The following is a 54,766-nucleotide window of genomic DNA, read 5'->3' as shown; positions in this document are numbered from 1 at the left end:
GCCCTTTCGGGCACGCCGGGGTTCTCATCGAGGCTGTTGCTAAGTCGCTGCCGGACGGCGGCTCCGGATGGATCCGGATCCGCCAAAACAGAGGCGATGATTCCCCAAGCCTGTACACGAACCGACATTAGCTACGCCCCCAGTTGACGAAGTAATGACCCAATGGCCCTATTTTGTTCAATTTCCAACCGCTTCTAAAGTCCCATGCTGCTGGCAGGCCGCTATTGCTCACGGCGACGAAAATCAGACCCAGCACGATGATCGTATATCGGGGAGGCGAAAAGCGCAGTAGTTTTCGCTTTACTGCTTCGCGCTTTCCGGCTGGGCCGCCAGCAGGTCGGGAACCTGCTCCGGCGGGACAGGCCTGCTGAAGTAATAGCCCTGGGCGCTGAGGCAGCCCAGGCCGCGGAGTATCTCAGCCTGTTTCGCCGTCTCCACGCCTTCCCAAACAGCCTCAAGGCCGCAGGCGCGGACAAGCTGCAAAACAGCTGCCACCAGGGCCGGCTGCGTTGGATCGGTACCAAGTCCGTTGATCAGGGAACGGTCCACCTTCACCCGGTCCACCGGCAACCGGCGCAGGTAGCTGATGGATGAGTAGCCAGTCCCGAAGTCATCAATCTCGATTCCCACACCAAGGCCGCGCAGCCCGCCCAGCGAGTAGCGGTCCAGCTCATTGCCCTTGACGATGGCCACTTCCGTCAGTTCCAGGACCACCTGCTCCGGCCGGACACGGGTTTCCTTGAGGACATTCCGCACGTCCTCGATGAACTGCAGGCTTTGCAGGTCGGTGGCGGAGATATTGATCCGCACGGAAAAATGGTTGTCCACCAGGGACCCGTCTATCCAGTCCTTAAGCTGGCGCACGGCCGTGCGAAGCACCCACAGGCCAAGCTCGGAGATCAGCCCGGCATCCTCGGCCAGTGGAATGAACTCATCGGGCATGATGAGCCCGCGCGTCGGGTGGTTCCAGCGGACCAGGGCCTCCACGCCTTCGATCCGGCCGGAACCGAGCTCCACGACGGGCTGGTAGTGCAGCGTCAGTCCGTCGCTCTTAATCGCAGCCCGAAGGTCCTCCACGAGCTGGCTGCGGAGCCTGCGGACCAGCAGGAGGCCCGGCTCGAACCGGTGGAGCCGGTTCTGGCCTTCGGCCTTAGAGGCGTACATGGCGACGTCGGCCTCCATCAGCATGTCCTCGGGGGTCTGACCGCCACCGCAGATACTTAGCCCGATGCTCGCGCCGCAGCGCACGCTTCGCCCCGGCAGCTCAATCGGTTCGCTCAGTGCCGCAAGGATGCGGTGCCCCACGATGGCCGCCTGGTCCGACGAGACCGCAGGCATAACGATCGCGAACTCGTCCCCACCGAGGCGTGCCACGACGTCGGTGGTCCGCACCGCGCCGCGGATCCGTTCCCCCACCGTGATCAGGACGTTGTCCCCGGCGGTATGGCCCAGGCTGTCGTTGATGCTCTTGAACGCGTCGAGGTCCAGCAGCAGGATGACGGGTCCTTCATCAGCTTCGTCATCGGCGATCGCGGCGCGCAAAGCCTCGATGAGCGCCGAGCGGTTGGCCAGGCCGGTCAGCGGGTCCTGCATGGCCATCTTTCGCATTTCCAGATGGGCCTCGTGCAGCAGCTGCGTGCGCACCTGCACCCGCTGTTCAAGTTCCTCGTAAATAATCTGCAGGTCCTCGGCCAGGAGGTTGGTGCCCATGATGATGGCGTCGAGCTCGTCACGGGCTTCGGACACCTCAATCCGGGAGCTCAGGTCTCCCGACGCCAGCCGGACTATGCCCTCCAGCAGCTGGGAGAGCCGGGGGTCGTTGTCAGCAAACATCGGTCCTCCTTCCCGTGCTCAGTTGGCCCGGTTGCGGCAGGAATCCAGCGGAAGGCTCACGGTGACCGTAGTGCCTGAGCCCAGGATGGATGCTACGTCAATGTGCCCGCCGTGGCGCGCCACGATGTCCTTGGTGATGGCCAGGCCCAGTCCGGTTCCGGGAATTGCCCCGGACATGGCGTTCGAGGCACGGTAGAAGCGGGTGAAGACGTGGTCGATTTCCTCGCTGGAGATGCCAATGCCGTTGTCCGCGACGCTGACAGTGGCCCACCTGGTGCCGTCTGCCGCCGCGTGCGACTCGCTGCCCACCTCGATGCGGCCACCGCTGGGCGTGAACTTGATGGCATTGGACACCAGGTTGGTGAACACCTGCTGCAGCTGTACCTCGTCCGCGAGGATTTCGGGATCCTCAGGGAGGGCGTCGACGGCGATGGTTACGTTCTGCAGTTGCGCCAGGGGGCGCAGCGCGCCGGCTACCAGGTCCAGGGTTTGGCCCAGTCGCACCGGAGTGAGATGCATGAGTTTGTCATCGAGGCCATTGCGGGAAACGCTGAGCATGTCTTCGATCAGCATCCGGAGCCGTTCCGTGTTCCGTACCACGATGTCCAGCATCTGGTGGACTTCGGGGGATACCGGCTGCGAGGTGCTCTCCTGGATCATATCCAGGTACGCCATGATGGACGTCAGCGGTGTCCTCAGCTCGTGGTTGACGGTGGCAAGGAAGTCTGTCTTCGCCTTGTCGAGCTGTTGGAGCTGTTTCACCACCTGCTGCTGGCTGCTGATCAGGTGGCTTTGAATCAGTCCGTGGGCGGCGTTTCCCGCCACGTGCTGGATCAGTCCAAGCTCGGCGCGGGACCATTGCCGCGGCTGGTCCAGCATCACAATCCAGATGATGCCCAGCGAGGAGCTTCCGTCGCCCATCGGCACGGCGAGCAGCGACGCCGCAGGGGCAAGGCGCGGTGGTCTGGATGCTTCATCTGCCCTTGAGTCCTCTTCGGAGCCGTCGAAGGAAAGCGTTTCGGCCGCTGCCCAGAGCATGTCGGCCGTGTGCCGGGCAGAGTCCTCATCCGGAAGCGCCTCAGCCGGGAGCTTTTTAAGCCCCGGTTTGGTCCACGTGGCGGTGATCGGAGGGACCCGCTCGTCCTCAAAAGTGGTGAGGCGGACGTGGTCCGCTTTGAACGTCCTGCCGAAGCCCTCCACTACCAGGCGGGCAATTTCCTGCGGGTCATTGGTGCCACGGACGGCCGCCGACACCAGGCGCAACTGCTCACGGAGACCTTCGGCTTCCTGCCGGGCCGCGGCACGCCGGGAAACCTGCCTGATGAGTGCCGTGGCCCGGTGCACCAGTTCTTTAGGCGGCACAGGTTTAGCTATGCAGTCGTGAATGCCGGGAGGCTGCATGGCCGCGAGTTCAGCAGGGCTGTCCAGGTCCACCATCACCAGGACGGGAGCTCCTGCTTCCACCGCAGAAAAGGAAGTGTCAACCACCAGCACCGATGGGTCGCCTGCCTCCAGCAGGGCGGCCAGCCCGCCCGCATCCCCTGCGGTACGTACCTCGTAGCCGGCATCGCGAAGAGCCTGCGCATTAACCGCCAGCCTTGCGCCGTCGGGGTCCGCCATCACAGCGGTCCGGGGCACAGCCGAGTCCCACGGCATGTCAGCCGTCACAATGCCCCCTTCGCTCCCAGTTGAGTACATTGTAGGGCGACGCAGGCTGGATGAACCCGTAGAAGTTGTACATCCGGCCAGAGTGACGAAAGAACAGCGGCGCGGATGGCCGCCGCACCGTGCAAGGGACTGCTGGCCGCCGGTCCGTGAAGTGCACCCTATATTTGATCCGTGTCCTCCCCAGCGAAATCAGTGCGCTCTGCCTGGCAGAAGTACCTGATGATCCCCAAACTTGTCCGCCTGTCCCGATCCGCACCCAAGGACAGGCCTGTGGCATGGGACAGGTACTGGGCAGGCATCAACGTGACCGGCACGGGTGGTGAGGTTCTTTGGGACTCCGGCCGGGACAACGAATTCCTCGGGTACAAGGAAGTGCTGGTGCGCCACCTGGACCCGGAGCTTCCCGTCATTGACGTGGGATGCGGACATGGCAGCTTCACCCGCTCACTCGCAGGCGTTTTCCCGGACGTGATCGGGGTGGATGTTTCACCCCACGCCATTAACCGCGCCCGGACTGAATCAGTGCCGGAACGCAACAGCGGGGGGCGGGTTCGCTACGAGGTGCGGGACATGACAGCGCCCGGAGCTGCAACGGGGCTGGCGGACGGACGCGGGGCCAACGTCTTCATCCGCGGTGTGTTCCACGTGCTTAGCACTGATGACCAAATGGCACTGGTGGACAACCTCTGGCTTCTGGCCGGCACGCGCGGGACCGTATTCCTTGCAGAAACCAACTTTCAGGGAAACCCTGTGGACTATGTCGCCCACCTGGGCGCAACCACCCGGGGAATCCCGGCGCCCCTCGAGCGGGCAATCCGCGAACTGCCCATGCCTGGCCACTTTGGCCCTGCCGAACGCGCCCGTGTCCTTCCCGAAGAAACCTGGGAACTCCTGGAGGACGGGGCCGCCGCCATCCAGACGAACCCGATGACGGACGTGGCCTCACAAAGCCTGATTCCCGGCTATTTTGCGGTGGCGCGGCCCAGATCCTAGCGGCACCCCGCCGGGCGGAGGTACAATCTCCATCCGCTCCGCGCCATGGCCCTGTCCCCTTGACAGGGAGGCGGGGCGGGATGCTACATGGTAAGTAGACTTACTAGTTGGCAATAGGGGAAAGGATGGCCGCCATGGCGCAGGAAAAAGGCAACAAAACCCGTGGGGCTGAAGCGGACCAGGTCGAAGAGGACCTCGGCGCGGGCCCGGATGATGGGAAGGTCCGCAAGGGACCGGAGTCATCCAAATCACTGAAGTATTCACAGGAGGTCACCTCAACGGAAGACGAGCCGGAGCGTGAGGGCAGGAGCCTGGTCACCACGCACCATGAAGTCATCAGGCAGTGGGCAGAGGAGCGCGACGGCGTTCCCGCCACGGTGGAGGGCACCGAACACGGAGACCACCTTGGAGTGCTGCGGATCGACTTTGGCGGGGAAAACGACAAGCTCCACCACGTCAGCTGGGAGGAATGGTTCGAAACCTTCGACTCCCGCCAGCTGAACTTCATCTACCAGGAACAGCGCAGCGACGGCCAACAATCCAATTTCTTCCGGCTGGAAAACCCCGGCCGGGAAGACGCCTAAGCCGCATTCGTCCTGCCGTATCCCCGCAAGACCAGCACCGGACCACCCGGCGCCGTCCCGTCGTCGGCAGGCGCAAACCAACAGGAACAACCATGCGCGAACTTATCCCTTCCGGTTCCCTCCGCGGAATGCTGTTGCCACCCACGTACGGCCGGCACGTCACGGACAACACCGCATTCACCGTCTTGTCCGTGGAGATCTGGGCCACTGGCCTGGTGGTCAACATCCAGATGGCGTCCGAGGACGGGCCGGAGCCCAGCATCATCCTCCAGGACCACTTCGGAACTGAGTATTCGCTGCGCAACTCCGCGAAACTGGGCTCCCGCAACCTGCAGGTCTTCACGCCCTCGGTACCGCCCGGAACCAGGAGCCTGACGGTCAGATCGGCCGACGACGCCGAAGCCCGGCCCGTGGTTACTTTCGCTGTCCCGCTCCTGGCGGTACAGGACGCCCCGGCCGCCTCGGACGATAACGGTTACCCCGCGCCGCCGGAACTACGCCGCCCCGCCTGACTACTCAAGGAGCCACCATGCAGGACACCACGGGTTTCAGCCCCGCCACGGCCATCGTCACCGGGTCAGACTCCGGAATCGGCAAGGCCGCGGCCGTTGCGCTGGCAAAAGCGGGTATGGATGTGGGCGTTACCTGGCATTCGGACAAGGCGGGCGCCGAAGCGACTGCCGGGGAAATCCGGAGCCTGGGACGCAAAGCCGTAGTCCGGCAGTTGGATACCACTGAGCTGCGGTCCGCTGGCAGTGTCATCGAGGAACTGGCCGAGGAGCTCGGCGGAGTGGACGTATTCGTCAATAATGCCGGTACCGGGGACGGGACCAAGTTCCTGGAGCTCGATGTTGATACCTGGATGCAGACCCTGGACACCAACCTCAATGGTGCGTTCGTCTGTCTGCAGGCTGCTGCGCGGCGCATGGTCCGTGCAGGAAGGGGAGGGCGGTTGATTGCGGTCACCAGCGTGCATGAATTCCAGCCGCGGGTAGGCTCGTCCGCCTACGATGCATCCAAGCATGGCCTGGGTGGCCTGATAAAGACGCTAGCCCTGGAACTGGGGGAGTATGGCATTACGGCCAACAGCGTAGCCCCCGGCGAGATAGCGACGCCCATGACCGGGCAGGAGGACGAGGATCCGACGGCGAAGGACAGGCCCGGGGTGCCACTGGGCAGGCCGGGCGACGCACGGGAAGTGGCCGCCGTGATCGCCTTCCTTGCTTCGCCGGCCTCCAGCTACGTCACCGGTGCTTCCTGGGCGGTGGACGGCGGGATGCTGCAGATGGGCCCGCAGGGTGGCTCGCACATTACCGGCCACGGGTGGCGTGAGGGGTAGGAGCTTCGAGCCAGCCTCCCCGGCAGCACAATGCCGTTCCGTATTACGGGATGGGCAAGCGCTTTCCCTTTACGTGCTGGCATGATGGAGCCCATGCGCATTCTTATTGCTCCGGATAAGTTCAAGGGTTCCCTAACAGCCGCTGAAGCCGCTGCCGCAATCGCGGAAGGCGCCCTGCGCGTTTACCCGGATGCCGTTGCCACGCAGTTTCCCATCGCTGACGGCGGCGAGGGCACCCTCGAAGCTGCCGTCGCCGCGGGCTACGAAGAGCGGATCAACGCGGTGGTTGGGCCCATCCTCGCCCCTGTCGGCGCCGCCTGGGCCATCCAAAAGCGCGACGGCGGCAAGGCCACCGCCGTTATAGAAACCGCCCAGGCCTCCGGCCTGGCAGAGATGGAACCCACCCCCGCGAACGCGCTCCGGGCCCACAGCTACGGCTGCGGCCAGCTGATCGCGGCTGCACTGGACGCCGGGGCAACAGAAATTGTGCTGGGGCTCGGCGGATCCGCAATGACCGACGGCGGCAGCGGCGCCCTGCGCGCCCTGGGACTGAAACCTCTGGACACAGCCGGGAACGTGGTGCCGCTTGGCGGCGGCTCCCTCGCTGACATCGTTGCGCTCGACTCCTCCGAGCTGGACCCCCGGCTGGCCGGCACCACCTTCCGCATCGCCGTCGACGTACGGAATCCGCTCTATGGAACACTGGGCGCCGCGCACGTCTTCTCCCCCCAAAAGGGCGCAGACGAGGAGGCCGTGGAACTGCTCGACGCCGGGCTCCGCAACTGGGCGTCGCTCCTGCGCGAAGCCACGGGCCGGGACGTCAACATCGAGGGGGCCGGCGCCGCCGGCGGCTTCCCGGCGTCGTTCCTCGCCTTTACCGATGCAGCACTGGAAGGCGGGTTCGCGCTGGTGGCGGGACTGACGGGCCTGGCCGGGCAGTTGGCCGAAAGTGACCTGGTGATCACCGGGGAAGGATCCATGGACCACCAGTCGCTGACCGGCAAAGCCCCGATCGCCCTCGCGGATGCCGCGCGGGAGCGCGGCATCCCGGTCATCGTGGTGGCCGGCAGGATCCTGGTGACTCCCGAGGACCTCGCCAGGCACGGAGTGGTGGCTGCCGCCCAGTTGCTGGACGTGGCGGCAAGTCCTGAGGACGCCGTGGCCAACGCTGCCAAGTACCTGGCCTGGGCAACAAGCCAGGTACTTGAAGGCGCCTAGATACGGCAGTGGCCGTCACCCGGCACCCAACAGCTAGACGATTGTCTTGTTGCGGCGGCGCTGCCAGACCAGGATCGCGATCAGTGCCGCCAGGACCACCGCGCCGATAACCCAGGGAGTGTAATCCAGCCGGGTGGACTCGTTCTCAGCCGATTCGCCCGTGCCTGGATTGGCCGGGCCGGTGGAAGCGGTATCCCCGGGTGAAGGCGTGGGGGATGCGGCCGACAGTACAACAGTGGTTGGCGCTGTGTTTGCGGCAGGGAAAGCGTGGGCGGCACCGGGCGAAAGTGCCGGTGAGGCAAAGAGCAGCAGGGCCACCAGGGCAGTTCTCAAGAAATTTTTCATGGGAGTTCTCCTGTCGTTGTCCGCGGCCGGGTGTCCGGCCGCGCGGCTGGTAAGGGGCAAACAGTTGTAGCTGGACAAAAGTGCGGCGACCGGCGCGGGGCCAGCTGAAGGGCCGGGCTTTCCGGCGGTGTGGGTGTTGCGGATTACCTGCTGGCCTCGGCGCGCCTGTTCAAGTGGATGGGCACGTAGACCAGCAGGACCACCATCACGGCCATCAGCGCTCCGCCGGCAGTGAGGCCGGCCGTGCGCCCCGCGGTCACGTCGAACACCAGGGCGGCGGTACCGGCACTCAGCAGCGCGATGCCGGCAAGGGTGATCTTGGCTATAGTGTCTCCACTGGAAACCAGGGTTTCCTTGAGCCGCTTCCGGAAGAGCCGCCGGTGGACGCTGACCGGCAAAAGGATGAACGCCGTGGTCAACGCAGCGATCACTACGTTGGTCAGGTAGAGCGCGACCTGGAAGTTGTCCAGGTCTTCGAACCGTTCCTGGAACGGCAGGGTCAGCAGGAAGCCGGCCAGGATCTGCACCCCCATTTGCAGCACCCGCATCTCCTGCAGGAGTTCCGCCCAGTTGCGGTCCAACTGTTCCTCGCGGGTCTCATTCCTGCCCGTTCGGCCGGTGTAATCCTCCACATCCGACATTGCCTCTCCTTTCTGCGCCGTACTGCCCTGGCTACCTTTCTACTACCCCTCAGGTAATCAGAAGCGAGGTCAACGTTGCGCCGCGGCCCACATTTGATAAGTTTACTGATTATTCGCGCGGAACGGTGGACTTTGCTCCTCCGGCCGGGATAGCTTCGAAGGGCCGGTGCACGGCGGAGCCCTCGGAAACCGACACGATGAGTAGGCGGACTATGAGCGACACGGAAAAGCAGACAGACCAGCCGAAGGATCCCCGGGGCGGCTACCACGCAGGTGGTTTCCCCGAGCAGGAGCAGAAGCAGCCGGGCCTGACCGCCCCCATGGAGCCCAAGCCGGACCACGGTGAACTCAGTTACGAGGGGCACGGGAAGCTGCAGGGCAAGGCAGCCCTCATCACCGGTGGCGACTCGGGAATCGGCAAGGCAGCCGCCATCGCTTTCGCCCGCGAGGGCGCCGACGTTGCAATCTCCTACCTTCCCGAGGAGGAAGAGGACGCCCAGGACACCGCCGATTGGATCCGAAAGACAGGCCAGCGGGCCCTCCTGTTCGCCGGAGATGGCCGCGAAGAGGAGTTCAGTACCCGCATTGCCGATGAAACGGCCGCGGAGTTCGGACGCCTTGACGTAGTGGTGCTCAACGCCGCCTACCAGAAGAACCGCGAGAGCCTGGAGTCACTGCCCACTGAGGAGTTCGACCGGGTCTTCAAAACCAACCTGTACTCGCTGCTGTGGACGGCCCGTGCGGCCGTGGCCCACCTGAATGCGGGGGCCTCGATCATCACCACGGCATCCATTCAGGCCTTCAACCCTTCGCCTGGCCTCATTGACTACGCCATGACCAAAGCCGCCCAGGTGGCCTTCACCAAAGCGCTCGCCCAGGAGCTTGGCCCTCAGGGAATCAGGGTCAACGCCGTGGCTCCCGGACCGATCTGGACCCCGCTGATCCCGGCCACCGAATGGCCGGACAAGCTGCCGAAGTTCGGCCAGGACACTCCGCTGGAGCGGGCGGGCCAGCCTGCCGAGCTTGCCGCGGCCTACGTGTTGCTGGCCTCGGAGGACGGATCCTACATTTCCGGGGCTGTGCTTCCGGTCACCGGCGGAAAGGGACTCTGAGCAGCCCGTACTTCAGCTTCCATTCACCCCACAACAGGAGGAACCATGACGCAGGAAAACCAGCACGCCCAGCCGGAATCGGATCCCGGCGGATACGGCACCCCCACCGCTGAACAGGAACTGGGAGGAGCCCGAGGCTCCGGGACCGGCTCGGCCGCAGGCAACACGGACGGAGTGGACACAAATGAGCCGCAATCCGGAACCGGCGGGGACCCCGTGCCCAGGGACGGGGACCTTCCGTCCGCCGAAGCGGAACTGGATGAGACGAACGACGACTCCCAGGGCTCTGCCCCGATGTCCTCGGAGCCCGGGCAGGAAGCGGCCGGGATTCCGGACGGCAGCGGCAGCGACCTGCCCCAGGAAAAGTCACCGAACGACGACGGCGGCGAGAGCTTCGACGCCGGGTAACGGATTGGGTGCCGCTCCCTGAGGAAAGGACCTTTTTGTTCGAGGCCTCCGGATACTGCCCCTGTGTGGCAGCAGCCGGAGGCCTTCGCTGTCCCGGGCATACATCCAAGGTGATGTGGGTACAGAACACGACGAACCCACCATCAATGCCGAAGCAGGCGCGAGGAGGTCCGCTGTGAGCAGGAGATCGTCGGAACAGTGGGCGCGGGGTGTTGAGGTGCCGGCCAGCGTGGCGGTGGATGTGCTGATTCCCACCTGCAACCGCCCTGCAGAGCTGGCTGTGACCTTGAGCGGCCTGGCCGGGCAGGGCGAGCCAACCTTTAGGGTGGTTGTCAGCGACCAGTCCAATGACGTCCCCGGCTGGGACCATCCCGCGGCGGCAGCCATGATCCGCGTCCTCGAAGCCCAAGGACGTCCCGTCATGCTGCTCCGCCACCTGCCACGACGCGGACTGGCGGAGCACCGGCAGTTCCTGCTGGATCAATCGACGGCGGGTAAGTGCCTCTTCCTTGATGACGATATCTGGCTGGAACCGGGAGCCCTGGAACGCCTCAGCCGGGCACTCGACGAGCTCGACTGCGGCTTTGTGGGGATGGCTCCGCAAGGCTTGTCCTACCTCGATGACCGGCGGCCGGAGCAGACCGCCGTTTTTGAAGCGTGGGACGGTCCCGTGACCGCCGAGCGCATCCGGCCCGGCGCGCCCGGGTTTGATCGCTGGCAGCTTCATAACGCCGCCAATCTCAGCCACGTCAGCGCTGATCTTTCCCTGGCGCCGGGGGAGTGGGTTCCTTACCGCGTGGCCTGGCTCGGGGGCTGCGTGATGTACCGGCGTGAGGCCCTGAACAGCGCAGGCGGCTTTGCCTTCTGGCCGAGCCTTCCGGCTGACCATGCCGGCGAGGACGTGGTGGCCCAATGGCAGGTCATGGAACGGTACGGCGCCGCCGGCATCCTTCCCTCGGGTGCCGTCCATCTGGAGTCCCCCACCACGGTGACGGACCGTCGGGTGGAGGCGTACGACGTCGTACTCAGCGCAAATGCGCAGGCGTACGCAGGGAACGCCGCGGCCGCAGATTAGGGAGGCAACCCCGCTGCCCCCTCCCCTGCGCACGGTGCGGGACGTATCCTTAGAACCAGGTTTTGCAGAGGGCCGCAAGTGCTTCAACCAAGGCGTGCAACATGGCCGCTGGACCCACGGAACAGGTTGGCTGGGGACCGCTTCCGCTGCCCCCGGAGCCGGTATTCGACAGCAAGGACGTCGAAAACTATCTCTGGGAGGTCACCCGTGAGTTTATGACGGACATCCAGGGCGAACCCCGCGGTATCGGGTGGGCGGCCACCCTTTTCCGCCTGGGGAAGGCCCGCACCCTGGCTGCGAGCACTGAGCGGGCGCGCGAGGCGGACCGGGAGCAATGTTCCTTCGCTGACGGACCGGTCATCGAAGCGCTGCGCAGCGGCGAGTTCGTGTTGCTTTCCGACGTCGGCCGCGACCGGCGCTGGCCCGGGTACGCGAGTGCCGCCGCCGGCCATGGTGTCCAGTCCCTCCTGTCAGTGCCCATTGTGTCCGAGGGCGGGACGAGCGCAGCCATCAACCTATACGCCTCTTCGCCCCATGCGTTTAGCAGCGATGACCTCCTCAGGAGCCGCATCTATGTGCAGCAGGTTGCCCGCGGACTGCGCGTAGTAGTCAGGGTGGCCGAGCGCGCAGAAGCAACGGCAGGTCTCGCCGTCGCCCAGAGTTCGCTGGTCCTGGTGGATCTGGCGGTGCGCAGCCTCATGGATGAGTACGGCCTCAGCAGGGAAGGCGCCCTGCGGTTCCTGCAGAGGGAGGCCTCGCACCATGAACTGGGCCTGCGGGATGCGGCCCTGAAGGTTGTTGCCCCTGTTCCCCGCCGGGATCCTTCCGCACCCCGGCGGGACCTGGCCGATGACCTGGAGGATTTCCGCCTGATGGCCCCAGCGGAACTGGACCAGCCGCTCGAGGCGGTTGCTGCCCCGGAAACCTACCTTTCCACGACGACGACGACGACGAAGGGACGGCCGGCATGACCATCGAAGAGCAGGAGACCAACCCGACTCGACCGCCGGTGGAACGGCACCCGTGGCACCGCTTCGTAGCACTCGGCGACTCCTACACCGAGGGAATCGGCGATCCGGAACCACGCAGCATTGGCGGGTTCCGGGGCTGGGCTGACCGTGCCGCCGAGGAACTCAGCTACGGCCAGAGCGACTTCGCCTACGCCAACCTTGCCGTGCGGGGGATGGTGCTCCAGGAAATCCTGGACCGGCAGCTCGAGCCGGCACTTGCCCTCAAGCCGGACCTGACCGCAATGTCCGGCGGCGGAAACGACGTAGTTTTCCACCGGGGCGACCCGGACAAGCTGGCCGAAAAGATGGATTCGGCGGTGGGCCTGTTGGCCGGGACCGGCGGCACTGTCCTGCTGTTCGCGGCGCCGGACTGGGGCAATACACCGGTGCTCGGCCAGACCAGGGGAAGGCTGGCCATCTTCAACGAGCACCTTCACAGGATTGGCATGCGCCACCATGCTGTGATGGTGGACCTGTGGTGCCTGCCGGCGCTCCACGACGCCCGGATGTGGGACCGGGACCGGCTGCACCTTTCACCGTTGGGCCACCACGCAGTGGCTGTCGCCACCCTTGACGCACTGGGAGTGCCGCATTCGCTCAAGACCCTGCAGCCGCGGCCTGTTTTATCCCATGGCTGGAAGCAGGCCAGGGCGGATGATTTGGTGTGGGCGCGGCAGTACCTTTTCCCTTGGGTGCTTGCGCGGTTGAGGCCCCATCCCGTGGAGTCCTTGGCGGCGAAACGGCCGCAACCGGGTCCGGTCTTTGGCCTGGGCCGCCCGGGTCCGTTCCCGCCCGACCACCCTGCCGGAACAGACCTGCCGGACCCGGCGGGACACCCCGCGGCGGAGGGGAACTTCAGGCACCTGGGCACCGCCGCACCTGAGGACGCGGAGGCAGAGGGCGAAGTGGCTTAGCTGACCGGTTGCTAGCGCTTTTTGGGTGTCCGCTTGGCTGCTGCGTTCATGGCCGCCTTGGCCGCAGGCGGCAGTCCGGCCTGCTCGGCTTCGGGCTCTGCCACGGTGCCTCGTGCCTTCGCGATGGCCTTCATGCCGTGGTAGATCATCAGCGCCGCGGCGGAACCCAGCGCGATGCCCGTGAATTTGAGGTCGCCTATGGTCCAGGTGTAGTCCGCGATGCCGATGATCAGGGCCACAGCTGCGGTGGTCAGGTTCACCGGATTCGAGAAGTTCACCTTGTTCTGGACCCAGATCTTCACGCCCAGGATGCCGATCATGCCGTACAGCATGGTGGCGGCACCGCCCAGCACTCCCGGCGGGACGGTGGCAATGAGTTCGCCGAACTTCGGGGAGAAGCTCAGCAGGATGGCGAAGACGCCTGCCACCCAGTAGGCCGCCGTCGAATAGACCTTGGTAGCTGCCATGACGCCGATGTTCTCGGCGTAGGTGGTGGTGCCGGAACCGCCGCCGAAGCCGGCCAGGACAGTGGCAGCACCGTCGGCCATCAGCGCGCGTCCGGAGACGCCGTCGAGGTTCTGGCCGGTCATTGCGGCAACGGACTTCACGTGGCCGATGTTCTCGGCCACCAGCACCAGCACCACGGGGACGAACAGGCCCAGGACGCCCACATGGAACTCGGGGGTCTGGAACTGGGGGAGGCCCACCCAGGCTGCGGCGTCCATCTTTTCGTAGCTCACCTCGCCGCGCAGCATGGCCACGAGGTAGCCAACCACCACGCCAACGAGGATGCTGAGGCGGCCCAGGATGCCGCGGAAGAGGACGCTGACCAGGATGACGGTGGCCAGCGTGATGACGGCGGTGACAGGGGCGGCGTCGAAGTTGCTCTTTGCGGCGGGGGCGAGGTTGAGACCGATCAGCGCCACGATGGCACCGGTGACGATAGGCGGCATCAGCCGGTTGATCCAGCCCGCGCCGAACTTCTGGACAATGGCGCCCACCAGCGCCAGAGCGGCACCGGCCAGCACCACGCCGCCAAGCGCCCCGGGCACGCCGAACTGCTGCTGGGACGCCATGATGGGCGCGATGAATGCGAAGCTTGAGCCGAGGTAGCTGGGCACTTGGCCCCTGGTAATCACCAGGAAAAGGAGCGTGCCGATGCCGGAGAAGAACAGCGTGGTGGCGGGCGGCATGCCGGTGATGATGGGCACCAGGAACGTGGCGCCGAACATGGCCACCACGTGCTGCATGCCCACGCCAATGGTCAGCGGCCAGGCAAGCCGCTCATCCGGGGCCACCACGTGGCCGGGTTTGATGGACTTGCCGGTGCCGTGCAGCTTCCATTTGATTCCGAGCATGCTCATGGGCGGAGCCTTTCAAAAGGGGTGCCTCGGAGGGCAAAGATCAACTTGCTCCAGAATACCGCCGACTTTGTGGCCCGGTCCGCTGTGTTTGAGGTCACGGGCCGTCACGGGAAGAGGAATCGGCTACTTGAAGTTGCAAGTATGGAGAGACAACAAGGCCACCCCACGCAGCGGGAGGCGCAGCGAAAGGTAAGCCAATGACCATTGCCCACGAAGAAGCAGTAATCGACTCGGCCGCCGTCGATGCCATTTTCGCGCAGGCCCGCACCGCCAATTCTTTCACCGGTGAGGTAACCGAAGAGCAGGCGCAGGCCATTTATGAGCTCACCAAGTTTGGCCCCACGGCGTTCAACTCGCAGCCGCTGCGCGTCACCTACGTCCGCTCCGATGAAGCCCGCGCCACGCTCGTTGGCACCCTCTCCAACGGAAATAAGGCCAAGACCGCCTCGGCCCCGCTGGTGGCCGTCCTCAGCTACGACACCGACTGGGCCGAACAGTGGGACGCCTTCCTCCCCGGCTACAACGCTCCGAAGGCCATGTACGACGCCAACCCGGAACTGGCTGCCGCCACGGGCAACAACAACGCCCACCTGCAGGCCGGCTACTTCATCCTGGCCGTCCGCTCGCTCGGCTTCGCGGCCGGCCCCATGACCGGAGCCGATTTCGCTGCCATCGACGCCGCGTTCTTCCCCGAGGGTGACCAAAAAAGCTTCCTGGTGGTCAACATCGGCCAGCCCGCCGAGGACGCCTGGGGCGACGCCAAGCCCAAGTTCTCCTACGCGGATGTCGTCCGCACCGTCTAGGACGCTCTCTCACTTCCTGCCCGGTTTTCCCCAACGCTCTCTCACCCGTTGAGGGAGCGTTGGCCGTTAAAGCGCATTAAGTGAGAGAGCGTCTGAGGGGTGGGCTGGCTGTTGGGGTGGGGCGGGCTTTTGGGGCAGTGGCAGACTGTGGCTATGCGGAATCTCATCCTGGTGGCCTTCGTGGAGCCCGTGTCGGACGGGCTGGTTTTCCTGCGCACGCAGTGGCCCCTGCACATCACGCTGGTGAGGTTCGACGTCGACAGTGACACTGCTGCCGAACAGGTCGCCGCGGTTTCCGCACCCCACGCCGGGGCGGCCCTTGGCGCGAATCTCACCGTCGGGGAGTACGCGGGGTTCGGCCGGAACGGCTCTGTGCCCGTCAGCCTCATCCAGCCACAGAAGGACCTGCAGGTGCTGCACGAGCAGCTGGTGGCCGCAGTGGAGGGCCTCGGCGCAAGAGTCCTGACGCCGGCCCACACGATGGCCGGTTACCGGCCCCACGTGTCGCACCACGGTGACAAACGGCCGAACCCGGGCGACGGCGTCGTGCTTGACCGGATCGCGCTGGTGGACATGGCGCCGGACGGTGACCGAACCGTCCGGCGTGTCCTGCGGCTGTGGACCCGGGCCCGAACCGCTTAGGCGATCACGCCGTCCACAAGGGCCTTGGCTTCCGCCTGCACCTGCTTGAGGTGGTCCTCGCCCTTGAATGACTCGGCGTAGATCTTGTAGACGTCCTCGGTGCCGGACGGGCGGGCAGCGAACCACGCATTCTCAGTGACTACCTTGAGTCCGCCGATCGAGGCGCCGTTCCCGGGTGCTTCCGTGAGCTTGGAGATGATCGTTTCGCCGGCCAGTTCCGTTGCCGTGACGTCCGACGGCGACAGCTTGCCGAGTGCCGACTTCTGCTCCCGCGTGGCCGCAGCGTCAATGCGTGCGTAAACGGGCGCGCCGAACTGGTCCGTCAGGCCCTTGTAGAGCTGGGACGGGGACTTGCCGGTGACGGCAGTGATTTCGGAGGCGAGCAAGGCCAGCAGGATGCCGTCCTTGTCAGTGGTCCAGACGCTGCCGTCCTTTTTGTTGAAGGATGCGCCGGCCGACTCCTCGCCGCCGAACGCGCCCTCGCCGGAGAGCAGCCCGGGAACGAACCACTTGAAGCCGACCGGAACCTCCACCAGCTTGCGGCCCAGGCTCTCTGCCACGCGGTCGATGATGGAGGAGGACACCAGGGTCTTGCCCACCACGGATTCGGGGTTCCAGCCGCTGCGGTTGCGGTACAGGTAATCGATGGCGACGGCGAGGTAGTGGTTCGGGTTCATCAGCCCGCCCACCCCGTCAACAACGGGCGTGACGATGCCGTGGCGGTCCGCGTCGGCGTCGTTGCCTGTGGCGATATCGAACGCTGGCCGGCCGGAAGATGACGCGTCCGCCATGCGCTGGATCAGGGAAGCCATGGCGGCGGGGGAGGAACAGTCCATGCGGATCTTCTCGTCCCAGTCCAGGGTCATAAACGCCCACTGCGGATCAACGGTGGGGTTGACCACGGTGAGGTCCAGGTGGTGGCGTTCGCCGATTTCGCTCCAGTAGTCCACGGCGGCACCGCCCATGGGGTCCGCGCCGATGCGGACTCCGGCGTCGCGGATGGCGTCCAGGTTCAGGACGGAGGGGAGGTCGTCCACATAGCTGCTGAGGAAGTCGAATTTGCCGGTGCTGTCGGCGGCCAGCGCGTCAGCAAGGGGGATGCGCTTGACCCCGCGCAGGCCGTTCTCGAGGAGCTCGTTGGCGCGGTTGGCGATCCAGCCGGTGGCATCGGAATCGGCGGGTCCGCCGTGCGGAGGGTTGTACTTGAAGCCGCCGTCGGCCGGCGGGTTGTGGCTGGGGGTGACCACGATGCCGTCAGCCTGGGGAGCGCCGCTGCCGGCGTTCCGGTTGTAGGTGAGGATGGCGTGGCTCAAAGCGGGGGTGGGGGTGTAGCCGTGCCGGGCGTCGATGAGGACCTGGACACCGTTGGCAGCAAGCACCTCAAGTGCTGAGTTCTGCGCCGGCTCGCTCAGCGCGTGGGTGTCCTTGGCCAGGAACAGCGGACCCGTGATGCCCTGTCCCGCCCGGTACTCCACGATGGCCTGGGTGATGGCCACGATGTGCTTTTCGTTGAATGACGCCTTGAGGCTGGAGCCGCGGTGCCCGGAGGTGCCGAACGCCACGCGCTGGCCGGGATCACCGAGATCCGGGGTGATGTCGTAATACGCGTCAAGGAGCGCAGTGATGTCAACAAGGTCCTGGGGTTGGGCAACTGTACCCGCGCGGCTAGCCATGGCTACAGCATGCCAGACCCGGGCCGCAGTCAAAACGACCCGTCCATAATCCGGCCACTTTGTCCCGCCCTGTGACGGAACATCGTCATCAAACAAGTAGCCCAACTGAGTACCGGCCCGGGAAAGTACTTATATACCGGCACCTTTGCGCCCTGTTACTTTCGAAAAGTCGGACGGAATGTCCGTATGCAAAGGGCGACGGCGGGCTGCCGCCGTCGGTATTCAGTGCGGAAAGCAGGGACGGCCATGGGGGCAGGGGACGGGGCGGCGGAGCAGTCAAGGCTGGCTGCGGAACGGGTCGCGCGGCTCAAGCGCCGGCTCGACCAGGCTGAGCGCTCCACCAAAGCCTGGGACGACGGCGCCGTCGGCCACCAGGTGGTCGCGGAGAAGCTCAGTGAGCTGGTGCCGCGTGGCTGGTACGTGCTGCACGACGTCCACTGGCCCGGCCGGCCCAAAGCCAACCTGGACCATGTCCTGGTGGGACCCGGCGGCGTGGTGGTGGTGGACGCCAAAAACTGGACCGGCGAAGTCCGCGTCTCCTCCGGCGTGCTGTGGCAGGGCCGCTACGCCCGTACCCAGGCCGTGGAAGGGGCGCTCGCCCAATGCGCCGCCGTCGCCTCCGTGATGGCCCCGCCGCACCGCCGGCTGGTGCGGTCCCTGATTTGTATGGCGTCGCAACCGGATCTTTTTGGTGTGACGAACGCCGACGTGCCCGTGGCCGGGGCCGAGCGCGTGGTGGGAGCTATTGAAGCCCTGCCGCCGGTGCTGGACCAGCAGGCCGTGGCGGGTCTTTACGCACAGCTCGGCCAGCAGCTCACGCATGAGCAGGAACCGGGCATTACGGCGTTCCGCAATGTGCGGCCGGGCACGGTTGTGCGGCCGGCCGGTGCGCGCCCAGCGCCCTCGACTACCGGCGAAGAGCCGCGTCCCATCACACCCCGGCCGGCACCTGCCCGACCAGCACCTGCCCGTTCCATGCCTCCCCATTCCGCGCCTCCCCGTTCCAAGGTCCGGGGTAACGTGCCGAAGACGGTGTCGGGCGGGCGGAACCCGGAGGCCCGGCAGCACGGCGCAACGGGTGCGGGAACTCTCGCCCTCCTGGCCGTGTTCGTTATGTTCGCCGTCTACGTACTGCCTTACTGGGGGCTGTAGACCTGCCGCCGGCGGTAGGCTGGAGGGCAAGACACCCAGGGGGAAAACGTGACTGACCAGCCCGCCCACCGGCCTGAATACGAACGGCCTGACGGCAGTGCGCCGTCGGGCTTTGAACCGCCGCGCGCCGCACCACCCAGCCACCTTGGCGCGCCCTACGGCCAGCCGCCGAGTCCGTACAACCAGCCACCAAGTCCCTACGGCCAGCCGCCGAGTCCGTACAACCACACCGGGGTTCCCTACGGACAGCCCGGGTACTACGGTGTGCCCGAGCCGAAGACACTCAGTATCGCGAGCATGGTGTGCGGCATCGCCTCAGTGATCATGGGCTGGATTCTGCTCCCCCAGATCGCGGCGATCATTACCGGCCATCTGGCGCTCAAGCGCGAGCCGTCGGGCAAGGGCATGTCCATCACCGGCCTGGTGCTGGGGTACCTCTGCCTGCTGGGCTACGCCGCGTTCTGGCTGTTACTCATCATCGGGCTCGCGGTTGCCCGCAGCACCACCGGTACCACGCCCACCTTCTAAGCCGGCAGCCGACGGCGGCCCGGGCTGATGCGCCCGTGCCGCCGTCGTGCCTCCATTCGTTAGTCCCGGCGGGCGCTTCGCTGCCTGGCTGCCTGTCGCGGGGCTCCTAGCGGAGCAGTTCCACATCCGAGACGAGCTCGATGTGGGACAGCATAGCCTCCGCTGCCCCTTCCGCGTCCTGCGCCCGGATGGCCTCGGCGATCTTGCGGTGCGAGGCGAGGGACTGCTCGGGCCTGCCGGGCTGCCCGAGGGATTCCATCCGCGTTTCCAGGATCATCTCGGCAATAAACGCCATCAACTGCGCCAGCACTGCGGAGTGGGCTGCCGCCGTGATGGCCTGGTGGAACAGTTCGTCGCCATGGGCGCCGCGGTCCCCGCCGTCGATCTCCCGGGCCATGACCTGAAGGGCCTCGTCGATTGCCTTCAGGTCGGCGTCCGTGCGCCGGGCGGCGGCGAGCGCGGCAAGCTTGACCTCCAGGGTGCTGCGGGCCTCCACGATCTCCGGGAGCCGGCTCCGGTGCTCGCGCAGCCCTTTGACCACCGACGCTACGCTGGGCCGCCGCGCCAGTACGGCTCCCGTTCCGTGCTGCACGTCGATGACCCCGAGCACCTCGAGGGCCACCAGGGCCTGGGCGAGGGTGGCCCGTGAAACACCTAGGCGCTCGGCCAGGTCCCGTTCGGCCGGCAGGAGATCACCCGGCCGCATCTTGGCCGATTCGATGTAGGCGAGGATCTGCTCGACCAGCTGTTCGTAGAGGCGCGGGCGCGTCACCCGCTCCAGTCCAAGCCGTGCTGTCTTCTCCACTAAAGCCCTCGCTAAGTCGTCGGTCCATTCAGGATACAGGGCAGGTCCTATTGACAGATAGACCCACTCTCTAGGAGGCTAGTCCAGTGAGCCAGTAACCCACGTCACATTTTTCTATTCGGAGGACCAACGATGTCCGCTCCTGTTTTGTCGATCATCATCCTGGCGGCGATGTTTTTGCTCGCCACCGTTCTGCCCCTGAACATGGGCGCCCTGGCCTTCGTTGGCGCCTTCCTGCTCGGCACAGTGGTGCTGGGCATGTCCACCACTGAAATCCTCGCCAACTTTCCCGGCGGCCTCTTCCTGACCATCGTCGGAGTCACCTACCTCTTCGCCATTGCGCAGAACAACGGCACGGTGGACCTGCTGGTACGAGGTGCCGTGAACCTGGTAGGAAGCCGCGTAGCACTGATTCCGTGGGTGATGTTCGCTATCACTGCGGTCATTACTGCCGTCGGAGCCCTGTCGCCGGCCGCCGTCGCCATCATCGCCCCCATCGCGCTCAGCTTCGCCGGGAAGTACAAGATCAATCCCTTGCTGATGGGCATGATGGTGATCCACGGTGCGCAGGCGGGCGGCTTTTCGCCCATTGCCGTCTACGGCGTCACGGTTAATGGCATCCTCGCTAAAACCGACCTGAACTTCAGCCCCACGGCCCTGTTCCTGTCCAGCCTCGTCTTCAACGTCATCATCGCCGTCGTGCTTTTTGTTGTCCTGGGCGGGCGGGGATTGCTCTCCTCCCGGGTGAGCCACTTCGTGGAGCAGGCGGCAGAGGCGCGGATGGCTGTCAGCGTGGGGGGCAAGGCCGGCTCGGACGTGCCTTTCAAGGGCTTCGGCTCCGGGATGTACGGTCCCCGGGACCCGGCGGGCGACGGCGTCGCAGCCACCAAGGAGCGCTCCGAACGCATCCCGCAGCTGGTGACCATCGCCGGCCTGATCGCACTGGCCGTGATCGCCCTCGGGTTCAAGGTGGACGTGGGATTTGTGTCCATCACCATCGCCATCGTCCTCGCACTGGTTTCACCGGCAGCCCAGAAGGGCGCCATTAACAAGATCAGCTGGTCCACGGTGCTGCTGATCTGCGGCATGCTCACCTTTGTCGGCGTGCTGGAGGAAGCCGGAACCATCGAATTTGTGTCCAATGGCGTGGCCGGCATGGGCCTGCCGCTTGTCGCGGCACTCCTGATTTGCTACATCGGCGCGGTGGTCTCTGCTTTCGCCTCGTCCACGGCCATCCTCGCGGCACTGATTCCGCTTGCGGTGCCGTTCCTCTCTACAGGTGAAATTGGGGCCGTCGGTGTGATCTGCGCCCTGGCTGTGGCTGCCACCATCGTGGACGTTTCCCCCTTCTCCACCAACGGCGCGCTGGTACTCGCAAATGCACCGGAGGGTGTGGACAAGGACAAGTTCTACAAGCAGATCCTGGGCTACAGCGGCATCGTGATCGTGGTCGGACCCGTCCTGGCCTGGCTGGCGCTTGTTGTCCCCGGATGGCTTTAGCGCACCGGACCGCCCCACACTTCCCCGCCTGTTTGAGAAAAGGAACCAGCACATGAGCAGAACCGATAGCACCCAAGGCCCCCTGTCCGGCCATCTCGTTGTTGACCTGAGCCGGGCCCTGGCAGGTCCGCACGCCGGCATGATGCTGGCCGACCTGGGCGCCCGGGTTATCAAAGTGGAAAACCCCGGAACGGGGGACGACACCCGGGGCTGGGGCCCGCCCTTTGTAGGCCCCGCCGATGACCTGCAGTCCACGTACTTCATGTCCTGCAACCGCAACAAGGAGTCCATCAGCCTGGACCTGAAGAGCGCCGACGGGCAGGCGGTGCTGCGGGGGCTGCTGGAACGCGCCGACGTGGTGATCGAAAATTTCCGCCCCGGCGTTATGGACCGGCTGGGCTTCTCCCCGGCGGCCATGCACGAACTGAACCCCCGCCTGGTGATCCTCTCCATCACCGGCTTTGGCCACGACGGGCCTGAGTCGCAACGGAGCGGCTACGACCAGATCCTCCAGGGCGAGGCGGGACTGATGTCCCTGACGGGTTCCGGACCGGATGATCCCCAGCGCGTGGGTGTCCCCATCGCGGACCTGCTCGCCGGCATGAACGGTGCGTACGGGGTCCTGGCGGCCCTGGTGGAACGGGACCGGAACGGCCACGGGCAGGTGGTGCGCACCTCCTTGCTGGCGTCTTTGATCGGAGTCCACGCCTTCCAGGGCACCCGCACCACGGTGGCGGGAGAAGTTCCGCAGGCGCAGGGAAACCACCATCCCTCCATCGCCCCCTACGGGCTGTTCGCCTGCAAGGACGGCAGCGTCCAGATCAGCGTCGGCAGCGAAAAACTCTGGGCCTCGTTTGCCGCAACGTTCGGGCTTGACCCGGCGGCGCCGGGCTTTGCCGGCAACGCCGAAAGGGTGCGGAATCGCGCCGGGGTGATTGCCGCCGTCGAACGCGTCTTCGCGGACTATGGCGCCGTGGAGTTGCTGCAAAAACTGAACGACGCCGGGATCCCGGCAGGTAAGGTGCGCTCGCTTGATGAGGTGTACGCATGGGAGCAGGTAGCGTCACAGGGCCTCGTGGTGGACGTTGAACACCCGCTGCTTGGCAAGGTCAGCCTGCCCGGCCCGCCGCTGAGGTTCTTTGCGGCCGGTGACAGTGCGGAAACCACCATCACCGAGCACGACGCACCGCCGCTGCTGGACGAGGACGGCCCGGCCATTCGTGAATGGCTGGGACTGACAGCCGTTGCCGCCGGAGCGAAATAACATGCCGACGAGCGAAAAAATTCGGCACCTGAGCGCCGCCGAACTGCTGGACGCTGTGGTGGACGAAGGATCTTTCGTCTCCTGGGATTCGCCGGCGCAGGAACCGCCGCTATCGGACGAGTACTTCCGCGATCTGGCCAAGGCGCGGGAACGGAGCGGAACCGACGAATCCGTCGTCACGGGCGCAGGACTCATCCGTGGACGGCGCGTGGCGGTGATCGTCAGCGAGTTTTCCTTCCTCGCGGGCTCCATCGGCCACGCCGCAGCGCAGCGGATCGTGGCCGCCGTCGAGCGGGCCACCGCTGAGGGGCTGCCGCTCCTGGCGGGTCCTGCCTCCGGCGGCACCCGGATGCAGGAGGGGACGCTGGCTTTCCTGTCCATGGTGAAGATCACCGGGGCCGTGCGGGCACACCGGCAGGCCGGCCTGCCCTACCTGGTCTACCTGCGGCACCCCACTACCGGCGGCGTGATGGCATCGTGGGGATCCCTGGGCCACATCAACGTGGCAGAACCGGGCTCTCTCTTGGGATTCCTGGGCCCGCGGGTCTATGAGGCACTGCATGGGGAAGCGTTTCCGGCGAACGTGCAAGTGGCGGAAAACCTGTTCAACAAAGGGCTGATCGACGGTGTTGTGGAGCCGGGGGATCTTGCAGATTTGGTGGGCAGGGCGTTGGACATCCTCTGCGCCCGGAGCGGTGCCCGGCCCGAGGCGCCCGCCACGCTCGCTGTCCGGCCCGCGGCAGTTGATGCCTGGACTTCCATCGGGATCTCCCGGCGCCCCAAGCGGCCGGACCTGCGGCAACTGCTCAAGTACGGCGCCACCGATGCCCTGCCGCTGAACGGAACAGGGCAGGGCGAGAAGGATCCCGGGCTCCTGCTGGCCCTGGCCCGCTTCGGCGGACAGTCCTGCATTGTCCTGGGACATGCCCGGCCGCTGCGCAGGGATACGGCGGGAATGGGGCCCGGCTCGCTCCGGGAAGCGCGGCGCGGCATGAAGCTGGCGGAGGAGCTGCGGCTGCCGCTGCTCACGGTCATCGATACGGCCGGCGCGGCACTTTCGCAGGAAGCGGAGGAAGGCGGGCTGGCAGGAGAGATTGCGCGCTCGCTGCACGAGCTCATCGGGCTTGGGGCGCCGTCCGTTTCGGTGTTGCTCGGCCAGGGGGCCGGGGGAGGAGCCCTGGCACTGCTGCCCGCGGACAGGACCATCGCGGCGCAGCACAGCTGGCTCTCGCCGCTTCCGCCGGAAGGGGCAAGCGCCATCGTCCACCGGACCACCGCCCATGCTCCTGCCATGGCCCAGGCGCAGGGAGTGAACGTCACTTCCCTCTACGCCAACGGGCTGGTGGACCACATCGTGGATGAACGGGACGACGCGTCGCTGGAACCCCAGGACTTCTGCCGGCGGATGGCGCTCGCCATCGAGTACGAGCTGGGGTCAGTCGCCGGAACCTCGGTGCCGGAGCTCGTGGCGGCACGGTCCGCCAAGTACAGGAGCCTGGGCGCAGGCTAACCCGCCGCGGCTTTGCTGCTATCTGTTGCCGGCTTCGCGGTCCCTGCCCACCGTGCTATTTCCGCTGAGTGGACCGCGCGCGATGGGCGTTCCTCCGAAGCTGCAGGATGCGGGCACCGCCGGCCACTGCCACCAAAACTCCGCCGGTCACGCTCGCGATAAACAGCGCCATTCCCAACGGGACGAATCCTTCCAGCCCGAAGTATCTGACGGCCACCTGGTCCTGGTTCTGCAGGATGAAGATGATCAGCAGGATCAGGAGCACCAGGGCGGCCACGACGGCGGCCCAGACCACTCCGGCGCGGGTCACCCCTGGCTGGTCACCGGCAGGCCGGGGTTCAGTTGGAGTGGTACCTGCTGCCGGCCTACCCGGACTGACGCCCGTCCCCGGGCCCTGGCTCACGCCGGCTCCGGGGGCCGGGCTAACGCCCGACCCGGAGGCCGCACCATCGGCAGCAGAGGGTCCGGCTTGCGATGGAGCTTCGTCGTAGTGTCCGGTGCCAGGCTCCGGCTGCCGGTCCGGCGCGGGGGGTGGGTAGTTTCCGGTGCTCATGCTGGTTCCCTTCCTGCGGACGTGAATACTAAGCATGCTTATGGTCCCACCCTAGTAGGAGGCCTTCCTGCAGCACAACGCGGGAAGGCAGTGCGGGCCGAAAAGCGCTACGTGCCCGCGATGCGGCTGGCGTGTTCGGCTTCCTCTGGGCTCAGTTGCGCCGGACCGGCTGCGAGAAGGATCCAGCGGGCGGTGCCGCCGTCGGGAACTGCAAGGGCACCCAGCGCCAGCGCCCCGTCGATCCGGCGGCGTACTTCGCCTTCGTCCGTGGCGGCGGTTGCGAAGACGACGCGAAGAACCACAGTGTCCCCGTCCCGGGAGAAGCCGGTGTGGTGCGCGGCGAGCGGGCACGGCGGAGGGTGTTCCCAGTGTCCGCACAAGGCCACTGTGATGGCAGCACCAGGGGCGGCCGGATCCGAGGCGGCGACGTCCATCCGCAGCCTGGCTTCGTGGACGTACAGTCCCTTCACAGCTCCCGGTCCTTTCCACCACGGCTCCACTACGGCCAACAGCCGACCATCAGCAAAGCCACCGGACACTCATGACAGCGGAAGGGCCTCCGCTGGAGTCCCTTCCGCTGTTATGTGCGGTGCGGGCGTCAGACCCTCTCCTCGCTCCGTTCAGCTGACGGGGTGCGCGGCGATGGCGTCCTGCGCCAGCTCGGGAATGCCCAGAACGTGAAGTCCTGCGCCTTGACCGGCTTCTCCGGCGTTTCCACCGGGGTTTCGTGCTTCGCCTCGGGCTGGCGGTCAGCTTCTTTTCTGGTGCTCCGCCCGAAGTCCTTGTTGTAGGAATAACACATCACAGGCCTCCTCATGGTGACTGCCCTTTAATCGTCCTCCTGTTCCCCGGCGGAGTCGAGGAGTCCACCTTCTGCAGATCAGGCGCGGCCGGACATCACGTCGTCGGCATCCTGCGGCCGGTGGAACTCGCACGGCCCGTGATGCCGGAACGGCAGCAGGCAAATCCGGCCAGTGGGCAGATGCACCAGGGCGCAGCGCCCGGTCCTGGCGAGGTCCTCCCTGACATTGGCGTTGCTGAGGTCGGGCCTGCCCTGGAACATCTGGCGGGACGCTTCGCTGGAGGTGGTGGGATGTTCAGCGTTCATGCGGGCAACTCCTCATTGAGTATGGGCCTGGGGGGAGGAACGTAAACGTGCGGATCCTGCCAGTCTTCTGCATCACGGTTACGACTGCATTAAACCCGCGTTAGATCCAGGTCAACAAGCCCTCATACAAAGCCTTAATACCCCAACTGCCGGGCCACTTGCAGCAGGAGCGCCTCGGACCCCATCGGCCCTACCAGTTGGATTCCCATCGGCAGCCCGAGCCCGGGGGCGTCGCCGGTCCAATGGACGGGAATGGTGATGGCCGGGAGGCCGCACACGTTGACCATCGAGGACCACGGCGCGAATTCGCACTGCTTCCGGTAGTCGCCGTCGGCATCCCCTGCCCACTGCGCCGCCGGCCAGTGGCCGCCGCCGTGGGCCGTTCCGGTGAACCAGCCCACCGGGCGCGGCACCTGGGCGAGCGCCGGCATCAGCAGCAGGTCCCACTGCGCGTACTGCGCCACGGTGTCGCGCTGGAACTGCCGCAGGAACGCAAGGGCCTCGTTTAACTTGGCCGGGCTGCGCTGTTGGGCGCGGCGGCGGAAGGTCCGGGTCAGCGGCGCCAGCAGCGCTTCCCTGTGGGGGCTGATCCTCGCCGCGCCCACCGGCGCCGTCCAGGCGGTGGTGAACGCATCGGGGTAGCGGTTGTCGTAGCGGATGCCGGCTTCGCTGAGCGAATGGCCCGCATGCTCCAGAAGTTCCTGCCCACTCCGGAGCGCGTCCAGCGCCTCCTGCTCCGGGGTAAAAGGGAAGGTGCCTGACCAGGGGCTGTCCAAGGTGACGCCGATCCGCAGCGGTGGCGGTTCCTGGTCCACCCGCGAGAGGTAGCTGCGGTCCTGTGCGGAACCGGACGAGGGGGCCAGCGCATCCAGCATCAGGGCGGCGTCAGTGGCGCTCCGCGCCAAGGGGCCAGCCACCACCAGACGGGCCGGGTCGCCCAGGCTTTCCCCGGCCGGCACCAGCCCGCGGCCCGGCTTCAGGCCCACCAGCCCACAGGCGGCGGCCGGGATGCGGATCGAGCCGCCGCCGTCCGTACCAGGCGCGAAAGGAAGAAGGCCGGCGGCCACCGCTGCGGCGCTGCCGCCGGAGGACCCCCCGGAACTTCTGCTGGGAGCGTGGGGATTGCGCGACGGCGGCGCCACGCGGTTTTCGCTGTAGGCCGTCAGCCCAAATTCGGGCACCTGGGTCTTGCCGAGGGAGACCACGCCCGCCTCCTTCAGGAGGGCCACCAGCGGCCCGTCGCTGACGGCAGGCTTGTGGTCCAGGGCAGCGCTGCCGTGGGTGGTCACCACTTCGGCCACGTCAGTGAGGTCCTTGAACGCCAGGGGCATGCCGTGGAGGAGTGGCAGCTCATCGGGGGTGCGCGTCCGGTGCGAGTCGGCGGCGCGGGCATGTTCCATCGCCTGCTCCGCGGTCACAGTGACGAACGCCCCGAGCAGGGGATTATGCTGTTCGATCCGGCCCAGGAAATGTGCGGCCGCTTCCGTTGAGGAGACCTCGCCCTGCCGGAGGCTGTCCCGTAGCGCGAGGGCAGAGAGGTCGTGGAGCTCAGCCAAGGTACCGGGGCTCCAGGCGTTCCTCATCAGCGCCCTCGCCATCCTGTGGACCAGTGACGATGTACGCGCCCTTGCCGCGGACTTCGGCCACCGCCTCGACCAGTGCCGTGCCCCGGTAAACCAGCCCGACGCCGTCGTCCGTGCAATGTGTCTCGCCAAGCGTCCCGTCCGCCACGAGCCGGTGGACCAGCGGCCGCCTGCGCTCCTCCGAGTCGTAATGCACGCCGTTGGCAAAGGGCAGGAAGGCCAGGCCGTTTGTCACGGCGCGCAGTTCGGGTCCAAACGAATCGGTGGTGCCGCCCTGGAACCAGCAGATGGACCCGGCGGACACCCCTGCCAGGACCACCCCGCTGTGCCATGCCTTTTGCAGAATGTTTTCCAGGCCGTGGGCCCGCCATACCGCCAGCAGGTTCACCACAGAGCCCCCATTCACCCACACAACGTCCTGTTCAAGCAGGTGCGCCTCAGGATCGGACTGGTTGGGCATGGTGAAGAGGTTCAGGTGGCTGAAGTCGAACCCCGCCAGCCGCGCCGCCTCATCCATTTCGGCGTTGAACGCGCGCTGGTCACCCGCGGCGGTGCCGATATGCGTCACCTTCGGCGCCCTGCCGCTGACCCCTGAGAGTTCGACGGCGTGGTGCAGCAACCGGCCGAACTCAAGGCGGGTGCGCGTTCCGGGCTTGATGCCGCCCGACGTTGCCAGGATGGTGGGCTGCTCTGCAGGCAAGGGTTTCCTCCTCGGGTGTTTCCAGAAGCCTAACTTGCCAAACTTCCGGGCACCCGGGAGCCGAGGGCACTAGGCTTAACACTGAACCCGATCTGCCAGACAGGACTTCCCATGAGCGATTTTGATACCGTCCGCGTCAACGACCTCCCTGCCGACGCCGCCATCCTGGACGTCCGCGAGGATTACGAATGGGTGGCAGGCCACGCTGACGGGGCCCTCCACATCCCCCTGGACCAGCTGCCCGCGCGGCTGGACGAACTCGATCCGGACCAGGACCTGTACGTCATCTGCCGAACCGGTGGCCGCTCGTTCCGCGCTGCGCAATGGCTCACGGGCCAGGGGTATACCGCGATCAATGTTTCCGGTGGCATGGACCAGTGGCTTGAGGCGGGTAAGCCCCTGGTCTCGGACAACGGGCTGAAACCCCTGGTTCTCTAGCGCCTTCTTCTTCCGCTTTCCGGGCGCCCCGGCCAAGGGACGCTTTCATGCCTCTAAAGGAATGCCTATGCCTGCGCCCTCTGCCACCTATGCCTTCCTCGGGCCCGAAGGTACCTTCACCGAGGCGGCCCTGCTGAAGGTCCCGGGAGCTGCGCAGGCCGCCCGCGTCCCGGCGTCGAACGTTAATGTTGCACTGGACAAGGTGCGAGCCGGTGCAGTTGATGCTGCGATGGTGCCGATTGAAAACTCGGTGGAAGGCGGCGTCACGGCCACCCTCGACGCCATTGCCACCGGTCCGGAGCTGCGGATTATCCGGGAAGTCCTGGTGCCCATCAGCTTCGTACTGGTGGCCCGGCCGGGCGTGCGGCTGCAGGACATCCGGCGGGTCTCGACGCACGGGCACGCCTGGGCGCAGTGCCGGCTTTGGATGGATACCCACCTCCCTGCGGCTGAGTACTTGCCGGGATCGTCCACCGCGGCCGCGGCTCTGGGGCTGCTGGATGAGGGCTGCCACTATGACGCCGCCATCTGCGCCCCGCTCGTGGTCCAGGAACAGCCCGGGCTTTCCGCCCTCGCCGAGGATATCGGCGACAACCCCGGCGCCGTGACCCGCTTCATCCTGGTCAGCCGCCCCGGCATAGTGCCCGGGCGCACCGGGGCCGATAAAACCACAGTTGTGGTGCCCCTGCCCGAAGACCGCCCCGGCGCCCTGATGGAAATCCTCGACCAGTTCGCCAGCCGGGGCGTGAACCTCAGCAGGATTGAATCCCGGCCCACCGGACAGTACTTGGGGCACTACTTCTTCAGCATCGACGCCGACGGCCACCTGGGTGACGCGCGCGTGGCAGATGCCCTGGCCGGGCTCCACCGGATCAGCCCGGCCACCCGTTTCCTTGGCTCCTACCCGCGGGCGGACCACCAGGAGACCGTGGTGGAGCCGCATACTTCTGATGCTGCCTTCGCGGCAGCGCGGACGTGGGTGGCCGGGTTGCTGCCGCAAACCGGGCCGGAAAGCGGTTCCGCCGCTTCGCCCACAGCGTAGGCAATTGCGTTTCTTACCACTTCCGCGGGCTGTGGACAATGCGTATGCTTACTTGATCCACATTGGGGGATGGCCCTTAGCGAAGGGAGCGGGTCATGAGTACCAACAGCTCTGACAACGATGGCCAGGGGATGATCGTCAATCCCCGCCCCGCCGCCGACAACCAGGACTGGGACGGCGACGAGGCCGACCGGGCGGACCGCCTGCGCTTCGAAGAGGAGCAAGCCATGATCCGCGAGCAGTCCGAGGCCCGCGCCGCCGCAAAAGCCGCCGCCGAGGCACACAAGGAAGCCCACGCCTGAACGCCGCCCGCTAGACCAACGTTGCCTGCCCCTTAACCCTGATCAACAAAGAACGCGGCTCCACCTGGACGGTAACCTTGGTGGCTTCGCCTGCCGTGTCGCCGTCGAGCTGGGTGGGCATCGGCTCGGGGCATTTGATGACCGCCCTTCCCGACCTGTAAACGGTCATGATGGGCAATTTTCCGCTGTGCTTGAACATGATTTTGACGTACATCAGCACCCAGCCGATCGCACTGCGCGGACTCATCACCACCACGTCCAGCATGCCGTCATCGATCATGGCCTGCGGGATGAAGTCAATGCCGCCGGGAACCAGCCCGCAGTTGGCGAAAAGGATGCTGCGGATGTTCCGGACCTGGTCCGGGCTGCCGTCCAGCGAGATGGAGATCCTTTTCCGCCGGCCGGGCAGGTGCCGCATGCCCGCCTCCGTGTAGGCCAGCCAGCCGAACGCTTTTTTGAGGCCGGCGTTGGTATCGGCCAGGACTTCGGCGTCCATGCCGATGCCCGCGATCACCAGGAAGGCGTGTTCGGAGGAATGGCCGGTCCGGGAGTTTTCAATGCCCATCCGCGCGGTGTCGATGTAACGCTGGTGGCCGAAGAGGGCTGTCTGCACATTGCCGTGGAGGTCGTTGACGTCCAGGTCCACATTCCGCGCCAGGAGGTTGCCGGTGCCCAGCGGGATGAGGCCCATCGCGACGCCGGTGCGGGCAAGTGACTCAGCCACCACCCGGACGGTGCCGTCCCCGCCGCCCACCAGTACGACGTCGGGCGCGTGCCCCAAGGCGGCCTGCACCTGGGAAAAGCCGGGGTCCTCGGCGGTTGTTTCGTAAAAGACGGGTTCGTCCCAGCCGGCCGTAAGGCAGGCGCGCTGGATGGTGGCCCTGGCTTCGTCCGAGCGGGCTTTGATCGGGTTGAGAATCACCGCCACCCGCTGGTGGCTGAGCCCCGGCTCGTGGGCGTCTTCGCCAACGGCGCTTCGCATGTGCAGCGCCTTGAGCCTGCGCACTCCCCACCAACTGGAGACCGCGAAGGCAAGCGCCACCGCAATCAGCAGGTAGAGAATCAGGTCGCTCATGGTGGTTCAACAGTATCCCGGCGGCAGGTGCGCCGGTCCCGCATGCCGGCCGGCCGCCGTCGTACTCCTTCGGATTGGATACCCTTATGGGGTGATCGACGTAAAAGACCTCAGCGAAAACCCGGACAAGTTCCGAGCCAGCCAGCGCGCCCGCGGCGCAGACGAATCAGTGGTGGACGCGATCATCTCCGCGGACTCTGCGCGCCGGGCGGCGCTGATCCGCTTCGAAAACCTCCGGGCCGAGCAGAACGTCTTCGGCAAGAAGGTGGCCCAGGCAAAGGGCGACGAGAAAAAGGCCCTGCTGGCCGAGGTGAAGGAACTGGCCAACTCGGTCAAGGCCGCCTCCGCGGAGGCCGACGCCGCGCAGTTGAAGCAGGAAGAACTGCTGCGGACCATCCCCAACCTCATCGAGGACGGTGTTCCCGAAGGCGGCGAGGATGACTACGTGGTGGTGAAGACCGTTGGCACGCCCCGCGAGTTCCCGGACTTTGAGCCGAAAGACCACCTGGAAATCGGTGAGCTGATCGGCGCGATCGACATGGAACGCGGCGCCAAAGTATCCGGCGCGCGCTTCTACTTCCTCCGGGGCGTGGGTGCCCGGCTGGAGATGGCGCTGCTGCAGATGGCCATGGACCAGGCCATCGAAGCCGGTTTCGTTCCGATGATTACGCCCACTTTGGTGCGCCCCGAGACGATGCAGGGCACCGGCTTCGACGTAAAGCACGACGCCGAGATCTACCGTCTGGCCGAAGACGACCTTTACCTGGTGGGCACCTCCGAGGTTGCGCTGGCCGGGTACCACGCGGACGAGATCCTCGACTTCTCCGCCGGCCCCGTCCGCTACGCCGGGCAGAGCTCCTGCTACCGCCGCGAGGCCGGCTCGCACGGCAAGGACACCCGCGGCATCATCCGCGTGCACCAGTTCAACAAGGTGGAGATGTTCATCTACACCACGGTTGAAGAGGCCGCGGCGGAGCACCAGCGGCTGCTGGCGTGGGAAGAGGAGATGCTGGCCAAGTGCGAGTTGCCGTATCGCGTTATTGACACCGCGGCCGGAGACCTTGGCATGTCCGCCGCACGGAAATACGACTGCGAAGCCTGGGTTCCCACCCAGGGCGCGTACCGCGAGCTGACCTCCACCTCGAACTGCACCACCTTCCAGGCCCGCCGCCTGAACATCCGCGAACGCGCGGTGAACTCCGAGGGCGTCGCCAAGGGCACCCGCGCTGTTGCCACTTTGAACGGAACCCTGGCCACCACGCGCTGGATTGTGGCTCTCCTGGAGCACCACCAGAACGCGGACGGCTCGGTCAACGTGCCGAAGGCGCTGCAGAAGTACATCGGCGGCCTTGAGGTCCTCCCGGTCCTGCAGGTTCGTTAGCACTTTCGCGCGTTCCGGGGCTTGTTTGCGGATCCGAACCTTGAGGGTTTGGATCCGCGAACAAGCCTGGGAGCCGCAAATTCGGGCCAGCGGGGTTAACACTCACACCGGGGACAACCTGTGGGTATTAACCAACTGTTCAATAACGCTGTGGCGTGCGTCCTAGCAGGGGTTGGGGGACGTCTGCTCTACTTGATGGATGACTACGCTGACTGAAACCTCAGTCGCCGGCAACGATGACCGGCGAGAGAACGAAAACAACAACACAGACCAAAAGCTCATGGTCGCCCTGGACGTGGACGGCACCCTGGTGGACCACGACGGGCACATGTCGCCGGCCGTCCGCGAAGCGGCGCAGGCAGTAGTGGCAGCCGGGCACGAGGTGATGATCGCCACCGGCCGATCCCTCAACGCCATGCTGCCCATCATCGAGAAAATCGGCATCGAGCGGGGCTACGCGGTCTGCTGCAACGGCGGTGTGACGCTCCGGCTCCATCCGGAGTTCGAAAGCGGCTACGAGGTCATCCACAAGGCCACCTTCGACCCGGCTCCGGCGCTCCGTGCCCTTAGGGAGCGGCTTCCGTCAGCCAAGTACGCACTGGAGGACGAGGATGGCAACTTCCTGTCCACCGAACGCTTCCAGGACGCAAGCTTCGGTGTCGAGGCCGTTGGCGTGGACTTCCAGACGATGCTGGAGGCCACGGCCGTCCGTGTGGTGGTGTTCAGCACCGAAAACACACCGGAAGAGTTTACCGAGGCGATCGAGCACATCGGCCTTGCCGGGGTGACGTACTCCGTGGGTTGGACTGCGTGGCTGGACATTGCCGCTGCCGGCGTTACGAAGGCCAGCGCCCTGGAAAGCCTGCGTGGCCGCCTGGGTATCGAGCCGCATCTGACGGTTGCCGTCGGTGACGGCCGGAACGACATCGAAATGCTCAACTGGGCGGGACGGGGCGTGGCGATGGGCCAGGCCCCCGAGGAAGTGATCGCCGCAGCAGATGAGGTCACCCACTCAGTGTTCGACGACGGGGCCGCCCACGTGCTGCGCAGCCTCCTCTAAGCTGCCGGGGACTTCCGGTGCTTTTGGTTCAGACTGCAGCCATGGCGGCCTGCACAGTATTGGCCGGCCTTGCCGTTTTCCAGGCCGCCCTGGTGGGCGGTGCCCCGATTGGCAGGTTCGCGTGGGGTGGCCAGCACAACGTTCTGCCCACGGGGCTGCGGGTAGGAAGCGCGGTGTCCATCGTCCTGTACGCGGCGTTCGGATATATGGCGCTCGCCAAAGCAGGCATGGTGCCGGCCCCGGGAAACGAGACTGTCACGTCGGTGATCGCCTGGGCGTTGACAGGCTATTTCGCGCTTGGCGTGGTGATGAACGCTATATCGCGGAGCAAACCGGAGCGTGCCGTTATGACGCCGGTGGCCCTTTTCCTCGCTATCGCCTACCTGGTCCTCGCCGCCAACTGATCACCCGCCGATCGTTCACGTGAGCCCAGCGCCCAGGGGACGCCCGCCGTCGGGCAGAATGGAAAGCATGACCCTTACGACGTTCGCCCTCATCCGCCATGGACAGACTGACTGGAACGCCGAGCGCCGGCTGCAGGGATCCACTGACATTCCGCTGAACGACATTGGCCGGGCCCAGGCGCGTGACGCCGTCGACATTTTGTCCGCTTACGAGTGGGACGCCATTGTCTCCTCGCCGCTGAGCCGCGCCGCCGAGACTGCGGATGTGATCGCAGCGGGGTTGGGCCTCAGCGAGGTCCGTCGCGTGCCTGAGCTGACCGAGCGCAGCTTCGGGCCCGCGGAGGGCATGCAGGCCGGGCCGGAACTGGATGCCCTGCGCATTCCCGGTGGTTTCCGCGGCGCCGAAAGCGAGGACGAGGCCGCAGACCGCGGGCTGGCGGCGTTGGAGGCGCTGGCCGGGGAGTTCAGCGGCCGCCGGCTTCTCGTCGTCGCCCATGGGACGCTGCTCCGCGTGAGCCTCAGCCGCGCCGTCGGGAGCACCCTGAAGAGCATCGACAACGCCGTACTGAACCTTGCACACCACCACGCGATTGACGGCTGGCAGCTCGAATACTTCAACGGCGAGCCGGTGATGGCGGCCAGCCAGGGCTGAGGGTCGGCCGAAGCCCGGGCTCTCACCCAAAAAGCAGCGCGGCTCCGAGTAGGAGGGGGACGGACAGCACTGTGGTGATGACGGCCGTCGACTGGGCGAGCGTCTGGCCGACGTTATAGCGGATGGCATAAAGCACAACGTTCTGTCCCGTGGGGAGGATTGCACAGGCGACGACGACAAACGTGCTGAATTGGTCCAGGTGGAACACGAAGGCCGCCAGCACCCAGGCCAATGCCGGCTGTACTGCTGATTTAAACACCACCGCGACAGTGGTGGGCGCCAGATCGCCGGTGCCGCCGCGCAGGGTGAGCCCGTGGAGGGACATGCCGAAAATGATCAACATGAGCGGGACCGTCATCTGCGCCGCCAAGGCTATGGGGGCGAGCACAAGTTCAGGTACCTCGACCTCGAATGCGCTGAGCAGGATGCCCAGGATCGCCGCGACGGTGACGGGATTCCGGAAGGGCGTGGCGAGGACCTTCCGGACCGACAGCTTGTGTCCCTGCGGGTCGGCCAGATCGAGGATGGTGAGGGCAACCGGCGTCAGCAGGGCGAGCTGGAACAGCATGATCGGGGTGACATACGTGGCGCTGCCCAGCACGTAGGCGGACAGCGGTACGCCCAGGTTGGTGGAGTTCACTATTCCGGTGGTCAATGCACCGATGACGGTGCGCCGGGTTCCCCAGCGGCGCAGGGCTCCCACCGCGGCAAAAACAGTCATGCAAGCGACGGCGGTGATCACCGAAATCAGGCCGGTGGCACTAAGGACCTCCGTGACGTGCCGCGTGGCGATCATGGAGAACATGAGGCTTGGCAGTCCCACCGTGAACGTCAGGGCTGAAAGAACCTTGGTTCCCTGCTGCCCCAGAACGTTGTAGCGGGCCAGCAGGTACCCCGCCAACAGCACCATGCCCACAACAAAAAAGCCCTGCAGTACCCCTTCCAAGAAGGCAAACCTCAATTCCGTAACGCGTAGTTTGCCCCTGAAGCCGATCTTTAGGAGGCAAGTCCTTCGTAGCACAGCAATTGCCCTGCGTCCCGAGCCTCGTACGAATTCGCCGCTCAGAATCCGGCGGCGCAGCTCCTTTGGTGCAGGCGTCTTTGGTGAGTATCGGGGACGGCGGCACCTGAGGATCCTTCAAAATCTGGGGCTTTCCCGGCCTCTCGCCGCAGACGCGCCGAAACCAGCTACGTCCAATACTAGGGCGCATGGCCTGGCACCATTCACGCGTCGTGGGGTGAAACCATGCTCATCCGGGATGAAGCCCGGTGGTACCGAGAAGAGGACGTATCCCTGGTGATAGTGGCCGGCGAGCGAGCGATATAGGTAGGGCTCCTGGCGGCGATGGGGCGGCACCGGCCGGATGGCTGCTCGCAATCCGTGCGGTCATTACCGTCATTACCGCCGGCTTCGCCCACGGTCCCCGCAGCCGTATGGTGGAAGTCATCCCCGGCTGACGGCACGATTATTGCGGCCGGTGCGTCTATCCTGGCAGTGCTCCCCAGAGAACGGACCACGCATGCGTGAATTGAATTTCATCAGCACCGGAAAACTGGACTGGATTGAACGGAACGACCCGGAGCTGATTACTGGCGACGATGCGATCGTGCGCCCGATCGTCGTGAGCCGCTGCGACGGTGACACGCTGCCGATCCACCACCGCGTCAGCAGGGCGATGCAGGCCGGGCTGAAGGCGGGAGCAATCGATCCCGCGGTGGGAAGCATCTGTGGGCCGGTGCCGTTCCAGGGTCCTTTCGCGATCGGGCATGAGGCCATCGCCGAGGTGGTTGAAACCGGAGCGTTCGTCCAGAATCTCCGGGTTGGTGACAAAGTGGTGGTGCCCTGGTCCGTCTCGTGCGGGAGATGCGGGACCTGCCGGCGGGGCCTGACGTCAAAATGCATCACCGCCCGGGACGGACGAACCCTCGCGGCGTTCGGGTTCGGACCGGCAAGCGGCCACTATGGGGGTATGGTTTCGGACCTGTTCCGGGTTCCGTTCGCAGACCACATGCTTGTCCCGCTTCCCGTCGGGTTGGACCCGCTCCGGGTCGCAGCAGCCAGTGACAACTTGTCTGACGCCTGGCGCACCGTTGTGCCGCACCTTCGGGCCCGTCCGGGCGCGAACGTCCTGGTTTTGGGCGGTGGCGGGAAATCGATTGGCCTGTACGCGGCGGGCCTGGCAGCAGCGCACGGTGCATCGGTGGTGGATTACGTCGACTCCAGCCCGCAGCGCCGGGAAGTTGCCGCTTCGCTCGGCGCCGTCGCCCATCAGCGGTCCGGGAAACCGGCCGCCAACCCGGGCTACGACATCGTCGTCGAGGCGTCAAGCACCACCTCAGGGATCCGCAAAGCCATCCGCGCCACGGCCCCGGGCGGAATCTGCACGGCAATCGGCTATTACGTCGGCACCAATACCGGAATTCCCCTGATGCATATGTACGCCAACGACATCACCCTGCACTTGGGCGTCTCGCATCCCCGCGCCGTCCTGCCCGAACTTCTGGACTGGGTCCACAAAAACAACTTCCCCGCAGAGAAAGTCACCAGCCACTTGGCGGACTTCGACGACGCCCCCAGGGCGTACGCCGAACACACTACGAAGCTCGTCCTGCACCGCCCGGCACTCTTCCAGGCCTGAGCAGTCAGCGCACCTCGAGGATCAGGGCCAGCAAGCGGGCGGCCGCAGGCCGGGCGGCGTGTTCCTCGTTCCATTGCGCCCGGGTTACGGCTTTGCTGACTGCCTGCGTGGTGATGCCCAGTTCCTGTGCCACGGCCTTCTGTTGCCCGCGGACGCCGGGGGTCAGCAGGTCAAGGACCCGCCACTCGGCGTCCGTACGCTCACGGACGATCTGCCCCAACAGGCGGAGCACGGCCTCAGCGTCGTGGGCAACATCGGCCAGCGGGCCCTCCACCGCAACCGGAACCCGCTCCTTGCCGTTCCGCAGCCGGTCCACCGCGCGCCGGGCATAGACCAGGCCGTGGCCGGAGGCGTCCTTGATCTGGTTGGGCAGCGGTTCGTTGACAGGCCCGACGCCGATTCCCACATACCAGGAACCGCAACGCAGTGCGATCAGCGCAGCCTCCACGGCCTGGTGCGGACAGTCCACGATGCCCTGGACCTCGTCTTCCACCGACCGGTCGAAGTCCAGGCGCGCAGGAATGTGCCGCAGGTCTTTGAGCAACTGCGGCACCCGGTCACCATCGCGCCGGCTGTCCGTTTGGTTGATAGTCAGCGTGAACACTGAACCAAAGACTACCCGCTGGTAGCGCCGTCCAGGCAAGCGGGGTTGCCCCGCCCGGTACCCATCTGATCCGATGGAGCAATGGCCGCCGTTGGCGGCGACCCCGAAGTGAGGATGGTTATGACCAGCAGCATAGGGCAGGACGAACTCGAACTTGTAGACCGCTGGTGGCGCGCCGCCAACTACTTGTCGGTGGGCCAGATCTACCTTCGCTCCAACCCGCTGCTGCGCGAACCGCTGCAGGCCGAGCACACCAAATCACGCCTGCTGGGCCACTGGGGCACCACCCCCGGGTTGAACTTCATCTACGCACACCTGAACCGCGTCATCCGCCGCGACTCCGCCGAGATGCTCTTTGTGGCAGGTCCCGGCCATGGCGGCCCCGCCGTCGTCGCCAACGCCTGGCTGGAAGGGACATACTCCGAAATTTACGGCCACGTGGGCAACGACGCCGACGGCATGGCCGAGCTGTTCCGCCAGTTTTCCTACCCGGGCGGCATCCCCAGTCACGCTGCTCCCGAAAGCCCCGGCTCCATCAGCGAGGGTGGGGAGCTCGGGTACTCCCTCGCCCACGCCTACGGCTCGGTGCTGGACAATCCCCAGCTGGTGACCGCCGTCGTGATTGGCGACGGCGAGGCGGAGACAGGCCCGCTGGCGGCCAGCTGGCACTCGCACAACTTTTTGGACCCGGCCACGGACGGCGCGGTGCTGCCCATCCTGCACCTGAACGGGTACAAAATCGCCAACCCCACCATCCTGGCGCGCATGCCCGAAGCGCAGCTGGAACAGCTCCTGCGCGGCTTCGGCCACGAGCCGTACTTCGTCACCGTGAAGGACCCAAGCAACACGGGGCAGGCTCATCAGGACTTCGCCGAGGCGCTGGAAACCTGCATGGCCGGTATCCGCGCCGTCCAGGAGTCCCGCCGGACGCCGGCGGAAGGTGCAGGGGAGGCGGACGGCGAAGCGCCCCGCTGGCCCATGATCGTGCTGCGCTCGCCGAAGGGCTGGACCGGACCCCGCGAGGTGGACGGGCTGCAGGTTGAGGGCACCTGGCGGAGCCACCAGGTGCCGCTGTCGGGGGTCCATACCAATGAAGAGCACCTGCGGCTGCTGGAGGAGTGGCTCCAGGCATACCGCCCGGAAGAACTGTTCGACGGCGACGGCCGGCTCCGGCCCGACGTCGCCGAGGGGGCGCCTACGGGTGAGTTCCGGATGAGTGCCACCCCGCACGCGAACGGCGGACTGCTGCGCCGCGCCCTGAAGCTGCCCGATTACCGGGACCACGCCGTCGAGGTTGCCCGGGCGGGGACGGAGCGGGTCAGCCCGATGATCACGCTGGGTTCGTGGATGCGGGACGTCATCGAGCTGAACATGGAAACGTTCCGGCTGTTCGGCCCGGACGAGACGGCGTCGAACCGGCTCCAGAACGTCTATGAGGCCACCGACAAGGTGTGGCAGTACCGGATTGACGACGTCGACGAGCACCTTGCGCGCTCCGGCAGGGTGATGGAGGTGCTGAGCGAACACCTGTGCCAGGGCTGGCTGGAGGGTTACCTGCTGAGCGGACGGCACGGCGTCTTTAACTGCTATGAGGCTTTTATCCATATCGTTGACTCGATGTTCAACCAGCACGCCAAGTGGCTGAAGGTGCACCGCAAGCTGCCGTGGCGTCAGCCCGTGGCCTCGCTGAACTACGTGCTGTCCTCGCACGTGTGGCAACAGGACCACAACGGGTTCTCGCATCAGGACCCGGGGTTCATCGACCATGCCGTGAACAAAAAAGCCGAAGTCATCCGGGTGTACCTGCCGCCGGACGCCAACACCCTGCTGTCCGTGATGGAGCACTGCCTGGCGTCAACGGATTACGTGAACATTGTGGTCAGCGGGAAGCAGCCCTCACCCACCTGGCTTGGACCGGCCGACGCTGCCACGCACTGCCAGCGGGGGCTGGGCATCTGGGAGTTCGCGGGGTCCGAGGTCCCCGGCGAGGAGCCCGACGTCGTCCTGGCCTGCGCCGGTGACGTGCCCACAGTGGAGACGGTTGCCGCGGCGGAGCTGCTTAAGGCGGGCGCGCCCGGGTTGAAGGTCCGCGTGGTGAACGTGGTGGACCTGATGCGGCTCCAGGACGAAAGTGAGCACCCGCATGGCCTTCCGAAACGGGATTTCGACGGAATCTTCACCACGGACAAGCCCATCATCTTCGCCTACCACGGCTACCCCGCGCTGATCCACCGGCTGGCGTACCGCCGCAGCAACCAGGATGGCCTGCACGTGCGCGGCTACAAGGAGGAAGGCACCACCACTACCCCGTTCGACATGGCCATGCTGAACGGCATCGACCGGTTCCAGCTGGCCATCGACGCCATCGACCGCGTGCCGGGACTGGCGGAGAAGCACTCGCTGCTGCGGCAGGAGCTCCAGGACAGCAGGATTCGTGCCCGGGAGCACACCCGCACCCACGGGGAGGACCCGGAGGAGATCCGGGACTGGAAACTCGGCTGACCCGCCTCAGGCGGGGAGTTCGGCGAGGCCCCACAGTTTCAGTGAGGCAGCAGGATAGACCTCGGCCAGGCGCCCCGACCCGTCCCGTCCCGTGGTTGCGGACCGTGGAGTGCCGCGATTTTCGCCTGGATCACCGCGGACCTCATGGCCGGGTGCGCCAGCCGGTCAGCCGAGACGCTGAGCGGAATCAGGCCTGTCCGGGCGGTGACGAAGCGGTCCGTGTCCCGGTAGGCCAGCAAACGCCGCCCCTCGATGCCGTCGTGGGCCAGGACAGGGCCGGCGTCGAAGTTCAGGCTCCCGGTGAGGAACGGGATCAGCGCCTGCGGCCAGCCCACCGGGCAATCGATACCCGTCATATCCGTAGCGTCGGAGCGGATCGCCGCAGAACTCGAAGGGGACTTCCGGGTGCTTGCGTACGACACCTACGATCACGGCTGGCCCTCCAACTCTCCGCGGCAAGGACCGCTGGTGGACCGGCCCAACTCCTGGTTGTGGAGGACGCCGGCCACAACGCCTACTTCCAGCGCCAGGACATCCTGGTGGAAGCAGCGCGCAGCACGGTCGCCACTTCGCGGGAGCGTTGAGGCGCCCCGGGCTGCTCTGATGTGAGCCTGAGCGCCCCGGGAATCCCGCCCGTTTCGCTGACCGCATCCCCGCGGGCGAAACCGGCCCATAAGCTCCGCAGTTGCTTCCCGACGGCGTCCACGTCTTCCCAGCTTGCGCCGGCAATCAGCCCCACGCCGTCCCACGTGTTGCGGTTGCCGAACAGGAGTGGGAGATCGATGGTGTGCGCGGCACCGAAGACGTTGCCGGGGGCGTGCCAGTTCAGCACGTAGCTGTGGGCCTTACCGCCGGCCCTGACATGGCGCCGGGCGAATTTTCGCGCCGCCCAGCCATAGACGGTTTCGGTAATTACCCAATCAATGGCCCGGATCACTGCGGTTCCAGCATATGGAACGCCGGCCAGCCGGCTGAGGTAGGGGCTCCGGGGCAGGAAGAGCCGAGCCTCTTCGGACGTGTGCCCAATCAGCACCTCGATTCCTGGCGCTGACCGGTTCCACGCGGCCTCAATGTCCGATTCCTCCGGAAGGGGAGCGTGCCCGTACTGGGTGCCGAAGGGCATGGCCGCCAGCATCCCGAATTTCCGCGCCACCTGCGCAACGTGGTCCTCGCGTTCCACCACGTCCATCGCAGGGGTCTCCTCGCTGACCGCTTCGGCGGCGATGCCCATGGCGTGGTTCATCTTCGCCCTGCCGCGGGAAATTCCCAGCGGGGCGCTTTGCAGGATGGCCCGCTGGAACAGCGACGGCGCTTCAGGGGTCGCCATGAGGTGGGCGATGGCGTCGCCGCCGGCGGACTGGCCGAAAGCGGTGACCTTGCCGGGGTTCCCGCCGAAGGCATCGATGTTCCGCTGCACCCAGCGGAACGCCTCGAGCTGGTCCAGCAGGCCCAGGTTGCCCGGCCGGCCTGACCGCGTCGCCAGGAAGCCGAACAGCCCCAGCCGGTAGGTCACCGAGACCACCACCACGCGGTTTTCGGCCACCAGCACGGAGGGGTCGAAGATGGCCAGGTCGCCGGAGCCGGTGGTGTAGGAGCCGCCGTGGATCCAGACCATCACGGGCAGCTTCTCGCCCGGGGCAAGATCGGCAGGCATGGTGATGGAAAGGTTCTGGCAGTCCTCGCTGCCCGGAAGCTCACCGTAGCGGGTGCCCAGGACGTCGTCGAGGAACGGCACCGGCCCCTGCGGGCAGGCGGGGGCCGGGGAGGTCGCGGCGAAGGGTTCGGCCCAGTCCGCCGCAGGAACGGGAGCCTGAAAGCGGCCGGCAGAGGCGTAGGGGATGCCGGTGGCCCGGATGACGTCCCCGTCAAGCCAACCGGTGACGGGGCCGCAGGGCGGGGCAAAAGTTGGTGCGGAGTTCACGCACCAACCTTAAACCACCAACGCGGGGTCACTTGCGGCCCAATTCCGCTAGCGGAATGGGCGCGAAGTGACCCCGCGTTGGTGTTATGTCAGTGGCCCGTGGGCACGTAACGCTTGATGGAGGCTTCGAGTTCGGCTTCCGCGGCGGCGCGGTCGCCCCAGCCCTCGGCCTTGACCCACTTGCCCGGCTCCAGATCCTTGTAGCGGGTGAAGAAGTGCTCGATTTCCTTGATCAGGAAGTCGTTGACGTCGCTGACTTCCTGGATGTGGTCGAACCGGGCATCCACGGGGACGCAGAGGACTTTGGCGTCGCCGCCGCCGTCGTCGGTCATGTTGAAGACGCCGATGGGGCGGGACTCAACGATGACACCTGGGTGCAGGTCGAAGTCCTGCAGGAGCACCAGCGCGTCCAACGGGTCGCCGTCCTCGCCGAGGGTGTTCTCGAAGTATCCGTAGTGCGTGGGGTACTGCATGGAGGTGAAGAGGACGCGGTCCAGGCGGACGCGGCCGGTCTCGTGGTCAACTTCGTACTTGACGCGGGATCCCTTGGGGATCTCGATGGTCACGTCATGCTTCATGGAATGCTCCTCGGCAATTGCAGGGGGTTCGCGGCACACTTGACGGCTCACCAAAAGGAGTGTCCGTGCCGCCGACTATTATTGAGGATATAGCGAGAGGCCCTGGAATCAGGAACTTGTGGGGATATTTCAGGACTTGAGGACCATCACCAGCATGACCAAACCAACTGCCGCGGAACCACGGCCGGACCGTGTCCGCCACAGCGTCCAGGCCGGTGTCACGCGCCTGCGGAGGTCCTGGCCGGCGCTCTTGCTGACAGCCCTTCTGGTGGTGCTGATGGTCCCCGCGGCCCTGCTGGTGGCTCCGGGTTTCCTGGGCCCCGAGCTGCCTGCGCCCCCTCCACCAGCCCCTGCCTGGCAGCAGGCTCCGGCCAGGCTCTCACCTGAAGCAGGGCTTACCCCGCTGTCCGCGTCGGCCAGCATCCCGCTGGCGTCCAGCGTCACCGCGCAGGTGGAGCCTTTGTTGAAGGCCGACGGCGGCGGAACCTTCACGGGGCTGGTGCAGGATGCACTCACCGGGCAGGTCCTCTTTGACCGCGGCGGATCCGACAACAGGGTGCCGGCCTCCAACATGAAGCTGTTGACCGCAGTAGCGGCCCTCCGCGCCCTTGGCCCCGAGCGCCGGTTCACCACGTCCGTAAAAAGCGGTCCGGCTGCCGGGCAGGTTGTGCTCGTTGGCGGCGGCGACGTCCTCCTGGCCCCGGGCGAATCGAACGGGGAGCAGGTCATGGGCCACGCCGGCCTGGCCACGCTGGCCGTCGGGACTGTCGAAGCGCTGAAGGCCGCCGGAACGTCCGGCGAGATCAAGGTCCTCGTGGACGATTCCCTGTTCACCGGCCCGGCACTGAACCCGGTCTGGGCCGAGGGCGACGTCGCTGCCGGGGAAGTCGCGCCGGTTTACCCCTTGGCGCTGAACTCCGCCCGCTACGATCCGGCGGTTACCACCGGCCCCCGTCCGCAGGACCCGGCGATGACCGCAGCCGAGGAGTTCGCCGCCCGGCTGCGGACCGCAGCCGCGGCCGCGGGACTGACTGTGGCAGCCGCCGTCGAACGTTCACCTGTTCCTGCGTCGGCGAGCGGGGAAGAGCCCGGGAAGCCGGCAGTCCTGGCCGAAGTGGAGTCGGCCACGGTGGCCCGGCAGGTGGACCTCATGCTGCAGGCATCGGACAACTACCTTGCCGAAGTCCTGGGCCGGATGGCAGCGGTGGCGGCAGGCCATGCCGGCAGCAATGACGGCGCCACCGCAGCCGTCCGCGCACAGCTCGCCGACGCCGGGATCCCCGTCGACTCGATACAACTGGTGGATGTGTGCGGTCTGGCCACGGGCAACCAGGTCTCAGCCCGCCATTTCGCGGACGTGGTGCGGGCCATCACCACCGGCACGGACGGCAGGCTCCGCGCGGCGCTGGACGGGTTTCCGGTGGCCGGCCTCAGCGGCACATTGGACACGCGCTACCGCGATGACTCGACGGCGCGGGGCGCGGGGCTGGTCCGGGCCAAGACCGGCACCCTGAACACGGTACTGGCGCTCAGCGGCTATGTGGTGGATGCCGACGGCCGCCTGCTGGTCTTCTCCTTCATCGGCAACGGACTCACACCGGGCGCCGCGGGCAACAGGGCGGCACTTGACCGTGCCGCGACGGCGCTCGCCGCCTGCGGCTGCCGGTAGCGCTGAACGCTTTGAAGGTTCGAGCGGCCCTGGCCCGCATTACCGATGCCGGCCCGGGCCAGTTATGCGGGCGAGAGCCGGCTATGCCGGAAGGGGCCGCTGTTGCGGTGTAACCATCACGGTGCCAGCAGGACTTAGGGTCCGGCTTTCGCGATCCTGTGAACCGGCTGTGGACGTGTGTGCCGCGGTTGCGGGGGTTCGCCGGTCAGCGAACTTAAGGACGATCCGCAGCCTGCTGTGTTCTGATGGGAGCTATGGAGTCCACTGCAGGTGAGTCGTCAGCCCAAACCTTGTCCAGCCAGGCCTCGTCCCTGATCAACTGGGACCTCGCCGCCTCCACGGCTGCGCGGCTGGCTCCCGCCGGTCCGGTCCTGAACCATGCCGCCATCGGTGACGCCGTGGAAAGCCTGCGCCGGCTTGCTGATGCCTCGGTTGAGCACGTCCACGAAATCACCGGGCTGGAAGCGGCGCGGGACCTTCGGGACTCAACCGTGCTGGTGGTGGACCGTGCTTCCTGGGCCAAGGCCAACACACAAAGCTTCGCGGTGATGCTCAAGCCCGCCATGGAGAAGATGCTCGAAAACCGGCGCGGCACGTTGAGCCCCGCCGCGGCCAGTGTCAGCGGCGCCATCACCGGCAGCCAGTTGGGCGCGGTCCTGGCCTTCCTGTCCAGCAAGGTCCTGGGCCAGTACGATCCCTTTGCCGCGCTCGCCGAAGGATCCACCGCGCCGTCGGGCGGGCGCCTGCTCCTGGTCGCCCCCAACATCGTGGCCGTGGAGCGCGAACTGAACGTCACCCCCGAGGATTTCCGCCTGTGGGTCTGCCTTCACGAACAGACGCACCGGGTGCAGTTCGCGGCGGCCCCGTGGCTGCGTCACCACATGCTCGAGCAGATCGACGAACTCAGCGCCCACCTGCTGGGCAACGTTGATTCGCTGATGGAGCGGGCCACCGCCGCCGCCCGTTCCCTGAAGGACCGCACTGCCAATGGCAACACCCCCGGACGCGGTGCCATCCTGGACCTGCTGCAGGACCCGGAGGAAAAGGCCGCCATCTCGCACCTCACCGCGGTGATGAGCCTCCTCGAAGGCCACGCCAACGTGGTGATGGACGCCGTGGACGCCAGCATCGTGCCGTCCGTGAAGACCATCCGGCAGCGGTTCAACGACCGTGGCAAGGACCGGGGCGTGGTGGAAAAATTCATTCGCAGCCTGCTGGGCCTGGACGCCAAAATGCGCCAGTACTCCGACGGCGCCCGGTTCGTCCGTGCCGTGGTGGACGCCGCCGGGATGGAAGGCTTCAACCGGGTTTGGGAGTCGGCGGACCACCTGCCCACCGAACCCGAGATCCACGACGCCAAGCTGTGGCTTGAGCGGATGGGACTCTGATTGCCGGACGCGCCCCACTCCCAAAAACCTGATCACAACCCGCCTGACGTGCCCCGGCCGGCGTCGCCTTCCGCAGTGGCACCTGCGCGCAGCGGCCGGCGGCGGCCCGGAAGGCTGGCGCCCGTGGTTGGTACAGCACGCAAAATGCTTCAGGACGCCCTGGCCCAGGCCGGGTACCCGCAGCACGTCCTCGTAGCGTGCAGCGGCGGCCCGGACTCGCTGGCCCTGGCATCAGTGGCCGCCTATTTTGCCCGCCGCGGGCACGTTGGCGGCCACCCGGTAACAGTGGGGGCGGCGGTGGTGGACCACCAGCTTCAGGAGGGATCCGCCCGGGTGGCGGCGGACACGGCTCAGGTCCTGCAGGAGCTGGGCCTTGCCCCCGTGGAAGTCCGGACCGTGACCGTGGCAGGGGAAGGCCTGGGGCCGGAAGCTGCGGCGCGGGAAGCCCGGCACGCAGCACTTGAAGCCGCCGCGGCAAACCAGGGAGCGGATGCCATCCTGCTGGGCCACACTTTGGACGACCAGGCCGAGCAGGTGCTGCTGGGTCTGGCCCGGGGCTCGGGCACCCGCTCGCTGGCGGGAATGCGGCCGGCCCGCGGCATGCTGCTGCGGCCGTTCCTTGGGCTTCGCCGGGCGGACACCGAGAAGATCTGTGCAGTCGAGGAACTGAACCCTTGGCACGATCCCAGCAACTCGGACCCCGCCTTTGCCCGCTCACGGACGAGGGTGGAAGTGCTTCCGCACCTGGAGGAGAAGCTTGGCCCCGGCGTTGCGGAATCGCTGGCCCGCACCGCCTCCATCCTGCAGCTGGATGCCGACTACCTGGAGGATGTGGCGGATGCCACCTTCACGTCTTTGGTGGAGCGGAGCGGCCTGGAATTGAGCCTTCCGGAGGAGGCGTTGCGCGCCCTTGACCCCGCCATCAGGTTCCGTGTGATTGCCAAGGCAGCGGCCGACGTCGGCGGGCAGCAGCCCAGCTACCAGCGCCTTCTGGCGGCGGAAGCGCTCCTGCGGCGACAGGGCTCGGCCGGCCCGGTTGAGCTGCCCGGGGGAGTGGGCGTGTACAGGTTGTCGCTCGCGCAGCTGGAAGACGATCCGGCAGCGGACCGCCCAGCCGCGGGGGATCAGGGCGCCCCCGTTCCCCGCGGAGGCGCACGCTGTGGGAAGCTAGTATTCCGGCCTCAAAAACCGCCCGCAAAATAGTCGCACCCCGCATCTACACAGGAGCCATTGGTGGATTCAAACGACGTCCAGGCAGACCTCAAGCACGTTCTCTACAGCAAGGAGCAGATCCAGCAGCGGATCACTGAGCTCGCTGCACAGATCGACAAGGACTACGAGGGCCGCGAAATCCTCATCGTGGGTGTCCTCAAGGGCGCTGTTATGGTCATGGCTGACCTCGCGCGTGCACTGCACAGCCACATCTCCATGGACTGGATGGCCGTTTCCTCCTACGGCTCCGGCACGCAGTCCTCGGGCGTTGTCCGCATCCTGAAGGACCTGGACACGGACCTGATGGGCAAGGACGTGCTGATCGTGGAAGACATCATCGACTCCGGCCTCACACTGTCCTGGCTGAAAACCAACTTGGAGTCCCGCGGCACGGCCTCGGTTGAGATCTGCACGGCGTTCCGCAAGCCCACCGCCGCCAAGGTGGAAATCGACGTCAAGTACGTTGGTTACGACATCCCCAACGAGTTCGTTGTGGGCTACGGCCTCGACTACGCCGAGAAGTACCGCAACCTCGACTTCGTGGGCACCCTCGCGCCGCACGTCTACGAGTAGGCTGCCCGCACGCACGTGCGCAAAAACGTTGGCATCAAGGACGTGGCTGTGGCCGCGGGGGTGTCCGTCACCACCGTCTCCCACGTCCTGAACGATGCGGCCTACGCCCGGGTCAGCACCGAGACGCGGAACAAAGTCCGTACCGCCGCGGCACACCTGGGTTACGGGCCGAACCGCCTGGCGCAGGCCCTCCGCAGCAGGCGCACCGGAATGCTCGGGTTGGTCAGCGAGGATATTGCCACCACGCCGCACGCCGGACGGATCATCCTGGGCGCCGATGATGCGGCCCGGGCGCGGGGCTACACACTGATGGTCATCAACACCTCCGCCACTGCGGGCCAGGAGTCCCGTGTAGCGGACGTGGAGGCCCTGCTCGAACGGCAGGTGGACGGCATCCTTTACGCCACCATGTACCACCGGATTGTGGAGGCCCCGGCAAACCTGGGCAAGGTGCCCGCCGTCCTCGTCGATGCCGTCAGCGGCGGCGAAGGCTTCCCCTCGGTAGTCCCGGATGAGTTCGGCGGCGCCCGCACCGCCGTCGAAACCCTGCTTGCCGCCGGGCACACCCGGATCGGCTTTATCAACAACACCGCTGACGCACCCTCCACCCGCGAGCGGCTCCGTGGTTTCCGCGGGACCCTCACCAGTGCCGGGCTCGACGGCGGGGCGGCGCCTGTTGAGGCAGGCTCCTCCGACGCAAAGGGAGGCTACGAGGCCGCACGCAAAATCCTCGAAGCCGGGAACCCGCCGTCGGCCCTGTTCTGCTACAACGACCGCATGGCGATGGGTGCCTACCGCGCGGCCACCGAGCTGGGCCTAACCATTCCCGCGGACCTTTCCGTTGTTGGCTTTGACGACCAGGAACTGATCGCCGCAAACCTGCACCCCGGGCTGACCAGCATTGCCCTCCCGCACTATGAAATGGGCGCCTGGGCAGCGGAACGGTTGATTGACACGGTGGAGGCGTCCGGGCACGGCGGCGCGGCGCCGGAACCGGTACTCCTTGACTGTCCGCTGGTACCCCGTGGCTCCGTGGCCGGACCCCGGATCCAGGCCCGGAACGGGCGCTGGCCCGCGCAGCGGCTGCCACTACGCCCAGAGGGAACTTTTGCTCCACACCATGCGTGATCTACTCCGGACGGTGTATAGCTAGAAGCTGACGCAGCACCATCACGCGCGCAGACTAGTCGCCGTGCAGCACTACCAGGAGGGACGGGGCCAGCCCCCGAACAATGAAAGCTAAGAACTTCTTCAAGGGCCCGGGCATCTGGATCGTTGTCGTAATCGGCATGCTCCTGGTGGCCTTTGCAACGCTGGCTCCCGGCGGTGCCGCACGGATTGACACTGACAAGGGCCTCGAACTGCTCGCCGGCACCAATGTTGAGCAGGCAAAGATCTTTGATGGTGAAAACCGCGTTGACCTGGTGCTGAAGGAAAACTACCAGCAGGACGGGCAGGACAAAGGCAAAAGCGTCCAGTTCTTCTTTGTTGACGCCCGTGCCCAGGACGTTGTCCGGGCCGTCACCGCTTCCGCTCCCAGCGGCGGCTACACCGACCAGCCGATCGAAAGCAACTGGTTCTCCGGCCTGCTCTCCCTCCTGATCCCGGTCATCCTCCTGGGTGCCCTTTTTTGGTTCCTGATGACCCGCATGCAGGGCGGTGGTTCCAAGATCATGCAGTTCGGCAAGTCCAAGGCCAAGATGGTCAGCAAGGACATGCCGCAGGTGACGTTTGCAGATGTTGCCGGCTCGGACGAGGCCGTGGAGGAATTGCAGGAGATCAAGGAATTCCTGCAGGAACCGGCCAAGTTCCAGGCTGTTGGCGCCAAGATCCCCAAGGGCGTGCTGCTGTACGGCCCTCCGGGCACCGGCAAGACCCTCCTGGCCCGCGCCGTCGCAGGCGAGGCCGGCGTTCCCTTCTTCTCCATCTCCGGCTCTGACTTCGTGGAAATGTTCGTCGGCGTGGGCGCCTCCCGTGTCCGCGACCTCTTTGAACAGGCCAAGGCCAACTCCCCGGCCATCATCTTCGTGGACGAGATCGACGCCGTCGGCCGCCATCGCGGTGCCGGCATCGGCGGCGGCAACGACGAACGCGAGCAGACCCTCAACCAGCTGCTGGTGGAAATGGACGGCTTCGACGTCAAGACCAACGTCATCCTGATCGCCGCCACCAACCGTCCGGACGTGCTGGACCCCGCACTGCTGCGTCCGGGCCGCTTCGACCGGCAGATCGGTGTTGACGCACCGGACCTGATCGGCCGCGACCAGATCCTGCAGGTTCACGCCAAGGGCAAGCCCATGGCGCCCGGAGTGGATCTCAAAGCCGTCGCCAAGAAGACACCCGGCTACACCGGCGCTGATTTGGCGAACGTCCTTAACGAAGCCGCCCTCCTTACCGCCCGCTCCAATGCGAACTTGATTGATGACCGCGCCCTGGACGAGGCAATTGACCGCGTGATGGCTGGCCCGCAGAAGCGCAGCCGCGTGATGAAGGAACACGAGCGCAAGATCACCGCGTACCACGAAGGCGGCCATGCCCTCGTTGCGGCCGCGCTCCGGAACTCAGCTCCGGTCACCAAGATCACCATCCTTCCCCGCGGCCGGGCACTCGGCTACACCATGGTGGTCCCCGAAAACGACAAGTACTCCGTGACCCGCAACGAGCTGCTGGACCAGATGGCCTACGCCATGGGCGGCCGCGTCGCAGAGGAGATCGTCTTCCACGACCCCTCCACCGGCGCATCGAATGATATCGAGAAGGCAACGGGCACGGCCCGCAAGATGGTTACCGAATACGGCATGAGCGAACGCGTTGGCGCCGTCCGGCTGGGACAGGGCGGCGGCGAGCCGTTCCTGGGCCGCGACGCCGGCCACGAACGCAACTACTCGGACCAGATCGCCTACGTGGTGGACGAGGAAGTACGCCGGTTGATCGACCAGGCACATGACGAGGCTTACGCCATCCTCACCGAAAACAGGGAAGTCCTGGACCGGCTGGCCCTCGAACTGCTGGAACGCGAAACGCTGAACCAGATCGAGATCGCCGACATATTCCGTGACATCCGCAAACGCGACTTCCGCGAGGTGTGGCTCTCCAAGGAGACACGTCCGGTCCAGACCGCCGGGCCGGTGGAATCCCGCCTGGAAAAGGCCGAACGCGAAGCCCAGGAGGAAGCCAAGCAGGCACGCCTCGACGAGCCGCTGGACGCCCAGCCGCCGCATCCGCAGGGCGTTCCGGAAGACGCTCCGTTCCAGGGAGGGATCCCCGACTCGGGGCCTGACACCCTTCGCGGCTAAGCTTCTTACGTGACCCACTTCGACGACGACGACGTTCCCGCCTCCGCCGGATACCCGGCGGAGGGCGGCGCCCACCATTCCAAACACCTGAAGGTGGACCGGCCCCGGATCGAGGCAGCCGTCCGCGAGATTCTCCTGGCCATTGGAGAGGATCCGGACCGCGGCGGCCTCGTGGACACCCCAAAGCGGGTGGCCAAGGCCTACGCAGAGGTATTTGCCGGCCTGCATCACGACCCCGCCGACGTCCTGTCCACCACCTTCGACCTGGACCATGAGGAACTGGTCCTGGTCAAGGACATTCCCTTCTACTCCACCTGCGAGCACCACCTGGTGCCATTCCACGGGGTGGCCCACGTGGGCTACATCCCCTCGCATGACGGCAAGGTCACCGGGCTGAGCAAGCTGGCCCGGCTCGTGGACATTTACGCCCGCCGTCCACAGGTGCAGGAGCGCCTTACCACGGAGATCGTCGAAGCGATGGTCACCCACCTCAAGCCCCGTGGCGCGATCGTCGTAGTTGAATGCGAACACATGTGCATGTCCATGCGCGGTATCCGCAAGCCCGGAGCGAAGACCGTCACCAGTGCGGTCCGCGGGCAGCTTCATGACCCGGCCACCCGTGCCGAAGCCATGAGCCTCATCCTCGGAAGGTAATCATCAGACCATGGATTCACTAGCTGCAGCGCCGGGAACCGGCCCCGCAACCTCTCCACTGCCTGTCCTCCGCAAGCCGCGCCCGGTGGCGCGGTTCGAAGACCTGCCCAGCGGCCGCACCCTGGTGATGGGCATCGTCAACGTCACCCCGGATTCCTTCAGCGACGGCGGCCGGCACGCGACGGCGGATACCGCCATCGCAGCCGGCCTGCGGATGTTCTATGCCGGAGCGGACATCATTGACGTGGGCGGGGAATCCACCCGTCCCGGCGCTGAGGACGTCAGCCCCGAAGAAGAGCAACAGCGCGTTATCCCCGTGATCGAGGCGCTGGTGAAGGCCGGCGCCCTGGTCAGCATCGATACCATCCACGCTTCCACTGCCGCCGCCGCCCTGGGTGCCGGCGCGGCCATCATCAATGATGTCTCCGGCCTGACCATGGAGCCGGAGATGGCCGAGCTCGTGGCATCCTCCAAAGCCCCTTACATCCTCACGCACCGTCGCGGCGACGCCCGCACCATGAACTCCCTGGCGGAGTACCAGGACGTCGCGGGCGAAGTAGTGGCAGAACTGGCCGGCGCGCGGGACAAGCTCTACGCCGCCGGCGTCAGCCAGGAACAGATCATCATTGATCCGGGTCTGGGGTTCGCCAAGAATGACGCCCAGAACTGGGAGCTCCTGCAGAACCTGGACCGGCTGGAAAGCCTGGGCCACCGGATCCTCGTGGGCGCCTCCCGCAAGCGGTTCCTCGGCACCCTCCTGACGGTGTCCGGCAAGTCCGCCGCGCCCCAGGAGCGGGACGCCGCCACCGCAGCAATCACCGCCATCAGTGCGTCCCGCGGCGCCTGGGCCGTACGGGTGCACGACGTCGGCCCCAGCCTCGACGCCGTCAAGGTCGCCGCGCGCATGGCCACCCCAAGAACAACCCAGTAGGCCCGCCATGGACAGAATTACGCTGACCGGCGTCACCGCCGTCGGCCATCACGGCGTCTTTGATTTTGAACGCCGCGAGGGCCAGCCTTTTGTGGTGGACGCGGTGCTTTATCTGGATTTCGCCAAAGCGGCGGAATCCGATGACGTCCGGGACACCGCGCACTACGGCGAGGTGGCTCAGCGTATTGCCGGCTGGATTTCGGGGGAGCCGCTGAACCTGATCGAGGCGCTGGCCGTCCGGATCGCGGACAGCCTGCTGAGTGAATTCCGGCTCCACGCCGTGGACGTCACGGTGCACAAACCCCAGGCGCCCATCGAGGTCCCCTTTGGAGACGTGGCCGTCAGTGTCCACCGTGTCCGGAACAACGGGGAGAGACCAGCCGAGGGGGAGACGCCATGAATCCCGGCTATTCGAAAGTGGTCCTGGCCCTGGGCAGCAACCTGGGTGAACGCAACGAAACCCTGACCGAGGCGGTTGCGGACCTTGTTGATCCGCCCGAAATCCGCCTCCTCGCCGTGTCGCCGATAGTGCAGACCAAGCCCGTGGGCGGGCCCCCCGGCCAGCCCGACTTCCTGAACATGGTCATCACGGTGGAAACCAACCTCACCCCGGACGAACTGCTGGAACACTGCCAGGCGGTGGAAAACAAGCACCACCGCGTGCGGGAGGTGCGCTGGGGGCCGCGCACGCTCGACGTCGACATCATCACCTACGGCGAGCTCCGCAGCGACGACCCTGCCCTCACCCTGCCGCATCCCCGTGCGGCGTCCCGTGCCTTCGTCCTCTACCCGTGGTCGCTCATCGAACCGGCGGCCACCCTGAACGGCGAACGCATCAGCACCCTGGCCGCGCGGGCGGAGGATTTTGGCGGCCTGACCCCGTTCGACGGATTCGGCAATTTTGACGGCCTGCCCACCGCAGGGGCGGTGGAGGAACGATGAAGCCCCTCAATCCGCTGCGCCTCCTGCTGATCGGATCCATCCTGGCGGTGACTGGCTGGTCTGCCACCGTGATCACCAGCCGTTACGGCATGGCCACCCCGGTCCTCCCGCTCACGGCGCTGGCCACCATGGCCGTCATTGTGGCCATCACTCTGGTCCTCGGCATCAGGGTCCTCAAATGGCGCAACAGCAACAAACCCAACAGCACGCAAAAGAAAAGGGTGCTCGATCCCCTCCTGGCAGCCCGCACACTGGTGCTGGCCCAGGCCTGCGCCTACGCCGGCACTGTCCTGCTCGGCTGGCACGTGGGGATCTTCCTGGACCAGCTGAGGATCTGGAGCCTGCGCAGCAACCAGGGCATCACCTGGCTGGCACTGGCCATGGCCGGCGGCGGACTGGTGATGATCGTGGTGGGCCTGCTGGTTGAACGCTTCTGCAGGATCCCGCCCGAGGACGGCGACACCAACGGCGCAGACGGCAAACCGGGCCGCGCGGTACGCGGAGAAGCCACAGGGGAAGGCGAATATGCATACCGAGGCGATTGACCCGCCGGGAATCGCCTGGCAGCGGGTCTCACCCAAGTACGTCACTGTCCGGCTGGTGCAGTGGGCGCTGGGAAACCTCGCCACGCTGCTTGTCCTGTCCTTGCCCCTGCTGTTGGTGCTCCTGGACGTCTGGGCCTGGCCGCCGCTGTGGCTCGCCGGCGCGGTCCCGGCCGCTGCCTTGGTGCTCGCCATCTGGCGGCTGCTGCTGATTCCGCGCCAGGTGCGGGCCATCGGGTACGCCGAGCGGGACGACGACCTGCTCATCAGGACCGGCATCTTCTTCCAGCGCACCATGGCCGTCCCGTACGGTCGGATGCAATATGTGGACATCGGGGTTGGTCCCGTGGAACGCGGGCTCGGCCTCTGCACCCTGAAGCTGCACACGGCCTCGCCCGGCACCAACGCCCAGATCCCCGGGCTGCCGGCGGCTGAGGGCGCGCGGCTGCGTGAGCAGCTCGCTGCCCGAGGCGAAGCCAGGCTGGCAGGACTGTGACGGCAGAGGGGCCGCGTCCGGAGCTTGGGGGCCCTGTCACCGCCCCGGCCTCTGAAGGCGCCGCGCCGAACCCTCCGGCCGGGACCTCAGCCGACGGCGAATGGCTGCGGGTGCACCCGGCATCGCCTTTCGTCCGGGGC

At 66.3% G+C, this 54,766-nt stretch carries 58 protein-coding genes and 1 pseudogene (2 of these 59 cut by a window edge); 39 read left to right on the top strand and 20 right to left on the bottom strand.

Annotated features, from left to right (window positions below; genetic code table 11):
• The 3 genes from ACFVYC_RS07140 to ACFVYC_RS07130 form a co-directional block, all read right to left on the bottom strand.
• Positions 1 to 128, bottom strand: the 5' end (the start) of a protein-coding gene (locus ACFVYC_RS07140) for an EAL domain-containing protein (protein WP_387548419.1). 937 nt of this gene lie to the left of the window's left edge; 128 of the gene's 1,065 nt are visible here — the first part of the coding sequence; the start codon lies at positions 126 to 128; its stop codon lies off the left edge, out of view.
• A 172-nt stretch (positions 129 to 300) separates the two neighbouring features.
• Positions 301 to 1,833, bottom strand: coding sequence for a putative bifunctional diguanylate cyclase/phosphodiesterase (locus ACFVYC_RS07135; RefSeq protein ID WP_387548416.1), 1,533 nt, complete (start codon positions 1,831 to 1,833; stop codon positions 301 to 303).
• A gap of 18 nt (positions 1,834 to 1,851) precedes the next feature.
• Complete coding sequence (locus ACFVYC_RS07130; protein WP_387548569.1) at positions 1,852 to 3,489, bottom strand: ATP-binding protein; 1,638 nt, start codon at positions 3,487 to 3,489, stop codon at positions 1,852 to 1,854.
• 231 nt (positions 3,490 to 3,720) lie between these two features.
• Between ACFVYC_RS07130 and ACFVYC_RS07125 the strand changes: the two genes are divergently transcribed.
• From ACFVYC_RS07125 to ACFVYC_RS07105, 5 genes are all read left to right on the top strand, one after another.
• Positions 3,721 to 4,494, top strand: coding sequence for a class I SAM-dependent methyltransferase (locus tag ACFVYC_RS07125; protein ID WP_387548567.1), 774 nt, complete (start codon positions 3,721 to 3,723; stop codon positions 4,492 to 4,494).
• A 134-nt stretch (positions 4,495 to 4,628) separates the two neighbouring features.
• Positions 4,629 to 5,078 carry a hypothetical protein gene (locus ACFVYC_RS07120; protein WP_387548414.1) on the top strand — a complete coding sequence of 150 codons (450 nt, stop codon included), beginning with the start codon at positions 4,629 to 4,631 and terminating at the stop codon, positions 5,076 to 5,078.
• A gap of 92 nt (positions 5,079 to 5,170) precedes the next feature.
• The gene (locus tag ACFVYC_RS07115) at positions 5,171 to 5,590 is read left to right on the top strand and encodes a hypothetical protein (protein WP_387548411.1); all 420 of its coding nucleotides are present in this window, start codon (positions 5,171 to 5,173) and stop codon (positions 5,588 to 5,590) included.
• A 17-nt stretch (positions 5,591 to 5,607) separates the two neighbouring features.
• Entirely contained in the window at positions 5,608 to 6,417 is an 810-nt protein-coding gene (locus tag ACFVYC_RS07110; RefSeq protein WP_387548408.1) for an SDR family oxidoreductase, read from the top strand.
• Between the two features lie 93 nt (positions 6,418 to 6,510).
• Positions 6,511 to 7,635, top strand: a complete 1,125-nt coding sequence (locus tag ACFVYC_RS07105; protein WP_387548406.1) for a glycerate kinase — start codon at positions 6,511 to 6,513, stop codon at positions 7,633 to 7,635.
• Positions 7,636 to 7,668: 33 nt separating this feature from the next.
• Here ACFVYC_RS07105 and ACFVYC_RS07100 read toward each other — a convergent pair whose 3' ends face one another.
• Both ACFVYC_RS07100 and ACFVYC_RS07095 read right to left on the bottom strand, forming a co-directional pair.
• Positions 7,669 to 7,980, bottom strand: coding sequence for a LuxR family transcriptional regulator (locus ACFVYC_RS07100; protein ID WP_387548404.1), 312 nt, complete (start codon positions 7,978 to 7,980; stop codon positions 7,669 to 7,671).
• A gap of 143 nt (positions 7,981 to 8,123) precedes the next feature.
• Entirely contained in the window at positions 8,124 to 8,621 is a 498-nt protein-coding gene (locus ACFVYC_RS07095; protein WP_387548402.1) for a DUF6328 family protein, read from the bottom strand.
• 212 nt (positions 8,622 to 8,833) lie between these two features.
• On the opposite strand from ACFVYC_RS07095, the gene ACFVYC_RS07090 reads away from it, so the two are divergent.
• The 5 genes from ACFVYC_RS07090 (at position 8,834) to ACFVYC_RS07070 (ending at position 13,140) form a co-directional block, all read left to right on the top strand.
• Positions 8,834 to 9,733: an SDR family oxidoreductase gene (locus tag ACFVYC_RS07090; RefSeq protein WP_387548400.1), complete on the top strand. Its 900-nt coding sequence runs from the start codon at positions 8,834 to 8,836 to the stop codon at positions 9,731 to 9,733.
• A 45-nt stretch (positions 9,734 to 9,778) separates the two neighbouring features.
• Positions 9,779 to 10,141, top strand: a complete 363-nt coding sequence (locus ACFVYC_RS07085) for a hypothetical protein (protein WP_387548397.1) — start codon at positions 9,779 to 9,781, stop codon at positions 10,139 to 10,141.
• Positions 10,142 to 10,256: 115 nt separating this feature from the next.
• Positions 10,257 to 11,216 carry a glycosyltransferase family A protein gene (locus tag ACFVYC_RS07080; RefSeq protein ID WP_387548394.1) on the top strand — a complete coding sequence of 320 codons (960 nt, stop codon included), beginning with the start codon at positions 10,257 to 10,259 and terminating at the stop codon, positions 11,214 to 11,216.
• 101 nt (positions 11,217 to 11,317) lie between these two features.
• Positions 11,318 to 12,187, top strand: a complete 870-nt coding sequence (locus tag ACFVYC_RS07075; protein WP_387548391.1) for a GAF domain-containing protein — start codon at positions 11,318 to 11,320, stop codon at positions 12,185 to 12,187.
• On the top strand, positions 12,184 to 13,140 hold the full coding sequence (locus tag ACFVYC_RS07070) for an SGNH/GDSL hydrolase family protein (protein ID WP_387548388.1): 957 nt from the start codon (positions 12,184 to 12,186) through the stop codon (positions 13,138 to 13,140). Before ACFVYC_RS07075 ends, ACFVYC_RS07070 begins: the two co-directional genes overlap by 4 nt.
• Positions 13,141 to 13,151: 11 nt before the next feature.
• On the opposite strand, the gene ACFVYC_RS07065 is transcribed toward ACFVYC_RS07070, so the two are convergent.
• Entirely contained in the window at positions 13,152 to 14,504 is a 1,353-nt protein-coding gene (locus tag ACFVYC_RS07065; RefSeq protein WP_387548386.1) for a uracil-xanthine permease family protein, read from the bottom strand.
• 197 nt (positions 14,505 to 14,701) lie between these two features.
• On the opposite strand from ACFVYC_RS07065, the gene ACFVYC_RS07060 reads away from it, so the two are divergent.
• Entirely contained in the window at positions 14,702 to 15,307 is a 606-nt protein-coding gene (locus ACFVYC_RS07060; RefSeq protein ID WP_387548383.1) for a malonic semialdehyde reductase, read from the top strand.
• A gap of 153 nt (positions 15,308 to 15,460) precedes the next feature.
• A complete protein-coding gene (locus tag ACFVYC_RS07055; RefSeq protein WP_387548380.1) occupies positions 15,461 to 15,949 on the top strand; it encodes a 2'-5' RNA ligase family protein in 489 nt (162 codons plus the stop codon).
• Here the strand turns inward: ACFVYC_RS07055 and pgm are convergent.
• Positions 15,946 to 17,622 (bottom strand): phosphoglucomutase (alpha-D-glucose-1,6-bisphosphate-dependent), encoded by a 1,677-nt coding sequence (gene pgm / locus ACFVYC_RS07050; protein ID WP_387548377.1) that lies wholly within the window; start codon positions 17,620 to 17,622, stop codon positions 15,946 to 15,948. The genes ACFVYC_RS07055 and pgm overlap by 4 nt on opposite strands.
• A gap of 246 nt (positions 17,623 to 17,868) precedes the next feature.
• Here pgm and ACFVYC_RS07045 point away from each other — a divergent pair, with 246 nt between their 5' ends.
• Together ACFVYC_RS07045 and ACFVYC_RS07040 are read left to right on the top strand one after the other, a co-directional pair.
• Positions 17,869 to 18,774 (top strand): nuclease-related domain-containing protein, encoded by a 906-nt coding sequence (locus ACFVYC_RS07045; RefSeq protein WP_387548374.1) that lies wholly within the window; start codon positions 17,869 to 17,871, stop codon positions 18,772 to 18,774.
• A gap of 48 nt (positions 18,775 to 18,822) precedes the next feature.
• Positions 18,823 to 19,302: a DUF4190 domain-containing protein gene (locus ACFVYC_RS07040; protein WP_387548372.1), complete on the top strand. Its 480-nt coding sequence runs from the start codon at positions 18,823 to 18,825 to the stop codon at positions 19,300 to 19,302.
• A gap of 106 nt (positions 19,303 to 19,408) precedes the next feature.
• Here the strand turns inward: ACFVYC_RS07040 and ACFVYC_RS07035 are convergent, their stop codons facing one another.
• On the bottom strand, positions 19,409 to 20,107 hold the full coding sequence (locus ACFVYC_RS07035) for a FadR/GntR family transcriptional regulator (protein WP_387548369.1): 699 nt from the start codon (positions 20,105 to 20,107) through the stop codon (positions 19,409 to 19,411).
• 132 nt (positions 20,108 to 20,239) lie between these two features.
• On the opposite strand from ACFVYC_RS07035, the gene ACFVYC_RS07030 reads away from it, so the two are divergent.
• Genes ACFVYC_RS07030 through ACFVYC_RS07020 form a run of 3 tightly spaced genes read left to right on the top strand, consistent with a single transcriptional unit; the run spans position 20,240 to position 24,381 of the window.
• Positions 20,240 to 21,607, top strand: coding sequence for an SLC13 family permease (locus ACFVYC_RS07030; RefSeq protein ID WP_387548366.1), 1,368 nt, complete (start codon positions 20,240 to 20,242; stop codon positions 21,605 to 21,607).
• A gap of 52 nt (positions 21,608 to 21,659) precedes the next feature.
• Entirely contained in the window at positions 21,660 to 22,871 is a 1,212-nt protein-coding gene (locus ACFVYC_RS07025; RefSeq protein WP_387548363.1) for a CaiB/BaiF CoA transferase family protein, read from the top strand.
• A gap of 1 nt (position 22,872) precedes the next feature.
• On the top strand, positions 22,873 to 24,381 hold the full coding sequence (locus ACFVYC_RS07020) for a carboxyl transferase domain-containing protein (RefSeq protein ID WP_387548361.1): 1,509 nt from the start codon (positions 22,873 to 22,875) through the stop codon (positions 24,379 to 24,381).
• 55 nt (positions 24,382 to 24,436) lie between these two features.
• Here the strand turns inward: ACFVYC_RS07020 and ACFVYC_RS07015 are convergent, their stop codons facing one another.
• The 6 genes from ACFVYC_RS07015 to ACFVYC_RS06990 form a co-directional block, all read right to left on the bottom strand.
• Positions 24,437 to 24,934: a lipopolysaccharide assembly protein LapA domain-containing protein gene (locus ACFVYC_RS07015; RefSeq protein WP_387548359.1), complete on the bottom strand. Its 498-nt coding sequence runs from the start codon at positions 24,932 to 24,934 to the stop codon at positions 24,437 to 24,439.
• A gap of 107 nt (positions 24,935 to 25,041) precedes the next feature.
• Positions 25,042 to 25,404: a hypothetical protein gene (locus ACFVYC_RS07010; RefSeq protein ID WP_387548356.1), complete on the bottom strand. Its 363-nt coding sequence runs from the start codon at positions 25,402 to 25,404 to the stop codon at positions 25,042 to 25,044.
• A 128-nt stretch (positions 25,405 to 25,532) separates the two neighbouring features.
• Positions 25,533 to 25,736, bottom strand: coding sequence for a hypothetical protein (locus tag ACFVYC_RS07005; RefSeq protein ID WP_387548565.1), 204 nt, complete (start codon positions 25,734 to 25,736; stop codon positions 25,533 to 25,535).
• Positions 25,737 to 25,814: 78 nt separating this feature from the next.
• Entirely contained in the window at positions 25,815 to 26,042 is a 228-nt protein-coding gene (locus ACFVYC_RS07000) for a hypothetical protein (RefSeq protein WP_387548354.1), read from the bottom strand.
• 134 nt (positions 26,043 to 26,176) lie between these two features.
• Positions 26,177 to 27,598 carry an amidase gene (locus ACFVYC_RS06995; protein ID WP_387548563.1) on the bottom strand — a complete coding sequence of 474 codons (1,422 nt, stop codon included), beginning with the start codon at positions 27,596 to 27,598 and terminating at the stop codon, positions 26,177 to 26,179.
• The gene (locus ACFVYC_RS06990) at positions 27,591 to 28,325 is read right to left on the bottom strand and encodes a Type 1 glutamine amidotransferase-like domain-containing protein (protein WP_387548352.1); all 735 of its coding nucleotides are present in this window, start codon (positions 28,323 to 28,325) and stop codon (positions 27,591 to 27,593) included. Before ACFVYC_RS06990 ends, ACFVYC_RS06995 begins: the two co-directional genes overlap by 8 nt.
• A 111-nt stretch (positions 28,326 to 28,436) precedes the next feature.
• On the opposite strand from ACFVYC_RS06990, the gene ACFVYC_RS06985 reads away from it, so the two are divergent.
• The 3 genes from ACFVYC_RS06985 to ACFVYC_RS06975 all read left to right on the top strand — a co-directional run bounded on the left by ACFVYC_RS06985 (position 28,437) and on the right by ACFVYC_RS06975 (position 30,107).
• Positions 28,437 to 28,763, top strand: a complete 327-nt coding sequence (locus ACFVYC_RS06985; RefSeq protein WP_387548349.1) for a rhodanese-like domain-containing protein — start codon at positions 28,437 to 28,439, stop codon at positions 28,761 to 28,763.
• Positions 28,764 to 28,830: 67 nt separating this feature from the next.
• Positions 28,831 to 29,805, top strand: a complete 975-nt coding sequence (gene pheA, locus ACFVYC_RS06980; RefSeq protein ID WP_387548346.1) for a prephenate dehydratase — start codon at positions 28,831 to 28,833, stop codon at positions 29,803 to 29,805.
• Positions 29,806 to 29,900: 95 nt separating this feature from the next.
• Positions 29,901 to 30,107, top strand: a complete 207-nt coding sequence (locus ACFVYC_RS06975; RefSeq protein ID WP_387548343.1) for a hypothetical protein — start codon at positions 29,901 to 29,903, stop codon at positions 30,105 to 30,107.
• 10 nt (positions 30,108 to 30,117) lie between these two features.
• On the opposite strand, the gene ACFVYC_RS06970 is transcribed toward ACFVYC_RS06975, so the two are convergent.
• Positions 30,118 to 31,182, bottom strand: a complete 1,065-nt coding sequence (locus ACFVYC_RS06970) for a diacylglycerol/lipid kinase family protein (RefSeq protein ID WP_387548340.1) — start codon at positions 31,180 to 31,182, stop codon at positions 30,118 to 30,120.
• A 91-nt stretch (positions 31,183 to 31,273) separates the two neighbouring features.
• Here ACFVYC_RS06970 and serS point away from each other — a divergent pair, with 91 nt between their 5' ends.
• The 4 genes from serS (at position 31,274) to ACFVYC_RS06950 (ending at position 34,679) form a co-directional block, all read left to right on the top strand.
• Positions 31,274 to 32,563, top strand: coding sequence for a serine--tRNA ligase (gene serS, locus ACFVYC_RS06965; protein ID WP_387548337.1), 1,290 nt, complete (start codon positions 31,274 to 31,276; stop codon positions 32,561 to 32,563).
• 199 nt (positions 32,564 to 32,762) lie between these two features.
• Complete coding sequence (locus tag ACFVYC_RS06960) at positions 32,763 to 33,623, top strand: HAD family hydrolase (RefSeq protein ID WP_387548334.1); 861 nt, start codon at positions 32,763 to 32,765, stop codon at positions 33,621 to 33,623.
• A 41-nt stretch (positions 33,624 to 33,664) separates the two neighbouring features.
• The gene (locus tag ACFVYC_RS06955; protein WP_387548332.1) at positions 33,665 to 34,027 is read left to right on the top strand and encodes a hypothetical protein; all 363 of its coding nucleotides are present in this window, start codon (positions 33,665 to 33,667) and stop codon (positions 34,025 to 34,027) included.
• A gap of 67 nt (positions 34,028 to 34,094) precedes the next feature.
• A complete protein-coding gene (locus ACFVYC_RS06950; RefSeq protein WP_387548329.1) occupies positions 34,095 to 34,679 on the top strand; it encodes a histidine phosphatase family protein in 585 nt (194 codons plus the stop codon).
• 22 nt (positions 34,680 to 34,701) lie between these two features.
• Here the strand turns inward: ACFVYC_RS06950 and ACFVYC_RS06945 are convergent, their stop codons facing one another.
• Positions 34,702 to 35,625 (bottom strand): AEC family transporter, encoded by a 924-nt coding sequence (locus ACFVYC_RS06945; protein ID WP_387548326.1) that lies wholly within the window; start codon positions 35,623 to 35,625, stop codon positions 34,702 to 34,704.
• Between the two features lie 574 nt (positions 35,626 to 36,199).
• Here ACFVYC_RS06945 and ACFVYC_RS06940 point away from each other — a divergent pair.
• Positions 36,200 to 37,318, top strand: a complete 1,119-nt coding sequence (locus ACFVYC_RS06940) for an alcohol dehydrogenase catalytic domain-containing protein (RefSeq protein WP_387548323.1) — start codon at positions 36,200 to 36,202, stop codon at positions 37,316 to 37,318.
• Positions 37,319 to 37,322: 4 nt separating this feature from the next.
• Here ACFVYC_RS06940 and ACFVYC_RS06935 read toward each other — a convergent pair whose 3' ends face one another.
• Positions 37,323 to 37,922: a hypothetical protein gene (locus ACFVYC_RS06935; protein ID WP_387548320.1), complete on the bottom strand. Its 600-nt coding sequence runs from the start codon at positions 37,920 to 37,922 to the stop codon at positions 37,323 to 37,325.
• 120 nt (positions 37,923 to 38,042) lie between these two features.
• On the opposite strand from ACFVYC_RS06935, the gene ACFVYC_RS06930 reads away from it, so the two are divergent.
• Complete coding sequence (locus ACFVYC_RS06930) at positions 38,043 to 40,424, top strand: phosphoketolase (RefSeq protein WP_387548318.1); 2,382 nt, start codon at positions 38,043 to 38,045, stop codon at positions 40,422 to 40,424.
• Between the two features lie 24 nt (positions 40,425 to 40,448).
• On the opposite strand, the pseudogene ACFVYC_RS06925 reads toward ACFVYC_RS06930, so the two are convergent.
• From ACFVYC_RS06925 to ACFVYC_RS06915, 3 genes and pseudogenes are all read right to left on the bottom strand, one after another.
• Positions 40,449 to 40,786 (bottom strand): annotated as a pseudogene (locus tag ACFVYC_RS06925) (DUF429 domain-containing protein); the annotation flags it as partial.
• A 152-nt stretch (positions 40,787 to 40,938) separates the two neighbouring features.
• A complete protein-coding gene (locus ACFVYC_RS06920; protein WP_387548316.1) occupies positions 40,939 to 42,345 on the bottom strand; it encodes a carboxylesterase family protein in 1,407 nt (468 codons plus the stop codon).
• A gap of 89 nt (positions 42,346 to 42,434) precedes the next feature.
• Positions 42,435 to 42,923 (bottom strand): inorganic diphosphatase, encoded by a 489-nt coding sequence (locus ACFVYC_RS06915; protein ID WP_387548313.1) that lies wholly within the window; start codon positions 42,921 to 42,923, stop codon positions 42,435 to 42,437.
• 154 nt (positions 42,924 to 43,077) lie between these two features.
• On the opposite strand from ACFVYC_RS06915, the gene dacB reads away from it, so the two are divergent.
• The 13 genes from dacB to ACFVYC_RS06850 form a co-directional block, all read left to right on the top strand.
• Positions 43,078 to 44,592, top strand: coding sequence for a D-alanyl-D-alanine carboxypeptidase/D-alanyl-D-alanine-endopeptidase (gene dacB, locus ACFVYC_RS06910; RefSeq protein ID WP_387548311.1), 1,515 nt, complete (start codon positions 43,078 to 43,080; stop codon positions 44,590 to 44,592).
• A gap of 254 nt (positions 44,593 to 44,846) precedes the next feature.
• Positions 44,847 to 45,980, top strand: coding sequence for a zinc-dependent metalloprotease (locus ACFVYC_RS06905; protein ID WP_387548308.1), 1,134 nt, complete (start codon positions 44,847 to 44,849; stop codon positions 45,978 to 45,980).
• A 144-nt stretch (positions 45,981 to 46,124) separates the two neighbouring features.
• A complete protein-coding gene (tilS, locus tag ACFVYC_RS06900) occupies positions 46,125 to 47,183 on the top strand; it encodes a tRNA lysidine(34) synthetase TilS (protein ID WP_387548561.1) in 1,059 nt (352 codons plus the stop codon).
• Positions 47,184 to 47,213: 30 nt separating this feature from the next.
• Positions 47,214 to 47,765 carry a hypoxanthine phosphoribosyltransferase gene (hpt, locus tag ACFVYC_RS06895; RefSeq protein WP_387548306.1) on the top strand — a complete coding sequence of 184 codons (552 nt, stop codon included), beginning with the start codon at positions 47,214 to 47,216 and terminating at the stop codon, positions 47,763 to 47,765.
• 15 nt (positions 47,766 to 47,780) lie between these two features.
• Positions 47,781 to 48,893 carry a LacI family DNA-binding transcriptional regulator gene (locus ACFVYC_RS06890; RefSeq protein ID WP_387548304.1) on the top strand — a complete coding sequence of 371 codons (1,113 nt, stop codon included), beginning with the start codon at positions 47,781 to 47,783 and terminating at the stop codon, positions 48,891 to 48,893.
• A gap of 104 nt (positions 48,894 to 48,997) precedes the next feature.
• Positions 48,998 to 51,061: an ATP-dependent zinc metalloprotease FtsH gene (gene ftsH, locus ACFVYC_RS06885; protein WP_387548301.1), complete on the top strand. Its 2,064-nt coding sequence runs from the start codon at positions 48,998 to 49,000 to the stop codon at positions 51,059 to 51,061.
• A 9-nt stretch (positions 51,062 to 51,070) separates the two neighbouring features.
• Entirely contained in the window at positions 51,071 to 51,715 is a 645-nt protein-coding gene (folE, locus tag ACFVYC_RS06880; protein ID WP_387548298.1) for a GTP cyclohydrolase I FolE, read from the top strand.
• A 10-nt stretch (positions 51,716 to 51,725) separates the two neighbouring features.
• On the top strand, positions 51,726 to 52,646 hold the full coding sequence (folP, locus tag ACFVYC_RS06875; protein ID WP_387548296.1) for a dihydropteroate synthase: 921 nt from the start codon (positions 51,726 to 51,728) through the stop codon (positions 52,644 to 52,646).
• Positions 52,647 to 52,653: 7 nt separating this feature from the next.
• Entirely contained in the window at positions 52,654 to 53,046 is a 393-nt protein-coding gene (gene folB, locus ACFVYC_RS06870; protein ID WP_387548294.1) for a dihydroneopterin aldolase, read from the top strand.
• Positions 53,043 to 53,588 (top strand): 2-amino-4-hydroxy-6-hydroxymethyldihydropteridine diphosphokinase, encoded by a 546-nt coding sequence (gene folK / locus ACFVYC_RS06865; RefSeq protein WP_387548291.1) that lies wholly within the window; start codon positions 53,043 to 53,045, stop codon positions 53,586 to 53,588. Before folB ends, folK begins: the two co-directional genes overlap by 4 nt.
• On the top strand, positions 53,585 to 54,133 hold the full coding sequence (locus ACFVYC_RS06860) for a DUF3180 domain-containing protein (protein WP_387548288.1): 549 nt from the start codon (positions 53,585 to 53,587) through the stop codon (positions 54,131 to 54,133). Before folK ends, ACFVYC_RS06860 begins: the two co-directional genes overlap by 4 nt.
• Positions 54,114 to 54,626: a PH domain-containing protein gene (locus tag ACFVYC_RS06855; protein WP_387548286.1), complete on the top strand. Its 513-nt coding sequence runs from the start codon at positions 54,114 to 54,116 to the stop codon at positions 54,624 to 54,626. Before ACFVYC_RS06860 ends, ACFVYC_RS06855 begins: the two co-directional genes overlap by 20 nt.
• Positions 54,623 to 54,766 carry the beginning of a PH domain-containing protein gene (locus ACFVYC_RS06850; protein WP_387548285.1) on the top strand. Its footprint extends 1,464 nt past the window's final position, so only the first 144 of its 1,608 coding nucleotides appear in the window; the start codon lies at positions 54,623 to 54,625; the stop codon falls past the right edge of the window. Before ACFVYC_RS06855 ends, ACFVYC_RS06850 begins: the two co-directional genes overlap by 4 nt.

The organism is Pseudarthrobacter sp. NPDC058329, from assembly GCF_042879835.1.
Lineage (GTDB): Bacteria > Actinomycetota > Actinomycetes > Actinomycetales > Micrococcaceae > Arthrobacter.
This window is presented reverse-complemented; position numbering and strand designations above follow the sequence as displayed.

Bases quoted from the DNA above. Each gene is read 5' to 3' on its own strand.
- ACFVYC_RS07135 (WP_387548416.1), bottom strand. From the start codon at position 1,833: ATGTTTGCTGACAACGACCCCCGGCTCTCCCAGCTGCTGGAGGGCATA.
- ACFVYC_RS07130 (WP_387548569.1), bottom strand. From the start codon at position 3,489: ATGCCGTGGGACTCGGCTGTGCCCCGGACCGCTGTGATGGCGGACCCC.
- ACFVYC_RS07125 (WP_387548567.1), top strand. From the start codon at position 3,721: ATGATCCCCAAACTTGTCCGCCTGTCCCGATCCGCACCCAAGGACAGG.
- ACFVYC_RS07120 (WP_387548414.1), top strand. From the start codon at position 4,629: ATGGCGCAGGAAAAAGGCAACAAAACCCGTGGGGCTGAAGCGGACCAG.
- ACFVYC_RS07115 (WP_387548411.1), top strand. From the start codon at position 5,171: ATGCGCGAACTTATCCCTTCCGGTTCCCTCCGCGGAATGCTGTTGCCA.
- ACFVYC_RS07110 (WP_387548408.1), top strand. From the start codon at position 5,608: ATGCAGGACACCACGGGTTTCAGCCCCGCCACGGCCATCGTCACCGGG.
- ACFVYC_RS07105 (WP_387548406.1), top strand. From the start codon at position 6,511: ATGCGCATTCTTATTGCTCCGGATAAGTTCAAGGGTTCCCTAACAGCC.
- ACFVYC_RS07100 (WP_387548404.1), bottom strand. From the start codon at position 7,980: ATGAAAAATTTCTTGAGAACTGCCCTGGTGGCCCTGCTGCTCTTTGCC.
- ACFVYC_RS07095 (WP_387548402.1), bottom strand. From the start codon at position 8,621: ATGTCGGATGTGGAGGATTACACCGGCCGAACGGGCAGGAATGAGACC.
- ACFVYC_RS07090 (WP_387548400.1), top strand. From the start codon at position 8,834: ATGAGCGACACGGAAAAGCAGACAGACCAGCCGAAGGATCCCCGGGGC.
- ACFVYC_RS07085 (WP_387548397.1), top strand. From the start codon at position 9,779: ATGACGCAGGAAAACCAGCACGCCCAGCCGGAATCGGATCCCGGCGGA.
- ACFVYC_RS07075 (WP_387548391.1), top strand. From the start codon at position 11,318: ATGGCCGCTGGACCCACGGAACAGGTTGGCTGGGGACCGCTTCCGCTG.
- ACFVYC_RS07070 (WP_387548388.1), top strand. From the start codon at position 12,184: ATGACCATCGAAGAGCAGGAGACCAACCCGACTCGACCGCCGGTGGAA.
- ACFVYC_RS07065 (WP_387548386.1), bottom strand. From the start codon at position 14,504: ATGAGCATGCTCGGAATCAAATGGAAGCTGCACGGCACCGGCAAGTCC.
- ACFVYC_RS07060 (WP_387548383.1), top strand. From the start codon at position 14,702: ATGACCATTGCCCACGAAGAAGCAGTAATCGACTCGGCCGCCGTCGAT.
- ACFVYC_RS07055 (WP_387548380.1), top strand. From the start codon at position 15,461: ATGCGGAATCTCATCCTGGTGGCCTTCGTGGAGCCCGTGTCGGACGGG.
- pgm (WP_387548377.1), bottom strand. From the start codon at position 17,622: ATGGCTAGCCGCGCGGGTACAGTTGCCCAACCCCAGGACCTTGTTGAC.
- ACFVYC_RS07045 (WP_387548374.1), top strand. From the start codon at position 17,869: ATGGGGGCAGGGGACGGGGCGGCGGAGCAGTCAAGGCTGGCTGCGGAA.
- ACFVYC_RS07030 (WP_387548366.1), top strand. From the start codon at position 20,240: ATGTCCGCTCCTGTTTTGTCGATCATCATCCTGGCGGCGATGTTTTTG.
- ACFVYC_RS07025 (WP_387548363.1), top strand. From the start codon at position 21,660: ATGAGCAGAACCGATAGCACCCAAGGCCCCCTGTCCGGCCATCTCGTT.
- ACFVYC_RS07020 (WP_387548361.1), top strand. From the start codon at position 22,873: ATGCCGACGAGCGAAAAAATTCGGCACCTGAGCGCCGCCGAACTGCTG.
- ACFVYC_RS07015 (WP_387548359.1), bottom strand. From the start codon at position 24,934: ATGAGCACCGGAAACTACCCACCCCCCGCGCCGGACCGGCAGCCGGAG.
- ACFVYC_RS07005 (WP_387548565.1), bottom strand. From the start codon at position 25,736: ATGTGTTATTCCTACAACAAGGACTTCGGGCGGAGCACCAGAAAAGAA.
- ACFVYC_RS07000 (WP_387548354.1), bottom strand. From the start codon at position 26,042: ATGAACGCTGAACATCCCACCACCTCCAGCGAAGCGTCCCGCCAGATG.
- ACFVYC_RS06985 (WP_387548349.1), top strand. From the start codon at position 28,437: ATGAGCGATTTTGATACCGTCCGCGTCAACGACCTCCCTGCCGACGCC.
- pheA (WP_387548346.1), top strand. From the start codon at position 28,831: ATGCCTGCGCCCTCTGCCACCTATGCCTTCCTCGGGCCCGAAGGTACC.
- ACFVYC_RS06975 (WP_387548343.1), top strand. From the start codon at position 29,901: ATGAGTACCAACAGCTCTGACAACGATGGCCAGGGGATGATCGTCAAT.
- ACFVYC_RS06970 (WP_387548340.1), bottom strand. From the start codon at position 31,182: ATGAGCGACCTGATTCTCTACCTGCTGATTGCGGTGGCGCTTGCCTTC.
- ACFVYC_RS06960 (WP_387548334.1), top strand. From the start codon at position 32,763: ATGACTACGCTGACTGAAACCTCAGTCGCCGGCAACGATGACCGGCGA.
- ACFVYC_RS06955 (WP_387548332.1), top strand. From the start codon at position 33,665: ATGGCGGCCTGCACAGTATTGGCCGGCCTTGCCGTTTTCCAGGCCGCC.
- ACFVYC_RS06950 (WP_387548329.1), top strand. From the start codon at position 34,095: ATGACCCTTACGACGTTCGCCCTCATCCGCCATGGACAGACTGACTGG.
- ACFVYC_RS06940 (WP_387548323.1), top strand. From the start codon at position 36,200: ATGCGTGAATTGAATTTCATCAGCACCGGAAAACTGGACTGGATTGAA.
- ACFVYC_RS06930 (WP_387548318.1), top strand. From the start codon at position 38,043: ATGACCAGCAGCATAGGGCAGGACGAACTCGAACTTGTAGACCGCTGG.
- ACFVYC_RS06915 (WP_387548313.1), bottom strand. From the start codon at position 42,923: ATGAAGCATGACGTGACCATCGAGATCCCCAAGGGATCCCGCGTCAAG.
- dacB (WP_387548311.1), top strand. From the start codon at position 43,078: ATGACCAAACCAACTGCCGCGGAACCACGGCCGGACCGTGTCCGCCAC.
- ACFVYC_RS06905 (WP_387548308.1), top strand. From the start codon at position 44,847: ATGGAGTCCACTGCAGGTGAGTCGTCAGCCCAAACCTTGTCCAGCCAG.
- tilS (WP_387548561.1), top strand. From the start codon at position 46,125: ATGCTTCAGGACGCCCTGGCCCAGGCCGGGTACCCGCAGCACGTCCTC.
- ftsH (WP_387548301.1), top strand. From the start codon at position 48,998: ATGAAAGCTAAGAACTTCTTCAAGGGCCCGGGCATCTGGATCGTTGTC.
- folP (WP_387548296.1), top strand. From the start codon at position 51,726: ATGGATTCACTAGCTGCAGCGCCGGGAACCGGCCCCGCAACCTCTCCA.
- folB (WP_387548294.1), top strand. From the start codon at position 52,654: ATGGACAGAATTACGCTGACCGGCGTCACCGCCGTCGGCCATCACGGC.
- folK (WP_387548291.1), top strand. From the start codon at position 53,043: ATGAATCCCGGCTATTCGAAAGTGGTCCTGGCCCTGGGCAGCAACCTG.
- ACFVYC_RS06860 (WP_387548288.1), top strand. From the start codon at position 53,585: ATGAAGCCCCTCAATCCGCTGCGCCTCCTGCTGATCGGATCCATCCTG.
- ACFVYC_RS06855 (WP_387548286.1), top strand. From the start codon at position 54,114: ATGCATACCGAGGCGATTGACCCGCCGGGAATCGCCTGGCAGCGGGTC.